Here is a 44,943-nt window from a genome sequence, read left to right on the forward strand (position 1 = left end):
GGTTTGGGTCATCTCCTTCCCAGATGATGGCGGGTTGATTTGCTTTATGGGGTAAGTGTCGGTCTAAACAATTCAAACTGACATTCAATTTCCCACCTTTGAACCAGGTTACATCACCATGTTTTAACCCACCAGTAAGCACTGTATCCCAAGGTTGAAGCCAATCTACCGTTTGTTGGGCTACTTCAGACCAAAACTCGTTTAATGAATCTTCGGTTGGAGTTAATTTTGGGTTGCGCAAATGAGAATGCATGTTATACCTCTATACCTTGGGAAATGAGTTTAATAATTGCTGAAAAATCAGAATCACCCAGGCCCTGGTCTATAAAATGTTGATAAAGAGTAGTTGCTTTCGCTCCCAAAGGAGTGTTCACATTGACCGACTGAGCTGAATCTTGGCTAAGCAACAGATCCTTAAGCATCATTGCTGCAGCAAATCCTGGTTTGTATTCGTTATTTGCAGGGACATTTTCCAACACTCCAGGAACAGGTGCATATTTGCTCATTGCCCAGCATTGCCCTGATGCATTGGTTACTACTTCAAAAAGTTTTTGTGGAGATAATTGCAGTTGTTCTGCAAGGATAAACGCCTCTGAGATGGCAATCATGGAGATCCCCAGGATCATGTTATTACATATTTTTGCTGCCTGACCGCTTCCTGCACTGCCAGTATGAATAATTTTTTGTCCCATAGATGCTAAAATGGGTTGAGCCGCATGAAACGCTGGTTCTTCACCACCAACCATAAACGTTAACGTAGCCGCTCCGGCTCCGGCAACGCCACCGGATACGGGGGCATCAACGACTTGGAGATGGTGTTGTTTGGCCAGATGATGTAGTTCTCGCGAACTGTTGACGTCAATGGTGGAGCAATCAATAAATAAAGCGCCTTTTTTTGCGGTTTGAAACAATCCATTGTTGCCATGACAAACATTCAATACTTGTTGTCCATTTTGTAGCATCGTAATCAATACATCCTTTTCTTTAGCAATTTCTTGAGCGTTTGCTGCAATAAGACCACCGGATTGAGAAAAGTGTTGCAAGGCGGTTGGTTGTAAGTCATATCCGGTGACTTGATGTCCCGCTTTAACCAGATTAATCGCCATGGGTAATCCCATATGTCCAAGTCCCACAAATCCTATTTTTGCCATTGAGTTCTCCATGTGCTGACCGTAGCTTGGGTGAAGTGCTGCTGTATGGTCATTAAGCAAATCAAGATGTTTCCCCTCTCCCAATTGGAAGAGGAGGTAGGGTGAGGTTGCTCTAATTAAAGCCCTCATCCGCCCTCTCGGGCACCTTCTCCCCTTGAGGGGAGAAGGATGATTTACTTAATGTCGCCCAGTTTCGCCTTAACCCTGGCTACATTAATTATTCTGTTTTTAATCATGCGTGGGCATGATAAACGCACTTTCTTTGATTTTACTAACCGGCCATTTGCTGGTGACTGTTTTGCGTCGAGTATAGAAATTGACGCTTTCTTGCCCGTGCATGTTGGTGTCACCGAATGAAGAATGTTTCCAGCCGCCAAACGGGTGATTGGCAATAGGAACGGGAATAGGAATGTTAATCCCTACCATGCCAACTTGGACGCGTTGGCTGTATTCGCGTGCACTAAATCCATCGCGGGTGAAAATTGCTGTTCCATTACCGTATTGATTTCTATTCACCAAAGCGAGCGCTTCTTCAAAATCATTGGTACGAACAATCACCAGAACGGGTCCAAAAATTTCATTTTGATAGATGGACATGTTTTCATCAACATGATCAAACAGGCATGGTCCCATGAAGAAGCCTTGTGGATGTTCAGGATGCTTAAAGCCTCGGCCATCAATAATTAATTTGGCTCCCTCACTGATTCCTTTATCGACAGCTGCGAGTACTCGTTCACGATGCGGTCCACTAATCAACGGCCCCATATCTGTGTCCGGTACATCACCCGCATTGATGCGAGTTGCTTTAATTTGTGGCGTCATTTGTTCAATTAAGGCATCAGCGGTGTGATCGCCTACGGTCACAACAACCGATATCGCCATGCATCGCTCACCTGCAGAACCATATGCAGCACCAACAATTGCAGAAGCTGCTTGATCCAAATCGGCATCAGGCATCACGATGCAGTGGTTTTTAGCACCACCAAAGGTATGGGCCCGTTTTCCATGGGCTGCTGCGGTAGTATAAATATGTTGTGCAACAGGTGTGGAGGCGACGGCTGTGAAGGCCGCGATATCCGGATGAGCCAGTAAATGATCGACGGTTGTTTTATCGCCATGCAAGCAATTGGCAACCCCAGCAGGCAAGCCTGCATCATTTAATAATTCCAAAAGACGGACAGGAGCAGAGGGGTCTTGTTCGGAAGGTTTTAAGATGAATGTATTACCGCAGGCAATCGCTGGAATCATCATCCACACCGGAACCATAACAGGGAAATTAAAAGGAGAGACACCCGCACAAACCCCTAAGGGTTGCCGTAAGGTATGGCAGTCAATTCCATTACTTACATCGGCAGAGAAATCTCCTTGGAGTTGATTGACAAGGCCGCAATGTAATTCCACTACTTCTATAGCACGTGCTACAGAACCTTTCGCATCATCTAAAGTCTTACCATGTTCACGCGTGACGATTCGTGCTAGATCCAATTGATTTTTTTCCAATAAGTCTCTGAATTTAAAAAGAATTCTCGCTCTTTTTATTGCAGGAGTTTGAGCCCATTCTGTTCCAGCTTCTTTGGCAGTAGCGATTGTTTTATCACAAAGTGATTTGGATGCGAAATGAACTTGACCGATTACTTCCCCTAACGCAGGGTTATAGATAGGATGGCTCGCTGCATTTGTTTCCTTGATTAATTGTCCACCAATATAATGTTGTACAATGTAGCTCATTAACAAACTCCTTTTTATTATTTTTATCAAATTAAGTGATTATTGTAATTGTTTCGGGGAATTATTTATACAATAATAATGAAGAGATTAGGACTAATATAACCTCTTTTTGAATTAACTAAGGGAGTTTTTTAAACTGGGGTAAGTCGTTAAGGAAATTAATCGATGGGAAAAGGAATTATTTTACGAGTACCTTATGGTACCGAATTATCATCTGAATTACTCCGAGCCTTAGAAAACCGTTTTCCTGGCTATATTCTAGAAACTTACCACAAGAAGCCTGATAATCATCGTAGTTTCGTGCGTCGGGTTAATAGTCTTCATAAAGCGTTCTCCTTTCTTGCTGATGCTTATCCATTAGCCTCACAAAGTAGCTTTTTGCTCAAAAGCACTTTAGAGGATTATGTAAGCGAGTGTGAAGAAGAAGCGGTGCGTGCAAAAGGGTCCATGGATGAGTTGCACAAGGAATTGGAAAAATATACTGCGAAATTAGTTGAACTCATTACCTTGGGGTGGGGTGTTTCAATTAAAGAAGCAATTGAATTACTCAATGAAGCAGAACAATACGAATTGATGCGTCAAGGTCGCTACGATCTGGCAACATTAACGCCTATGAAATTGAAAGACGAAGAATTTATTCTGCAGCTCGACGAATCACTCCCTCCTCACTACGAACAATTTATAAATGAATTAGAACAAATAAAGGCGAGCCAATACCCCAAAACCCCCTCCTGGCTTCATAAGCTTGAAGAGTATCAACATGCCTATTTTTGTAATCTTGATCGCAACATTAGCAGCCATCTTGAAGTCGCCCAAGACTTTAATAGTTTTTTAATTGAGTGGGACTCAATTAAAAAAAGGGCGATTAGTTTAACTGCAAATCTAAAACAAATTGCTGCGGGTTCTCCGCCACTCCCGGCTTGGTTTAATGAATTGAGCCCGCATTTACAAGAAATGATGCGAGTGTTAGCTCCGGATCCGTCAACTCTAGATTATCATTTAAGCAAGTTTAAGAAATTAATCGTTTCAGACAGCTTTAAGAAAGAATGCTCTGCTACGGTGGGGGCCATTTCGAGTCTTCCACAATGGTACTGGGTATTGTCCGAGCATCAACAGTATTTTCTGCAACATGTACTGAAAGGATGTGAACGAGTCGAAGATGCAGTCACTTATTTATCCAGTCGTCATCGAACGCTCCCTCTACCTGCAAACTATGCTGTTCACCGTTTATTTGCAGTGAGTCTTGATGGGAAATTTCGTGAGCTCTCAAAAAAACGATACCGGTCCAGTCATGTTGCAAGTCGAGATGGATTAACATGGCCTGCAGCTGTGCAACAACGCCACATCGATTCGAATCTGACTAAAGTGATGGAGTATGCAGATCCTGATCGCGTTGCAATATTACAAACCTTGATTAGTCCAATTCATGCAGTTGATTATGTGCCGACCTTTATTACCGATTTTTTGCCCACGTTACCTCCAGATTTAGAGCTGTATAAATTAGCACGTGCAGCGGTAGAGCGACGTGCGACGAAACCAGCTATTCTCCAGAATAATCATCCCTACAATTTAGCAAAACGGCTCTATTATACCCAGTCAAATGATAAAGACAGTTTGAATTTATTGGCTGTTGCGGAGAAACTTGTCCCTTGGACTCCAGGACTAAAGACACTCCTGGAGCAATATAAAAGTGTCTTAGAGTCAGCTCCAGGGACTGCAACTATTTTTGATTATGCGGGCAGGGAATTGTTTTTGAGTTCTCTTGAGCAGTTAATTATCATGACCATTGAGGGCCATTCTTATGGATCTTGCGTCAGTGGCAAGGATAGAAAAGCCATAGAGCTTATTCATACTGATGCAATGATTCTATATAAAGAACTCTATGGATGTTGGCCTGTATTTGATGATCAATCGGATAAGAAAAATCGCATTCGTTTTGTTTCCTTAGTAGCTGATCTGTATATGAGTCGTCATCAACATGAGCATGCAGGACAGAATGCACCAGGTTCCGAAGGCATAAAGACTCCTCAGTGGTACTTACCAGAAGATATTGCTACAGAAATTAAAAAAAGGCTGGATAACGAGAAGGCGCTTGAAGAGGATGATCGGATTGCAACAGATAATGAAGTAAAAAATATTTTTATTGGTAGCACCAAAAAAGTAAAAGAATATCTACTCCCAAAAAATACATTGCTCTGTCGTTTGGCTGCGCGCCAATTAGGTAAAGTAAACTGTAATCGACTTTACGATTCATTACATCTATTAATTAATGAGAAAGCTCTATTTATTCCAGCAGCAGACTCGAATGGACGTTGGTCTGTAAAGTTCTTTACTGACTCCGCAACAATTCCTGATGGGATAAAGCAAATTTTTGATTTAATGCTAAGTCCTTCATCTGGAAAAGATAACGTTGTGCGGTTTGAAAAGATATTCCAAATCATATTGGACAGACCTGAATCCGATGAAAGCCGTACAGAGGCAACTAATTCAGTTTATGGACGTGCACGTGAATTTCTTGGTCCAAATGATAAGGCAGACTTTACGCAAATGGTTGAAAAGACATTAGAAGAATGGTTGAGCTTATTTACTAGGTCTAAAGAGTCAAATGTTAAGGAAGTATATATGCATTAAATAGATAATGTAGCTTGAGTGAGGCGTCATTTGAGTGGTCAAGATAATTTTCTGGGTTTGGCCTGGGCTTCACCCAGGCTACAATTTCTAGGAATGTTTTTTAGAGCAAATGTTCAAGTCCATAAATCAAAGTAGATAACCCGGATACTTTTTGACAGGATAAAACGATTCCAGGCATAAAAGAGCGTCGATCAATGCAGTCGTCTGTAATAGTTAGTGTTTCACCTACACTGCCGAAAATGACTTGTTGACGCGCAATAACCCCAGGAAGACGTATAGAATGGATGTTGATATCGTAATGCACTCCGCCCCGAGCACCAGGGATTAACTCTTTTAGATTTAATTTATTTTTGGGATCTTTCCGTGCTGCAGCAATCATTTCAGCCGTTTTTAAAGCTGTTCCTGATGGTGCATCCAGCTTTTGTTGATGATGTGCTTCAATAATTTCTACTTCAGGAAAATATTCAGCCGCTTTGGCTGCAAAAATCATCATCAAAACCGCACTTATAGAAAAATTAGGTACAATAATTCCACCCAAACGACGACTTTCACAAAACGTAGTTAATTCTTTAATTTGGTTGGGTAGAAGTCCTGAAGTTCCAATAACTGGATGGGCTCCATGATTTATAATCGTAAGACTATTTTGATACACACAATCTGCGCGCGTTAGATCAACAACAACTTGCGCCTGAGTGTCTTTAATGGCTTGTGCCAAATCATCGTCTTTGCCAAGTTGTGCGACTAATTCAAATTCTTGGTGATTATTGAGGGTCTCACAGGCTAGCGAGCCCATTTTACCGTTAGCTCCATTTACAATAACGCGAGTTAACATAGTTCTCCTTATGATCTTAGTGTTGCTTTTCTTTTGGGGGAGGATAGTGTGTTCGCAAAGCCCAGGCGGTTGCAAATGGCCATCCAATCACGGTGGCTTGTAACGCCAAGGCGATAAAGGCTCCTCCGGGATTATCATTCATAAGAAATATGATCCATGGAAAGAATAAGGCAATAAATAATATAAATAATTTTTTTATAAAATCTGTCATATTTTGCTCCATAAGTCGTAATCAAAAGGCTTAAGCGAGACACTAAAATCCTATCGCATCTATAGTAAAAATTACGAACTTAAAAGTCCTGTTTTCATTATAGGACTATCATTGCCTATTTTTCTACTTTGATTTCTTGTTTTTACCGTATTGAACATGTTTCAGAGTGCTTGCAAACAATCATCAAACATTGTACATTGTGCGCTCATTCTTAAGGCGAATGATTTCATTTTCCGGATATGACATTCAATATCTAACAAGGGTACACTAATGAGAAAACAGGAGCTGCACCCACGCACTGCCGTTATTAATAAAGCTCAAAAAATCGGTTCAAAAAAAGCACGAACAGATGCATTATTGTGGCTCGCTGCCCATTTTCCCGCAGCATTCGATAATTCATTACGGATCCGTCCATTAAAAGTGGGGATTATGGATGATATTTTGCTGCATGCAGATGAAGCTGAAAAAGCAGGGATTTCCAAAAGTAAATTAAGAGAGGCCGTGGTTTTATTTACGCGTCGACTTGATTATTTGGCATGCCTCAAGCTTCGAGAAATGCGCGTTGACTTGCAAGGTAATGATGTCTCTGCGGTAAGTGAAGAGGAAGCGGAACATGCAGCTGCCAAAATTAAAAAACGTGTTGAAAAAAGTGTAAGAAACGCACGCAAAACTCAAGTAGAAAAGACGACCAGCTCCAACGCTTCGACCCAACACAGTACCGCTTTTCAATCGCAAGTAACGGGTCAATCATCTACGTCTACAGAGGCTTACTTCCCTACTTACCCTGTACGCTCTTCAACCTATAACACCTTAAATGCTCCAGTACAACCAGCGAGGACCACAGCTGTAGTCGTAAAAAATAAAGCGACTAAGCAATATGATCCAGATGCAGTGGCGCGTTTGAAAGAGAAATTGGGATTATCTCGTAGCGAGAAAAAAGAAATCATCGAATAGTTCATTTTACTTCGAATCATGCCTGGGTGCCTTGAAGCGAAACCCAGGTTTTCAGAACCTTACCCGGACTCTCTTTTAATACTCCGTATTAAGTAGCTTAAAGAAAATTAAATAACTGTTTGAATATTCTATAATATTCGATAATATCACCGGAGTTGAAACCGATATTCCATTTTTAATCGTTGTAATGGAGGAGTTGTGTTTAATAAAAAGGAAGAAGAACAAACTGATGCTACACAAAAAGGAAGTTTTTCTGGAGTCCCTGATGACGTAATGTTCCAGATCATGTTTTTTCTTGATTTAAAGTCGTTAAATTATTTATATAATACCAATAAAACCTTCAGATCACTGGTTTCTCGATATCCAAAGCAAATTTACATTAAAATATGTGATGAAGACTATAACGGAACCTTTCCAAAAATACGTACCCAATTTATAGGTTTCCTAGAAAGAAGGCACACTGAAATTCTTCGCCAAAAGCGCTCCGAAGCTGAAAAAGAAATCGTGGAACTTAAAAAGTCTATTAAAGCTCAAAAAGATGAAATCAGTCAAATTTGGGATCTTCCACTTAAAAAATCATGCATTACCAAAGGAGAAAAAGCGGCTGTAGGCTGCGGTTGTTCGATCGGTTTAGCCGTTGGCATTGTAGTTTCTTGTTTTACTCCCTTGCCGTGGATCTTCACTACGTGTTTGGGTATGGGGGTGGGCGGCTCAACACCTTTGGTTGTTTCTCGAACGATCCGTTGTTGTTGTGGAAAATGTGTCGAGTGTAACGAACAAGAACTCGCTACTAAACAAGAAAATTTTCATAAGGATTATCCTGACTCCCCAAGTATGAAAATGTGAAATCAGCCATTGGTGCTAACTCTATCCGCCTTAGCTTTTAGAATTGAGCGGGTGATGGGAATCGAACCCACGCCATCAGCTTGGGAAGCTGAGGTTCTACCATTGAACTACACCCGCAAAATAAAATAAAAGTATATCTTAAAAACAGCATTTAGACCCGAATAATCTCCATACTGTTTGTACCTCCTGCGGTGCCGATCATTCGACCCCTTGTTAATAAGACAAAGCTTTTGGGCTCAAGATGGCCTGATTTTATGAGCTCTTCAAGTACTTGTTGATTCAATGTTTCCGCATCGAATTGATGATAATTCATGAACACGGGAAAAACATTATGAGCCAGGCACAAGCGACCTATGGTTCGCTTATTGGCAGAAACAGCGATAATAGGGACAGTACTTTGTTGTCTGGAAATCCATAAGGCAGTATCCCCTGATTCGGTCAATGTAATAATTGCCTGGATGGGGAAATGATTGGCGGTATGCATTGTTGCCATGGCAATTGCTTGATCCGCACGGTGATAATGATGGGCTTCCGTTTTATCGTTGTGATAGTAAAAACTTGCATGTTTCTCAGTACTTAGGCAGATCTTATTGACCATAGTCAAAACTTTAACGGGAAAATGGCCACTGGCTGTTTCTGCAGACAGCATCACCGCATCGGTCCCATCTAATATCGCATTGGCAACATCAGAGACTTCTGCACGAGTAGGTTGAGGATTATTAATCATCGATTCCATCATTTGCGTTGCAGTAATCACTACTTTGTCTAATCGACGGGCTTCGCCAATAATGTGCTTTTGGATTGCAGGGACTTCAGCGGCGCCTATTTCAACTCCTAGATCGCCCCGGGCAACCATGAGTGCATCCGCTTCTTGAATAATTTCGGTTAAATAGTGCAATGCTTCGGTTCGTTCAATTTTAGCAATCACTGGTATTTTTTTGCCAAATTCAGTCATGAGCGCACGAGCATGACGAATATCCTCAGCATCTTTTACGAAAGACAAACTGATGTAATCTACTTCTGCTTCAATCGCTGTGCGTAAATCACGCTTGTCTTTATCAGTCATGGTTCTGGCTGCTAACCCACCACCTTTTCTGTTTAATCCTTTAAGATCGCTCAAGACACCGCCTTCAACCACACGGCAATGAATTTTGGAGCCAGAAATATTTATTACTTCCAATTCAACTAAACCATCATTAAGCAATAAATGATCTTCTGGAGCCAGTTCACTAGAAAGATTGGGGTATGCAACAGAAACTTCCTTATTATCACCTAATAATTCTGCGGCATTACAATCCAAAGTGAAGTCTTGGCCTTCAATCAAAGTAATCGATTTCTCTTTGAAACGACCAATACGAATTTTAGGCCCTTGTAAATCAGCCATTACTGCCAGTGGACGATTTAATTCTTCAGCAATTTCTCGAACTAAAGCAATGAGTTGTAATGCTGAGGCATCAGCATGTGAAAAATTGATGCGCACCACGTCAACTCCTGCGGTTAACATGGCACGTAGTGTTACCGGATTATTACTTGCCGGGCCTAATGTTGCTACGATTTTAGTTTGTCTTAACATCTTTTGCACGCTCCTGCAAAATGGCAACAGCTGGCAAGGTTTTTCCTTCTAAGCACTCAAGAAATGCCCCCCCTCCAGTGGAAACATAGGAAATTTGCTGGTTCAGATCATAGAGATCGATTGCGGCAAGGGTGTCTCCACCACCAGCAATGGAAAAGGCATCGCTTTCCGCAATAGCAATCGCTAATGCCCGGGTTCCATACGCAAATTGGGCAAATTCAAAAACGCCAACTGGGCCATTCCAAATGATAGTTTTAGCTTCATTAATTAGGTCTACATACTCACTAACTGTCATGGGTCCAATATCAAGAATCATGTCATCAGCGGCAACATTGTGTAACGATTTATTATAAGCAGGGCACTGCTCACTAAACGATTTACCTACTACCACATCAGTTGGTAAGGGTATGCGACACCCTTTTTCTTCAGCAATTTGGAGAATTTCTCGTGCTTCATCCAGCAAAGCCTCTTCATAAAGGGAAACACCAATTTCAAACCCCTGGGCTTTAAGGAATGTATTTGCAATACCGCCTCCAGGGATTAAGCAATCAACAAGGGTGACTAATTGGCGTAACAAACTGAGCTTGGTGGAAACTTTGGCCCCGCCAACAATCGCGACAATAGGTTTCTCAGGTGCCGCAAGTGCTTTCTCTATAGCATTAAGTTCGCGAACCAACAAAGGACCGGCAACGGCAATCGGTGCATATTGAGCGACACCATATGTAGAAGCTTGGGCCCGATGCGCTGTACCAAAAGCATCCATAACAAAGACATCGCAGAGGCTGGCAAGTTTTTTAGCCAGCTGCTCTTCATTATTCTTTTCACCAACATTAAAGCGTACGTTTTCGCAAACGACTAACTCTCCTGGTTTAGCATCCACACCATTGAGGTAATCAGTTACGAAATGAACAGGATAGTTCAGATGTTTTTGCAAGTATTCTGCAATGGGTTTCATAGAAAAGCGTCGTTCAAATTTTCCCTCTTCAGGGCGGCCTAAATGAGATAAAACCATCACTGCCGCACCAGCATCCAAGGCAGCTTTTAAAGTGGGTAATGCCGCTTGCAATCGTTGATCACTGGTAATCATTCCTTCTTTGATTGGAACATTTAGATCTTCACGAATTAGCACCCGTTTTCCAGACAGGTCTATATCGCTCATTTGTATCAGACTCATCAATATCTCCAAACAGGGGTTTAGCAACTCATCATTTGCTGTGCTGTATCAAGCATACGATTAGAAAAGCCCCATTCGTTATCATACCAGGCTACGATTTTCACTAGGTTTCCAAATACTTTAGTTTGCGTGGTATCAAAAATAGACGATGCAGGATTATGATTAAAATCACAGGATACTAAAGGATCATCATTGATTTGTAAGATGCGACTTTTTGCTTGGCGTACGATGTCATTAACTTCTTTTACGCTCGTTTCACGCTTCGCTGTAAAGGTCAAATCGATAACAGAAACGTTAAGGACTGGAACACGCATCGCAAAGCCATCGAGTTTTCCTGCTAACTCAGGTAAGACTAATCCTACAGCTGCGGCTGCACCTGTTTTTGTTGGAATAATAGAATGCGCTGCTGCACGAGCACGGCGTAAATCTTCATGACTTCCATCCAAAAGCATTTGATCGTTTGTGTAAGCATGTACTGTATTCAATAAACCATATTCAATACCTAAGGCATCATTTAAAGGTTTCACAACAGGTGCTAAGCAGTTTGTGGTGCAAGACGCATTAGAAACGATAAGATCAGACGCTTTAAGCGTTTGGTGGTTCACTCCATAAACGATCGTTGCATCCACATTTTTTCCTGGAGCGGAAATTAATACTTTTTTCGCGCCAGCAGTAATATGCTGCATTGCTTTTTCTCGTTCCGTGAAGAAACCAGTACACTCTAAGACTAAATCAATGTTTAACTCTTTCCAAGGCAGATTTAGAGGATTACGTTCTGCAATGATTTTGATTGGATGGCCGTCGATTATTAACATGTCGCCTTCAACGCTTACATCGGATGCGAAGCGGCCATGTGTAGTGTCATAACGGGTCAGATGGGCTGTAGTCTCAATTGCAGATAAATCATTGATAGCAACGATTTCAAAGTCATTTTGTTTTTTGGATTCAAAAATTGCTCTTAAGATACAACGGCCAATGCGGCCATAGCCATTAATAGCGACACGTATTGTCATATTACTTCTCTCCAATTTTAGTAATGAGTTACTACTATCTCAAGTTAAGTGTGCAATCGTAGCCTGGGTGAAGCGAAGCGCAACCCGGGGTAAAACGACCTTACGTTCCGGATTACGGCTTTCGCCTTCACCCAGGCTACAAGTTTTTATTGTTTTTTTATTACTAATTCTTCTAAAGTCTTAATTATTCGCTCTACAGTAATACCCAGGTATTCGTATGCCTGATTTGCTGGAGCTGATACACCGAAACGATCCAGGCCAATTACGGCACCTTGCAAGCCGACGAATTGATACCAATAAGCGGAGCTTGCAGCTTCAATTGCGATACGAGTGTGGACGTTTTGGGGCAATACCTGATTTTTATAATTTTGGTCTTGCTCCAGGAATCGTTCTGCGCAAGGCATAGAAACCACTCTTACCTTAAGTCCCCGTGTTTTCACTTGCTCTGCAGCTGCGATTGCTAACTGCACTTCCGAGCCTGTTGCAATCAAGATGGCATCAGGTGTGCCATCACAATCCATAATGATGTAACCTCCTTTTGTAATTAACTCTGCTGCAGTTGCTCCGTGAGGCAATGCAGGTAAATTTTGTCTTGAAAGCAGTAAGGATGTTGGCCCATTATGATGCTCCAAAGCGAGCTTCCATGCAACGGCTGTTTCCATTAAATCTGCAGGACGCCATACACTCATGCCTGGAGTCATCCGCAACATGGATGCGTGTTCTACGGGTTGATGGGTTGGACCGTCTTCGCCTAAACCAATGGAGTCATGAGTAAAGACATAAATAACGCGTTGTTTCATTAACGCACTTAAACGAATGGCATTGCGCGCGTAATCTGCGAAAACCAGGAATGTGCCGCCGTAAGGAATAAATCCTCCATGGACTGCCATACCATTCATAATTGCCGCCATACCAAATTCCCGTACTCCATAGTACAAGTAATTACCCGAAAAATCTTCGCCGGTAATGGCTTTGCTGCCTGACCAATCCGTATTATTAGAGCCGGTTAAATCGGCTGAACCACCAAGCATTTCGGGCAACATGCTCGCGAAATGTTCGATGCATTGTTGTGAAGATTTACGTGTGGCGATTGCTTTGTCATTGCTACGGCATTTCTCAAAAAATGCCTTGCTTTGACTTTGCCAATCATCGGGGAGATCCCCATTGATGCGGCGTAAAAATTCATAATGTTCTTGAGGATAGTGTTGTTGGTAGTCGTTTAAAAGAGTTAGCCATTGCTGTTCTTCTTTTTCGCCTTGTTCTTTATGACTCCATTGCTGATAAATGGCATCAGGGATAACAAAAGGCTCATGCTTCCATTTAAAAAATTCGCGCACATTGGCTATGTCTTTTGCTCCTAAGGCGGCACCATGGGCTTTTTCACTGCCTGCAACAGAAGAACCAAGTCCGATTATGGTTTTGCAGATAATCAATGTGGGTTGGGTGGTATTCGCTTGGGCCTTAAGAATGGCTTGTTCAATTGCCTCCATATCATGGCCATCTACACCTTCGATGACTTGCCAGTGATAGGCTTTAAAACGTTGTGCGGTGTCATCAGTAAACCAGGACTCTACTTTACCATCAATAGAAATCCCATTGTCATCGTAGAACACAATCAGTTTGCCTAAGCCTAAAGTACCGGCGAGCGAACATGCCTCATGGGAAATACCTTCCATCAGGCAGCCATCACCTGTAAAGGTATAAGTGTAATGATCCACAAGATTAAAATCATCGCGGTTAAAGTGCGTTGCCAGAACGCGCTCTGCTAAAGCCATTCCCACTGCATTTGCTAAGCCTTGCCCTAAAGGACCGGTAGTCGTTTCCACTCCAGGGGTATGACCATGCTCTGGGTGTCCAGGTGTTTTCGAATTTAATTGGCGAAAATCCTTCAAATCGTTGATGGAGAGGTTATAGCCACTCAGATGAAGTAAGGAATATAGCAACATGGAACCATGTCCATTAGATAATACAAATCGATCGCGGTTAAACCAAAGAGGGTTTTGTGGATTGTGCTTTAAAAATTTATTCCATAACACAGTGGCAATATCAGCCATGCCTAAAGGCATTCCTGGATGTCCTGATTGGGCTTGTTCTACTGCGTCTACACTCAACATGCGAATGGCATTAGCTAATTCTTTGGAAAGATTCATGGGTTCTCTTGTGCACTTAACTAGGTGTGATATTGTCGCTCAGAAGACATGAATCAGCAAGAAAATAAGTGCATTTTTGATCATTTTTTTGCAAAAAGAACTAATTTTGTCCTATTTTCGCGTTTTATGAGCAGCCTAAAACCACAAAATTACTTACCAATAGTATAGATCGATTACTCCAATAAAAAGACTTCCTTGGCACTGAAAGAGCATGTATATTTTTATTGGTAAATACTCATTCATAGCAACAATAAATAGTTAAAGTAGTTCATAAATTTTCTTTTTGTGTAATTTTATATATAATCAGACCGATTTTTTTACTTTTAAAGTTATTTATAGACAATAAACAAATGATCAATATAGAATTGTTTATTTGATATCCCGAAATTCAAACTCATTTTAGGACATCATGACCCCATTAATTCGACATCTACAAGAAACCTTTCCGGAATTATCCCTTCCTCATGCTGGGCAAATTCCTATGTACAGGACATTCTCAGAACGTATTAAGCATTTAGGTCCTGATTTTTACCGTAAGGTAGTCCCTCTTCATCTGGTGTTGAATCTAGAATACAGCTTACTGGGGCAACAATTAAGAGCCAAGTTTCTCTCTAAGCAGGTAGTCGATCGAGAAGAGCTCAAAGAGCAACTTATTGCTGCATTAATAATGGCTGAGCTTTTGGAAGAGATTTATAAACACTACTTGATCATACCCCGAGAAGTGACGCGTTTACGTCAGCAACAAAATTTATATCGTGAATTGCTAGAAGTACTAGGGGGGCCTCCTCAACAGCCGAAAAAAGTAGAAGCTAGTACTTCATTTACGCAAGAAATACGCAATAGGACTCTTGATGTTAATTTATATCGGTTGTTATTAACTCGCTCCAAACGGGCGCTGGATTTGTTGGCTGTCCTTAATACAAGCTCGGAATCATATCGACATTTTGTCAGAATAATGGGTAAAGTTCTGGACCCTATTTTGATGCATGTAGCCTGGTTTTTTTGGTTGCCACGATTATTAGTGAATCTTTTTGTGTTGATAAAGCATACGGTGCCAACATGGTGGATGGATGATAAGGAATACGCTTTGGGTTGGTCTGTACGTCTTAGTACCCAAATAAAGCGTCGTTGGTTTGAATTAGGAAATGACACTGCCTGGGTAGGTGCAGGGTTCATTAATTGTTTTATCCTAACCGGTGCTTTGGCTCCATTCGGAGTTTATGTATCACTTGCTGTTTTTGCGTTTGACGTCATCATGGCGATGACAAGGGCTTATATCGAATTGAGTCGTTTAAGCGAACTGCGCTCGCAATATATGGCTATGCTAAGCACTTCAACTGAGAAAGAGCAAGGGCAAATAAAGGAACATATTAAGGCAATAGACACGCAAATGGATTTTGAACGGTATCGACTCGGCTCTCATGTAACCACCACGACACTTATTTTTCTCGCAATGTGTTGCGCTCTTCCTATGTTTGCAGCAAATCCAATTATCCCCCTGATTGCTGCAATTTGCTTGGTTACGATTTGTTTCATTAATTTTGCGATTGCAGAACAGGTCAACAAGAGTCGACCTCAAGATACCATCGACCGTTCAGCCGCCTTGGCAAAATTGGGATTTTTTAACAATAAGGGAGTGCCACCTGTTCCTCTCGATATTCAATATGATGAAAAAGACGATTTAAAGCCCAATGAACAATTGTGTTGTGTCTAATTAATACAACATCATTTTTAATTTGGACTCTCGTACCACTATGACCCTATCCGCTCCTCATGAGACTATCGTTTCCCCTGTGGGCTATCGTTCCCATGAGTACTACCCCCCCGCCCACGTCCCGCGGCTTGTCCGCGGGATCCATAAATCTCCCAATAAATCACGAAACTCTAAAAAAAATTCCCCCCCACGCTCCTAGATGAATGATTTCATTGAAGTATAGAGGCTTTAGTAATTGAATGTTATGCTTTACTTCTTGTATCTATTTTCAAAGGTAAAGCATGTCAGCACCAGTAGGGTTACCCCAATTTAGTCGTATTGATGTTAATCATTTTCGATCTCATCTTGATGCCATATTAAAAAAGCATTTGGAAGAGGTTACGCGTTTGCTCAAAGAAAATCCCCATTATACCTGGGATAATTTAATCTATCCTTTGGATGATATGGCGGATGAGCTGGAGCGTTTTTGGTCGCCCATGTCGCATTTGCATGGGGTTATGGATTCTCCAGAATTACGTAAATGCTATGATGAGTGCTTGCCACTTCTTTCAGCCTATGAATCGGCGATGGGCCATAACCATGAACTGTATGAGGCAATTAAATCAATCGATAAACACGCGTTAAATCCAGTACAACAAAAGTTGATTGCTGATAGTTTGCGTGATTTTGAATTATCAGGAGTCGCCCTAGATAAAGAGCGTAAAAAACGATTTGAAGCAATTCAGACTCGTCTGGATGAATTAACCAATCAATTTGAACATAATATTTTGGACGCCACCCAAGCATTTACTTTGCATATTAAAGATTCATCGCGTTTGGCAGGACTACCCGAGCATGCTTTAAATACTGCGAAAGAAGTCGCGGCGGAGAAGGGTCTTGAAGGACATATGCTGACTCTGGAATATCCTTGTTATCAAGCGGTAATGACCTATGCTGAAGATCGTGCGTTACGTGAGGAAATGTATCAAGCCTACATTACGCGAGCTTCTGATCAAGGTCCTAATGCGAAAACCTATGACAATACACCGCTGATCAATGAAATTTTAGCCTTACGCCACGAAAAAGCCCAACTGTTAGGGTTTAACAATTATGCTGAATTGTCCATTGCGACCAAAATGGCAGATTCTACCAACCAAGTAAGAGATTTTATGAATGACTTGGTCCAGCGTATCCATGCGCAAGCAACAACGGAGTTCAAGCAGCTGGAGCAATTTGCCGCGGAACAATTTAAGCTTAATCCCGTCAAACCTTGGGACGTGGGGTATTTGTCTGAGAAAAGAAGACAAGCTTTATTCACTTTATCACAAGAAGATCTACGTCCTTATTTTCCACAACCAAAGGTTATGCAGGGCTTATTTGATTTAGTTAAAAAGCTTTATGGAATGTCCATAGAAGAAGTAAAGGGTGTTGATATTTGGCATAAGGACGTCCAATGCTATTGTGTGGTCGACGAACATGGAGCGGTGCGTGGTTATGTGTTTACGGATTTATTTGCTCGACCGAACAAACACAGCGGTGCGTGGATGGATTCATTGCAAAGCCGCAGAAGACTGGAAGATGGCAAGGTCCAGTTGCCTATAGCAACCTTGACCTGTAATTTTGCCAAAGCATCAGCCAATAAACCCGCGATGTTATCGCATGAAGAAGTAGTTACCTTATTCCATGAATTTGGCCATTGCCTGCATCACATTTTAACCCAGGTCGATTATCTAGGTGCATCAGGTATTAACGGAGTAGAGTGGGATGCTGTAGAGTTACCCAGTCAATTTTTTGAAAATTGGTGTTGGGAGAAAAGTGGTTTGGATGTTTTGACATCGCATGTGGAAACCGGTGAACCGATTCCCGAGTCACTTTTTGAACGTCTGATTGCTGCAAAAAATTTCCAATCGGCGATGGCGATGTTACGGCAGATGGAATTTTCTATATTTGATTTTCGTATCCATCAAGAGTTTATGCCTAAGCAGGACTCTTTGGTTGAGAATATCCTGGCCGATGTTCGCTCTAAAACCAGTGTTATTCCGGTGGTTCCGTATAATCGTTTTCCACAGAGTTTTAGTCATATATTTGCCGGTGGATATGCTGCAGGGTATTACAGTTACAGTTGGGCAGAAGTTTTATCCAGCGATGCTTTTTCGCGTTTTGAAGAAGAAGGGGTTTTAAATCCTAAAACAGGACGTGATTTCCTGCATTACATATTGGAAGCAGGCAGCTCTAAGAAAGCGGCTGAGGCCTATAAAGAGTTCAGAGGCCGCCCTGCAACGGTTGATGCGTTATTACGTCATAATGGGATTCAAGGCTAAAGCAAACCCTGGGTGAAGGCAAAGCCCTCACCCAGGAAATCTCCTCCTGAATTTTCAAAAGAAAGCTGCTAATCTGTTCACATTTTATGTTATACTTATAGTGTACAAAGGGGGCGACCTGGCTTCGACGTGGGTTGCAAAACCAGAGGTGCATGCCGAGAATGAGAACTCTCGTAAATCAGACTCAACTAAATATAAATGCAAACGATGAAAACTTTGCTGGTGGGGAAGCTATCGCTGCCTAATAAGCGCTTTAGATGAACCATCACTGTGTACTGGCCAATAAACCCAGTATCCCGTTCGACCGAGCCCGCTTATCGGTATCGAATCAACGGTCATAAGAGATAAGCTAGCGTCCTAATCCATCCCGTATTAAGGCGCGAAATTCAGGGAATCGCTGTGTAGTATCCTGCCCGTCGGAGAATGCACAGTTAAATCAAAAGACACGGCTACGCATGTAGAGCTGAAGGCAGAGGATTTGCGGACGCGGGTTCGATTCCCGCCGCCTCCACCATTTAACTTCTTGATTTTTCTACATAAAAATATTATATCCTTAAGCTGCGGCACCATAGCGGCACTATTTTCAACTCGACGCATTAAAGGATTCAAGTGGATTTCATTAAAATTTTTTCTACTGGTGGTATAGTTGGCGCAACATTATCACATTATTGGACTAAAAGAAGAGATAAAGGCACAGACCTTAAAAAATTAGAACGTGAAATATCCGGTTTATTACACCTAATTTCATTTTCACTCCTTATGCAATATTCAGAATTATACAATTTGAAAAAAGACTTACAAAAGCGGCTTGATATCTTGAAATCTCCAACCAGAATGCAAACTAGAGATGGAATTATTACAGTGGTACAGAATTTTTCATTAGATTCATCAATAATAATTAAGTTTGAACATATTGGAAACTTATTGAATCTTGTGACAACGCGTTTTTCTGATTATCAAATTAATCCTTCAATTCTGCAATCTTGTCACATATCCAACAAGAATTATTTAAAAATGATTTCGGTATTGCAACAATATTGTGATATGAAAAAAAGTATTGATTCTAAAGAAAATTTACCTAATGTATTAATAGACTTCTTAAATATCAATATGCCAGAATATTTGAGAATGGTTGAAACTTATATTCAATTTATTTACAAAACTCAAGAGTCACTTACTGAATTATTTACATTAGTTGATAAAAAACCGTTTCAGGTCAGTGGTTCAATTAAATTATGGGATTGAGTCAGATGAATTTAGATGTGTGCCCCAATCATGCACAGGACAATATCCAGCTTGGGAGGAACTATTCGGTATCCATCGACCATAAGTTTTAATGACCATTTCTATATCCACATGTCCTAATTGCTTAGAAACCCACATAATATTTTCTCCTTTGGATAACATCATTGATGCATAAGTATGGCGAGTTTGATAGGTATTGCGATAGCGAACACCTGCCTTTTTTAAAATTGGCATCCATTGGGTACGACGAATTTGTTGTGAGGTTTCCCATGGGTGAAGCGTTCTAGGGTTAAAAAAAACTCTCCCTTTTTGTTGAAATGTGTATTGTTTCTGTTGTTCTAAAGCTTCTATTGCTGGAGGCAATAAAAGGACATCACGTATACCTGCTTCAGTTTTTGGACCTTTAGCTTCTTTAGCAACAATGGTTTCTTCTACATGAATAATATTGTGTTGCCAGTCCACGTCTTCCCATCTCAATCCAATAAGTTCTGATACTCGTAAGCCTGTGAAGAAAGCAAATTGAAATAATAAGCGCACTTGTCCTTCAGCCTCGTTTAATATTAATTTAATTTCATCGACGCTAAAAGGATCGGGTTTGTAATCACTCTTTTTGGTTTCTTTATTAAGTAACCTATTTACAATAATACTGTTAAGAGGATTTTCTTTGATGTATTGATCCACTAAGGCTTGTTCAATAATGGCACGTAGAGGAATTAGGATATTCGCAACGGTATTTTAGTAGTACAATTAAGACTTTTAATCCATTTTCTTAGTAGTGCAGGTTGTAAATCCTTTATCTCCACTTTATCAAACATTGGTAAGAGGTGTCCTTCACAAACACGTTTATAGCCTCGGTATGTACTAGCTTCTTTGGTTGACTTTGCTTCTTCTAAAAATTCTCTAAGCAATTCTCCAACCGTAATTTTAGTTGTATAAGCTTCTTTTCCGTCGTCATTAAGACCAAGTTTGATAATATGCCTATGATTTAATACACGCTCAACCATGCCTAAATATTCGTTAGGAGCCTGATGGTTTTTCATTGTTTTAAACAACAGCTTTTCTATATCTGAACGAGTAAAAACGCTATGTTGTGATGAAATGTGGCTAAGTAATTCTTCAATATGATTTTTAGCCAGTTCTTTTCTTAACCCTTGAATAAGCTCATTTTCTTCAAGTAAATAATGATTATTGGTTGACTTCATTGTTCCATGATGACGCTCAGGTATTAGATGGTTGAAATCAACACATAAATCAATCTGATGCTCTTTAAAAAAATTATTTTGGAATTCTCGCCATTTTTCTCCCCAATAATCTTGTTCAACTACAAATCCTTTGGCAAAAGCAGGATTAAGATCACGTGCTTTGTACTTGGAAAACCCTTCTTTTTCCAATCGACGTGTAGGGATAAGAATGTGAGCATGGGGATTACCATCATCATGATCGTGAATGGCAACGTCTGCTGGCAATCGATTTTCAACAAAATGAACTTGAGCAAAGTTTTTAACAAGATCTATTTGTTGAACTAAGTCCAGTTCTTTAGGTAATGCTAAAACGAAATCTTTGCATACTTGAGCATCAATACGATTCTCGGCAAGTTCAACTTGATTCCATAAAAACTCTCGATCGAGAAATGCTTCATCACAATCTTCAGGCAATATAACTTCTGAATAAACTACATCATGGCGATTTGAAAAATCATGAGTAATACCAGTGCGTGAATCAATTAATTTTTGACCTGCACGATAGCTAATGGCAGCAACAGCACTATGTCCTTTTGAACGACTGTGAATTGAGATACGAGCAAAAGCAATCGCCATGGAATCACCTTAAACTAAAGCGCTCCATCGGTTGCTTAAAAAGAAAAAGACCTACTCCGTAAAGGATTTTTTTAGCAGCGATCTTTAATCTAGCAAACATTCGAACAAATGTATATTGCGCACTTGAGAAAATCTCTGCGTGACTTGTCAGTCCTCGCTCTGCTCGGATTATTATAAAGATATTGATTTCAAAGATCAGAGCCGTTATGCTTTTTGCGTGAAATTAATTTGCGGAGAATATCATGTCAAAGAAGACATTATCGCAAATGGAAGAAGTGCTCACGGACAGAATTGAAAAAGCTAAAGTAAAACTTGATCAGCTTCAAAAAAAGCATAAGATCGAAATTGGCTCTCTTGCCTATAAACATAATCTTCATCACTATGATCTTAATCAACTCGATTTAATCTTTGCCAAGATCGCCAAGGAGTTACATCATGGCTATTAGTGATCAAATCAAAAAGCAAAAACAGTTAATTGCAAGATGTGAAAAATCACTTGTTTTGGAAAAACTAAAAAAACGTAGAGCCGATACTCGGCGTAAAATTGAGCTTGGTGGTTTAGTAATTAAATCAGGGATTGATGGTTTTAATAAATCAGTAATTCTTGGTGCATTGGATTATTCTTTGAGCTTGCTGGAAGAAGATGAAAGTTATAATAGTTTGTTTGAGATTAAAGGAAATAATTTATTCCTGAACAAATAAATTAACACAGAAATTTTGCTATGACTTACTTTAATTGTATGTATAGGAGGAGACTCTAATGTATGGTTTCAGTTGGTTTTATGACAACGTGATAGCAAATAGTCTGCTAGTAAACTGGTTAACCCGCAATAGGAGCAATTTCAGCAACAGCTGCTGGTGTTGTTAAGTAAATGTGGAAATAAAGAATATTGGGACTATAACAAAATAAAGAAGTTTTATTTTTTAAGGCTAATTAATACCATTAAAATTCGGAAATAATATATGGAAAGACACTAGCCAATGGAAAGGCTACATTTGATTATAGAGAAATTTATTGAAGAGTGGTTAAAAATTCTATAGCAATCTCTAAAAAATGGAATAAAAAAAATTCAAGATATGCTTGAAGATGAGGCGATTATTGCCTAATTGTCAAAAGATACATTTTCGCTATCAGAAAATGCAGATACGATAATTTCATTAAAAGAAAAATTGCAAAAGAATAAAACAGATATCATTAGAGAATCTCAAACAAATTATAAATTATGATACACCTAATCTTAAAAAGAAATTTTTTAATCATTTATTTGTCAAATAAATATGCAGATCTAATTGCAATGAAAGATATAAATAAAAAAATAACAAATAAAGGAATGGAAATATTTATGAAATTTAATATTTTCCATCATCCAAGCCAATCGTTTGGCCACATCGCCCAATTTATTTTAAAATAAGTTAATACGTCTATAATTGATTATCACTGTGATCGTAATAGCAATAATTAAAAGAGCACCTATTAATCCGGTCAAAATAATAGACTTAGATTGTAGAATAAATAGTAGGTAAGAAATGAGACCAATTATTGCTAATAAAATTATTAACATCCGCTCATTCACCATTAAATTAAAAGTTGTATATTCAATTATAGCCAGAATTATTTGTCGTGAACTTATTTTGATACTGACTAGATAAATTAAAAGAAGTACATTTCTTAGTATTTTTCATCTTTAGTAAAAACTATTCGATTTGGATAATTTTATTAAAGCATCAACTGCAGAATGCCGATAACCATAGAAAAATGGAAGTAGGTTATGCAAGAAATAAACTTAATGTTATTACAAAAAAAACAAATAATTCATGATATTAAATATCATTCAGATATAATGTATTTGCCTTTACCCGACAGACTAAAACATATAGTTCTTCATCTGTCAAAGTACGCAGGGAAATTGTTATTAAGTAAAAATTTTGAAAAAGAATGTGCTGATATCATGATTTGTTGCTTAGCTCTTGGAAATGTCTTAAAGCACAGACTGAATATTACCCTACTCAAAAGGCCTCAAATTTATTTCAAGGATTATATTCATAATTACATAATCTCAGTAAGTAAAATTGCTAAAGCTGTAGAAGCATTAGATCATATTGAAAATTATCCCTCATTCAAAGTATTAACATGTGAAATTGATTATATCTTAACCCAAACTATTATGTTTACTTGCGGTTTAGATATAAATCCGATAAAGATTATCCATAATCGGTGGGATAGTATTGAAGAAAAGTTCTTTATTCCAAAAGATTAACTATAAAAGGACTCTATAATGTCATTTTTATGTGGAGAAACAATTAAAGAAAGACTTGGCGAATTAATACAAATAGAAGATGGTTCTAGACCAGATGAAAATCAAATTGATTGTAATTCTTATGAGCTTAGGATAGGCCCAGAAGTATATATTACGAATGAATGTAGAAGAAATAAACCGGATCCTTTTAAAATCGATAGTGAATCTTTATTTACTATACCAAGTGGCCAATTTGCGTTACTTCTAACTGAAGAAATTGTATTAATTCCCAAAGATCTTTTTGGTTTTATTTCATTGAAATCAAAATATAAATACTTAGGTCTTATTAACATTTCTGGATTCCACGTTGATCCCGGATGGAAAGGGAGGCTACAGTTCTCAGTTTATAATGCTGGACCACATAATATTACCCTGAAGAGAGGAGACATTGCTTTTTTAATTTGGTTTGCAAAACTGGATAAAGATAAATATGACTCTGTATACTGTAAGGAAATAAAAGAGAAACATATACAGAAAGGTATTACTTCCGATAATGTTAACAATGCATATGGCCAAGTGTATTCTCCTCAGAGCTTAAATAGAAGAATTGATCGATTGACTTTAAATTTAAAGGTAATTGGTCTAGGTGCAGTACTAACTTTTTTTGGAGGATTTTTATTAGGAGTTAGTTCTGATTTTTTATCTGACTACTTAAGCTACCATAAGGGATATAAAGAAGAATTAATTAAAGGAGTGGCGGATGAAATTTTATCAAGACAGTCAGATAAGGATAATATCCAGGAAAATATAAAGACCCTAAAAATTAACACTGAGAATAACAAACAGCATTTAAAATAAGCTTTTAATGTAAATTTAACTTACTTGTTTCAATAAAATTTAAAGCCATAGTCAGATTTAATATTTGTTTTCCTTATTAAAATTAATGATAAATTCTTTAATATCTTTAACTCTCCAAGCAATAGTTCTTGGTCCAAGCTTTACAGGTTGTGGAAAGCGCCCAGATTTAACCCCGGCCCACCATGTTGATTTACTCACAGGAATGAATGCCGGAATAGGGGGATTTGCTTTATTGTCACCGATAATTTGTTTAGCCTTAGAAATCCTATATCTGGAAGTTGCGTCATAATGTGATTAATTGGATAAAATGAAGGCATAATATAACTTAGTTTCATATTTTAAAAGTGTTAGCTTGATTTAAGTTATTCTTTATTCTAAATTCTAGAATGTAGAATAAAGAGTATTTATATGATCAAACCACAAGACATAGTTGTTCTAGCAAAACTTTTAGCTTGCCAAAATAAAAATTGGTCTCAGAACAGTATTGCATTTGAGTTATGTCTTAGTCCTTCTCAAATCAATAGTGCGTTTAAGCGATTAGTTATTGCAGGATTAATTACTCCCTATCATCCACCCAATAAACCACAGCCAATTATTCAGGCTTGTGGAGAGTTTTTTACTCATGGATTGAAGTATATTTTTCCTGCTAAGTTAGGTGAGATTGCTCGGGGGATTCCAACGAGTTATGCTGCCCCAAGTTTAAATAAACAAATTGTCGCGGGAAATGATCCAATACCTGTTTGGCCTTATGGTGAAGGAAGTGAGCGCGGTGTAGCACTTAAACCCTTGTATTCTTCTGTGCCGCAATCAGTTATGCAACACCCAGATCCTTTGTTTTATGATTTATTAACATTAATCGATGCCATTCGTTCAGGGCGTGTACGAGAAAAACAACTTGCTATACAAAAAATATCACAACTACTAGAAGGTTTATAAATTGGTGAAAAATGAATAGAAGTTTTGCGCAACATAATATCGAATCACTTACAATCATTGCTCATCGTCTTGAAGAATTATGTAATGAGGTAACCTTTGTTGGGGGTTGCGTTACAGGGTTGTTGATTACGGATAAGGCAGCTCCGGATGTGCGATTTACTATGGATGTTGATTGCATTATTAATGTAATTACTAAATCAGATTACTATGCGATTGCCGATAAATTAAGACAAAAAGGGTTTAAAGAGTTGACTATTGGTAATCATCCAATATGTCGTTGGGATTGCAGTGGGATCTTAATTGATATTATGCCTATCGATAAAAGTGTACTGGGATTTTCTAACCGGTGGTATAAGGAAGCACAAGAAAATGCAATTGACAAAAATATCACTGATAAATTAAACATAAAAATTGTTTCTGCTCCTTATTTTTTAGCTACAAAGCTTGAGGCATTTAAAGATAGAGGCAATCAGGATTTTTTATTAAGTCATGATCTAGAAGATATTATTGCCCTAATTGATGGAAGACCAGAAATTTCTCAGGATGTTTTAACGTCTGCAGAAAATTTAAAGAAGTATCTTTCGCTAGAATTTACTTCATTAATGAATAATGACCAATTTCTTCAAGCCCTGCCAGGACATCTAAATTACTCTCAGGAATTTGAAAGGCGAAAGCAAATAGTTGAGCAACGGATACACGCAATTATAGATGCCGGAAAATGAAAATTGCCTGGCGTAAACTTATATTCAGCTTCACTTTTTAAAAATGGATGAGTAAGTCCAATTATTTAAAAAGATGAACGAAAAAGAGGGCGGTAGAATTTTAATTATTTACTTGAACAGCAAATTCTAACATATTATTTTTTTGTACATTCAAATCTGATATATACATACTCCATACTACCAACAAAACTTGAGCCTTTGTCATCATTATAATCAGATGCTCCGATTAATTTATCTTTTGATGTATCGCCTAAAATTTTATAGTGTCCATTACATGCATTATACATTTTTTTGAATGCATCATTTCGGCGAGCTTCAATTACTGTTGAAGCTCCTTCTGCTAAGTACCTTATTCTTCCAGTTTTATCTCCGTCTGTCGGGCCATATTTACTAGTAGGAGATACAAGCATATCGGCCGAACAACCAACCATCAATAAGCTGTAAATAACTGCAAGGAAAGTTTGTTTGAGTTTCATTTTTTTATTTCTAAGTTATGGTATAAAAATTTAGGGTGCATTGTATGAGAGCTTTTCATGGTAGTCAACTTTTGCACATATCATTATAAGATGTTCTATTTATGCAGGAAAAACAAAAACTAAACATAAGAGAAATGAAAGTGTTTGTAATAAATAAAAAAGGATTCGTCTATTTTCAGGATGTACCACTACTATAAGTTTTTGCACAACAAAGGAGGTAAGGTCTTTCCTTTATCCTGCAAAAAAAAAGAAAGACCTTACCCCATGTGTGCGAGAAAACAGAGTTTTATCTGAGATGCTGGATTGCGAGCCAACCGACCTAATAAAGAAATATTTGTTCAAAAACTTACTATAATCAGATTTAAGAATTTAGTAAGGGCCAAAATGACTAAACAAAACTTGAAAATATTGCCTGAGAGAAAAAGAAGACAAGTCAGCTGTATAAGCACCTATGAGGAAAAATTTAAAGAGATAGAAGACTTACTAGACTCTTTTAATAATGGCCCACCATTACCTTTATTATCATATGCCCCCATTTTTTTAGTTACTAATATAGAGGTGATTACAAAAGAATTAATAGCAAAATTAGTGGATGGTGGTGATAAGCAATTTTTAACGAATTCTTACAAGTTATTAGAGCCAAAAAATGCTTTAAATATAGAAGGTCTTAAACTCTTACATGGCCAAAATATTACATTCGGAGATATCGTTTCAAGCTTGATTTCTGTAGGCTCTATGGAAAATATTACTACTCATATGAATGTTCTTTTAGGAAAAGAACAATTTAAAGAAATTTTATCCAAAGAATCGGTTACTGATAATATAAAAATAATTAACAATATAAATAATAACTTTAAAGCATTGCATTCATTATTTAAATTAAGACATCAAATTGTCCATGAAAACAGTCAATTATCTATAAATTTTGATAGTATAAAAGTTTACATTGATGAAACAAGACAATTTTTAAAGGCTTTTATTTCTTACATTTCAAAATCAGTTGATCCTCCAAATTATCAACAGGGCATAAATGAGTTTGTTGGTAAAAGAAGTCTTACAGTTGAGGTAAGAATAAAAGAGTTAATTGATGAAATTATCTTAAGTTTGCAAAATAACCAAGATAATACTTTTCAAAAAATAAAAAAGTTAAAAGAAGCTCAGAGTTTATGGAAAAAATTTGTAAACAAAATTGCTGAATTCGAATGTTTTGATGAAGAAGGAGGAAGTATTTATTCCACCCTATTTTCTTCATGTAAAATTTCATTTAATCAATTAATACTTGATGAATTAGAAAGAAGATATTCTGAAGAAAATCTTAATAAATAATTTTATAACAAGGGCGTATCTCTCGATTTTCATTAAATGCACTGGTAAATATTGCAACGGCTATTGGACAACGGGTTCATATAGAATTAGAAGTAGCATAATCTGATTCTATACGGCACCAAAACGGCACCATTTGCTGACAATTAAAGACCATGGAAGACAACTAAGTGGAAATTGAGCTATCAAACGTTAACCCTGTACCTATCTAGTTTTTCGTGGTCTTTGGTCGTCATGGAAAGACATCCTTAAAAGCTTGGTAGCGGGTTCGATTCCCGCCGCCTCCACCATATAATCCCTGATTTATAAATAATTTCTTCTATATTTCCCTTTCAAAGGGTTTGTTCGGGCTTATTCTTCAGTTAAATTATATCTAATAACACTTTGTTTATATAAATTCTATTCCAGAAAATGATGGTTTGTGAACGATATTAGTATAATCGGTAATTTCTCTACTTTTGGCTATAAATCGATCCGAAAACTCTGGTTAAAAATCAAAGTTCGTTTTAATTAGGAGTATTGAGTTTATTTATATTTAGAAAGGTTGAACATTAGGCTTCAAAGTCACTCTTAAATTACATTAATCTTAAGGACTATAATTTGTCTTTAATTGAGACATAAAAATAGCTTCGCCAGCGATAATACTCTTTCCGGATACCCTCTAACAAGCATGAGGCAACTTTTTTCTACCCTTACAAAGATAACTTAGGTTGACGAGTTTATTATATACACATCAAACCCTGACTCCTTGGCTATATAAAGGATACACATGACCAGAAAAATAAGTAATATCCAAACCATTAATCGGGTCCAGTAGGGTATTTTTGAGTATACATAGGATATTCGATCTCTATTATTGTAAGTCACTCTGAAACTTAATTCTGCTAGGAGGATACCAAAAATAACACCAGCTATGGCGTGAAATTTTAATGTTTGAGTTCCAATTATCATAAACGCAAACCAAAGAAGATATAAATAAACCACAGAGCGATGTTTTTTAAAGAGCAAATTTACATATTTAAACATATACCAGCTTATAGAAGTATGAGTTGAAGGAAATGAAGTCCAAGGTACTTCCATTTCATAGGCCAGTCGGACCAATTTATTATTAAATCCTGGAGAATAGGCTTCTTGTGGTATTCCTTTGTATAAGATCATACTCACAGGGAAAAAAATAAAAATAAAATAGGAAACCGTAAGTAATAAAAACAAACCAAAATAGAGACCTCTTATTAAGGCTATATCTTTATAATAATAAATAATGATTAATAGTAACGACATAGGAATAATAATATAGGTTGCGATATAAGCATAAATGGGAAGAGCAAAATAATGAATCATTAAATCCCAAGAGGTAATGATGAATTTAGCATGATTATAGCCATGGCTGTGTGCATAATAACTAATCGGTACTAATAAATTAAAATACACACCGAGAAAAATGCTAGCGAAACTCATCTCTATAATATGCTTTTTTTGTTGTAAAAATGTATTAAACAAGTGCTGCTATCCTTGTCTTGTGATTCGATATACTATATATCATCATAGCTTACTTATTTTTTCTTATACATAGTAAATACACAAAGGAATGGCTTATCCAGCAAGTAAGTATAAAAAATGGCATCGTCAATTTAACTTTTTCTCTAGACTGTATTTATGCTGGAAAGGAAGCCGAAGAGATACCGTTACCCAATGGAACTGATAAGTATAGCGGTATGGAGTTATCATCGCTTTAATAACAGCTACCGAGATGTTGCAGAGCGCTTATTGTATCGTGGCATTGAGGTAAGTTATGAAACGATACGCCAATGATGCATTAAATTTGGTACTCATTTTAAGGACGTGATTAAGAAACAAGCGTCCAGAGCATCGGATAAATGGCATTTGGATGAGCAACAGCTCCGCATCAAAGGTGAAACGTATTACTTATGGCGTGCGGTGGATGAGGAAGGTTATGAGCTGGATGTATTTCTACAAAAATGCCGAAATAAAAAAGCTGCCATCCGTTTTCTGTGTCGTCTATTGAACGCCTATCCCAAACCCCGAGTTATCATAACAGACAAGCTAAGGAGCTACACAAAACCAATTCGCCAGATGTGTAAAGAAGTCGAACATCGCTCGCATAAAGGGCTCAATAACCGAGTGGAAAATGCCCATCAGCCCACGCGTAGAAAAGAAAGTGCCTCATTTGATTCAAATCACCCGCAGGGGCTCAGAACTTCATCGCGCTCATGGGGAAAATAAGGAATTTCTTTTCAATCTCCGTAGGGCGATACACCAGCTCAGCTCAGCTCAGCTACGAAGAATCCAATTTCAAAAAGCCAAAGACATTTGGAATTCTGCTGCCAATGAGATTCTTTGCGCCTAAAATTTGTTGAGCTCTCTTTCTTTCGTTAGCAAAAGTTAAATTGACGATGCCCTGGAGAGTTATATATGCAATAAAAATTGCTTTTAAAGACGGTGTCTACGCTGGCTGATTATTGCTAAACCAAATAATACTCTTTTCCTAAGCTACTTATTTATATCAAATAGGTTTTAATTCAATCACATAGAGAATTAATAAAACCCTAATCTTTTTGTATTACAATAGATCATTCTGGTCTATTGTGTATCAAAAAAATGACTGACGGCGTCCTCAATACTATAAAACAAGGTTTAAATAATATCTGTAATTATTTAAAAACTCCTATCGATGGATATATTTATGTGCCATTTAAAGAGGATGAAATTTCCGAAAATGTGAAGAAAGATATACAAACATTTAGAGATAATAGTGCCAGCAGATTTAAGAATAAAAATTTTATAATTTTATTTCACAACCAATGTGATCTATCTACGATAGCTCCCAATACAAAAATTTATGTATTAGGACATGGAATCGATTGTCATCCCGATAGAAAATTATCATCAGTTTTAAACAATCCCAATTTACCCTATGAGGAATTAAAGTACCTCCCCTTTCATGAGTGGGTCTATGCTGTCTCGGGAGGAAAAAAAGTAATTACAATAGATGATATTTCCAAACGTATGATAGCAGACGGATTAACTAAAACAGATTCCATCATTATTAAATTGTGGTTTTGTGATCCAAGCAATAAAGCCTATATTATTGCAAGACGATTTTTAGAGGGTTTTGCTAACTATTCAAATTCTCTAAGGGTTGATTATTATGAAAACAAAATTTTATATTCACCCGCTATACGAGATGGAGAAATGCGTAAATGGGCTAGAGATGAAAAAACGAATCAAGTAGTCAGAGCAAGCTCAATAAGGGAGTCGTTATTCTCTAAGAATCATCCTCATGAAAAGGAACCAAATATGCAAGCTTGTAGTGATCTAGTGGAAGAAACAAAATGCATTGTTTAAAAGATAAGTCTTGTTTTTAATTCTTTCATCAGTAGGCCTTAAAGCTATAATATGGCAAGCGTAGGGCGGGCAAATTGCCAAAAAATTTTTATTAATAAACAATAGGATGCCCAAAAAACACCTAAATTTTTGTCCTTTCAATAATTTTTTTATCAAAAGCGGATGATATTCTCTAAACTCTTCAATTGAGCATGTCCACCATAGAATAGTTCATAATAACCGCAATACTGCCAATTCAGGAGATTTTGAACTGGTATATTTGGGGACATTTTTTAATTCACTAAAGAATTATTAATTAAAATACAAAGGGTTAACTGATAAATTAAATAGCGCCAATTCACCATAACCTATTGATTTATAGAAAATTTTAATGATTAAATTTATTAAAAAATTTCCCGCTGCTTTATTCTTTTATCTTCACCCCATTACTAATTAAACTTCCAGGATAAAGAACTACCTTTTCCCCTTCTTTAAGCCCGTGAGTTACAATTGCAATATCAGAGTTATGGCGTTTTATTTCTATGATACGCTTAATGGCTCTTCCATTTTCATCGACAAATACTGCCCAATGTCCAAAGTCGCGAAATAATGCACTCATTGGAATAAGTAATTCTTTTTTCGATTCATAAATAAAAATGTTTACGTCAACTCGAAACTCGTCGCCAAGATTTTTCCATTGTTCATAAGGAGAATTAATATCAATAATGACATTTACCCTTTGCTCTTCAACTCCCAGAGCTGAAATTTTAGTATATCCACTTGGCTCTACTGTACGAACTGTCCCTTTTAAATCTATAGCTCCACCCCATCGTTTAATTAAAACTTTTGCTTTGTCTGGAATTTGGGCGGCATCAGTGCTTAGGACATCAGCTACTATCTCCAGTTTGGATATATCAGCAAGCTTCATAATATTGTCACCAACATTGAGAGTGGTTTCACTTTTTTGATTAATGCGTAATATCTTCCCCGAGATCGGAGCAAGAATGTTAATTTGTTCTTGAGAATAATTTTGATTCGATGAGGCAGCTAAGGATGCTTTAATTTTTTCAATATCGTGTTGAGCACTATGGACCTTACGTTCAGCAGCATTAACCATTTTTTGCTTCAGCTTGCACTCCAATTCAGTATGCTCCATTTCACTTGGGCTGACATACCCTTTTGCGACTAGACCTTTTTTTCTATTAAAATCTGAAAGGGCTGTATCTAATGAAGATTTAGCCTGTTCTAGTATGGCTTTGGCTTCTTCATACCTGGCTTCTGCAGCACCTAATTCTTGTTCCAATTCATCTTTGGCGCGAACATCGAGTAGCGATGGTGAAGCAGGAAGAAAGATTGCCAGTATATCATTCTTACGTACGTTATCTCCTTCAGAATAATTAATCCTCAGTAACTTTCCCATCACAGGAGCGGTTATAGTATATATTTTAATTGCTCGTGTTTTTGCATCATCTTCTATGTATTCGGAATAGGTTCCATATTTAACTTCAGCTAGTTGGACTCTAATAGGTTTAGGTAGGATTAACCAAAAAATAATACTAAAACACAAAGCTAAAAAAATAAAAAGCCAGATGTATTTTTTTATATTTTGATAAATTATTGGCACTAATCACCCACTTTTAATACGGTAGTTAAATTGAGTTGTTTTATTCGTTTTCTAATAATAAACAAACTCATCACACTTGAAATCATTACCACAATTATTGATATTGCATAAGTTTTAGGTTCAATTAAAAACGGAATTTTAAACCAATCTGTTTGCATTAATTCTAATATAGACCATGAAATCCAATACCCAAAGATAATACCCATTGGTATCGCTAATAGAACTTCAAAAATAATATTATAAAAGAGTATGTTAGAGACTTCTTGCTCAGTGAAACCCAATACTCTTAAAGTAGATAATTCCCAGGAGCGTTCGGCAAGAATAATGATGGCATTGTTATAAACTACAGCAATGGCGATGACTATTGCGAACCCTGCTAATATCGAGGTGAAAACTAGTACATGTTTTGCAAACGTTTCTTTGAATGTCTGAATAATTGATGTATTAAAGGTTAACGAATTTACTTTAGGTATCTTTTTAATTTCCTTATATAGTTGATTAAGATACCGAGGATCTATGGTAATACCTGCAAGATTTATTAGGTGGTCCTCTTTCAATATTCTATTAATTAAAAAAATATTAGCATAGGCAAACATTCCTACATAATCATTAACAACTCCTTTAACCTCAAGCTTGGTTTTTGCCCTATTCCCTTCAAGCATATTGATATGAATCCAATCTCCTATGGTTACGTGTAATCGTTCAGCCAATCCTTGGCTCAAGACAAGTCCATTCTCAGGTATAGAGATTGGATTCTCATTTTTATCCAGAACTACCTTTAATTTTGCATTGGGCGGTATACCAAATAATGCAGTTTGTTCGGCGTAATTTTGATGATTTAATAAGACAGGAGAAACACGGTAGCCCTCCGCATTGATTACCCCTCTGATATGTTTTAATTCAACGAGCACTTTATCTTGTAATTGCTGGGTGAATGATACAGTTGCATCTTGTTTTTGTGACATTAAAAATTGGGTTTTTATTAAATATTGAACTGCATCTTGCCAAAAGAGGCCTAATATAACGATTGCCATTGCAAAGGCAATTCCTACGGAAGTAATTACAGTACGAAATAAATGTCTAAATGTATGACGATAAAACATTTTGGCGCTTGCCGAAAAATGGGATATTAAACCAAAGCGTTCTAAACGTAGTGTTCTATAGATAGGGGGTGCTGGTGGACGCATTGCTACTGCCGGAGCTAAATTAATGACTTGGTATATTGACCTCAATGCTCCAGAGCCAGCCGCGAAAAAACTGACTAAAACTCCTATAAATGCAGCTTGAATTGAAAATGAATAATAGAAGACAGGAAATCTGAAATATTCAGCATAGAGCAGAGTCATTAACTTACCAAACCAGGCGCCAAGTCCTATCCCTAAGATGGCACCTAAAAGTACAATTATCACAACGAGTTTTGAATAATATAAGACGATTGAGAAATTGGTATAACCTAAAGCTTTTAATAGAGCGATTTGTTCTCGTTGATTTTGAACTAGTCGTCCAGTTACTAAATTTAATAAAAAAGAGGCGACAATCAGGAAAATAGGTGGAATAAAGGAGGCAATAATTTTTTGTTGATTAATTTCATTCGTTACAAATCTATCCGATATTTGTTCTTTCCTGGGATAAGTAATGGATAAGCCATACTCCAAAAATAATTTTTCTAAATTGTTACGGACGAATTTTTCTGAGGCATTTGGCGTTAAAGTTAGACTAATATTATTAAATCCTTCTTGCATTCCGAAAGCGGCACTTAGAGCTTTATGATTCATCCAGAACACGCCAAAATGCTTATTATCCGGGAGAAGATCTTCCCCACGGATTGCATATACATATTCCGGTGATAAGACAATACCTACTATACGAAGGAGTTGTCGATGACCATTTAATAGCGCATAAATTTGATCCCCTGGTTTTACAGAATTTGCTTCGGCGAACCCTTCATTAACCAATACTTCATTAGCCTTGCCAGAATCAAGTAAACGGCCTTTACGTAAAAATAATTGATTTAAGTTGGATGACTTTGAATCGGGTATGGATATAAAACGCCCAATGGCAGGTTCTTGTAACCATGGCAAATCTAAAATGACATCCTCAACAATACGGGTTTCTACTTGAGATACGCCAGGTATTTCTCCAATCCTTTTCTGCATATAAATTGGAGCTCGTTTTAAGGTTGCAAACACATCTGCAAAATGATAATCGGAGTAAAACTTGTGTTGGGCTTGCGACAAAGACTGGTAGGTACTAATTGATGAAATCAAAACACTAATACCACTACAGACAACTAAAGCAATAGTGATAACCTGTCCTTTAAGTTTAAGTAAATCACGAACTAACTTCCTGTTTAAGATCATCACCATGATAAATCAGCGGCTTTCCGTTTATTTTTGTTTTCGATAATCTGGGCAATTCGACCATCTGCGATATGAATGATCCGATCAGCCATTTCCCCTATTACCAAATTATGGGTAATGATGACGACCGTGGTGTTTAATTTTTTATTTGCCAATTCAAGAGTTTCCAATACTATTTTACCCGTTTCACAATCAAGAGCCCCAGTGGGTTCATCACACAAGAGTACATCAGGTTGTTTAGCTATGGCGCGGGCAATAGCAACTCGTTGCTGTTCTCCTCCTGATAGTTGAGAAGGGAAATGTGATATTCGATTTTCCAGCCCCAATAATTTGATTGCATCAACAGGATTCATAGGGGCTTCTGCAATTTCGGTCACTATTGATATATTTTCTAAGGCTGTTAAATTGGATATCAAATTATAGAATTGGAAGACAAAGCCAATATGCTCCCTCCTATAGCGGGTAAGATCATGTTCACTTGAAGAGGTGATAATATGATCTTTATAAATTACCTCTCCAGACGTGGGAACATCCAAACCACCTATAATATTGAGCAAGGTAGATTTTCCGCTTCCTGAGGGACCTAATAAAACGACCAATTCGCCTTGATATAAATCCAGATTAATCTGTTGTAAGGCATGGATTTTAACTTCACCCATTTGGTATGTTTTAGTTAGATTGTGTATTTTAAAAGCAGGTTCTCGCCTCATCAAGGTCCGTTTTGCATGTATTTACACTATGAGTAGCTAAAGTGTAACAACAAAATGCTGATAGGGTAAGGACCCTGACCATTCTAAAAATTGACAGAGTAGATATCAAGTTCAATTACTAATGAGGCGTAATCTTCACTCAATGAAAAACAAAAAGCCATGAAAGAGTGCTATCCTAGCATTAGGTCGCCGAAGGGACTTTGAATACTTAAACACAAGAGTCAAATTAGGCTTCTGATTACTAAAGGGAATTATATGAGTACACGTCTTAATGGGGAGTCCGACAAAGAGCCTGGCATAATTCAAACCGAATCTTGGCATGTCTTGAAAATCGACGAGGTTGTAAAACGCCTGAACGTCGATTTATCTACCGGGCTTACTGCGCAAGAGGCAGCAGCAAGATTGAACTCAGTAGGCATAAATCGGCTAGTAGGCCAACCGCCACGATCGCCATGGCTACTTTTTCTGACTCAGTTTAAGAGTGCCTTGATCCTCATCTTGATCGGGGCCGCTGCATTGGCTGCATTAATTGGGCACGTTAAAGATGCCAGCGTGATCCTTGCGATAGTTGTTATCAATGGTTTCGTTAGTTTCTACCAAGAGTACCGGGCGGAACAGAGCTTATCTGCGCTGCGGAAGATGCTCCCCCACCGGGTCCATGTTCGTCGTGACGGTAAGAAACTCTCTATCGATGCTGAAACCGTTGTGCCTGGAGATGTAGTGTTGGTAGAGGCCGGAGACAGACTCCCTGCAGACGGCAGGTTGATAGTTGCGGCGAATCTCGATGTAGACGAGTCGACTTTGACTGGCGAGTCACTGCCTGTCAGTAAACAGGTGAACGCCAAGTCTGTGCAAGATTTACCGGTGGCCGACCGGCTGAACATGGTCTATATGAACACGATGGTCACACGCGGTCGAGCAGAATTTTTGGTTACTGCCACTGGGATGCAAACTGAGATGGGACAGTTGTCGCAAGAGTTGGCATCAACCCCAGAGATCCCGAGCCCTCTACAAATTCAGTTAAACCAGCTAGGCAGACAATTGGGCTTAGTAGCGCTGACGCTGATCAGTCTTTTGTTCCTGTTTCAATTACTTCGGGGCGAGAATCTCACACATGCGATTATCGATGCCATTGCGCTAGCCGTCGCTGCGATGCCGGAGGGATTACCCGTAGTTGTCACGGTAACACTGGCACTGGGAATGCATCAGATGGCGCGGCACGGAGCGGTCGTCAAGAGGCTGGCGAGCGTGGAAACTTTGGGTTGCACAACGGTCATTTGCTCTGACAAGACTGGTACACTTACACTAAACCAGATGGTCGCGCGCGAATTGTTCTATCTTAACCAGCAATTCAACGTCAGTGGTGAGGGTTACGGTACTGCGGGCGTATTAAGTCCACAGAAAGTTGGTACATCGCTACCCGACATGAAGCCACTTTTGGTGCCCTTAGTCGTTTGCAATGATAGCCATGTCGAGGATGGGCGGGCTATTGGTGATCCGACCGAAGCTGCTTTGTTGACACTAGCTGCAAAAGCGGGGCTTCATTGTGAGGGTGTACTGACGGACTACCCGCGTATTGCCGAGATTCCTTTTGATTCAGCTTATAAGTTCATGGCAACGTTCCACCGTGTAGCAGGAGGGGTTCAAATCTTCGTGAAGGGGGCACCTGACGTTTTGCTTACTCGATGCGACCATTTTATTGGCCTAGACCACGATGGTCTGTTGGACATCAAGCGTAAAGAAGAGATAGAAGGGCAATACCGCATCATGGCGTCTCGCGGGCTCAGGTGCTTGCTAGTAGCATCTCGCTTCTTGGAGACTAAGGGGTTCACGGCATCAAAGAATCTATTGGCCTGTATTCATGATCTCACGTTCTTGGGGCTTATCGGACTGCAGGATCCTCCGCGACCGAAGGTTAAGGAAGCCATCGCACAGTGCAAAGCAGCAGGCATAGCGATTAAAATGATCACCGGCGACCACAGGGATACAGGTTTAGCCATCGCGCGCGAACTCGGTCTGCAGGGTGATGCCATTTCCGGTGTAGAACTCGACAAGTTCGATTTGTCACAACTTGCCGAGTTAATCGACGATATTGCCGTATTTGCGCGAGTGTCGCCGGCTCATAAAGTGAAGATCGTGCAAGCGTTACAAAGTAAGGGACATGTGGTTGGGATGACCGGCGATGGAGTCAATGATGCTCCTGCTCTGAAGACTGCAGACATTGGTGTAGCGATGGGTATCGTGGGCACTGCAGTCGCTAAAGAATCTGCAAGTATGGTACTAACGGACGACAACTTTTCCACAATAGTGGACGCAGTCCAACAAGGCCGTGTTCTCTACGACAACATCCTCAAGTTCATTCGTTTTCAACTCTCAACCACTGTGGGTGCCATCTTGACGGTGTTTTTTGCGCCTATCTTAGGATTACCGGATCCTTTTAATCCAATCCAAATTCTATGGGTTGCGCTGATTATGGATGGCCCACCCGCTGTGTCGTTAGCGCTAGATGCAGGAAGATCAGGGATCATGAATGATATGCCACGTCGTCGATCCGAACCTGTGTTGCCATGGGAACGCTTAAGCCGCGTTATTGTACTCGGTTTAATAATGATGGTGGGTACACTCTCTCTATTGTCCTATGCAGGGAACAGCGGGAATGAGCAGAGTGCGCTGACACTTGCCTTCACGACATTTGTGTTGTTTCAGTTTTTCAATGTTTTCAATGCGCGCGTCGAGCAGGGTTCGTCCTTCGTCAAAGGGTTCTTTAAAAATCGCATGCTGTGGTGGTCGCTCACTGCCGTCATTGTCCTCCAGATCCTGGTAGTGCACTGGTCACCTGCACAGTCTATATTTGGGACAACCGATCTGAGCGCTGCCCAATGGGCGATGGCTATCGGCGTTGCTTCATCTATATTGATGCTGGAGGAAGGACGTAAAGCCATAGCTAGGTTGTTTACAAGAGAGGCTCCATGACCAAGACACTAAATAATATGATCTATAATTATACAAAATAATCTATTGGAATTCTGAAAATGAAAGATTCACTCAAGGATGAGCAAGGGCGTTTATGGAGAAAAATGGGAAAAGGGTCTTTTAATGTCGCCTATAGTAATGAACAAAACACGTTAGTTTTTAAAGTTCCTCTTTTAGATGATAAGAACAAAAACGCAAAATTAGACAAAGGCAAGAGACCTCAAGAGCTATGGAATTTACTGAATAGCAATCTTAAGCCTCCCGCATCATCCTACCAAATAGAGGGTATAGATGGGTGGATTTGTCCTTTTATTCAAGGAAGAGCAGCTACTGATAAAGAGATTAGCGCTAAGTTAATTGATATTTATAATGAGACAGGACGAATTGTAATTGATGCAATGGGTGACAAAAATTTCATAACCATTGAGAAAGGCCCAAATCAAGGACAGACAGTTTGTGTTGATGTGGGTTTAGCTCTTTTATTAAATAAATCTAACGAACTACCAAAAAGCCAGACCAGTCTAGACGCCTGGGATAGCTATAAAGAAAATGTATTAAATAATATATCCAGCTTCTCGTATCGACATTCTTTCCCAAAAACAGTTAGAACAATAAAAGCGTTACTCTTCTTACAAGAATATGACCAAACCTTAAATGCTAATTTCATACGCACAAAATATCAAGACAAACCAGTAGCCTACTTACTCATAGAAATGTCTGACCTTAGGAGAAAAAAACCAATTACCAGTGAAGGACGAGAAAGACTCAGGACTTTAAAAAACATCCTTGATGGTTTAGCAAATAATTTCCGTTTTGAATCTAAAGAGCCCAATTACTTTGTACGAGAATATCATAAAAATAGAAAAGAAGAAGAACGCTCTATTATTGCACAAGAAAAGAAAACTCTTCAGGAAATACCAAGTATGGAGTCAAGATTTAAAGCGATGCCACCCCAAGAGAGCCCCTACTCTTATCGAGAGTCTTCGCTTGGGCATAGTAAATTTTCAATGTTCTCTCAAGAAAAAAAACCATCACCCAGTAAAAATAACACTTTAAATAACCATCATATTACAAGTAATGGAGACTCCCTAGGCGATACAGATGAGGGGCTTGGGGCTAATAATCCTTTTAGGCAATAAGTTAGTGACTAAAGCTTTATACAACCTCATATAAGTGCAGAGCTGCTATACGCATCTGCACTATATATGTAAATTTAAACTTAAATCCGATTAAGGTTGTAGGTCAGAAGATTTATCCTGGTCATTCGGTTTGCCCTTAAATACATCTTTAAAATTCTTAAACTCTCCTATATGTTTATTTTCATCAGGAATATCTCGTTGAATAGGGTCGTAATGTGAAGTAGGTAGTTTATCATGACCAAACATAGTTCCATGTTGTATTAAGTGAGCAGCACCTTTAAATACTTCTGACGTTGGCCCAACATAAGTACGATGAGCTCGAGTGTCATGCATTAAAGCGTCTTCTTTAAGTCCTTCAAGTACCACCTTATCACCATTTGAATATAGATATTTGTTTACAGGAATATTTGTAGTAAGCAATCCTTTTAATACCTCATCGATTAAAGGGGAGATTTCATGATAGTCTGATGCCCCTAAATTAGCATCTCCAACAAATACAATTTTTGAAGGTCTAGTTTCTTGTGCATTCATAAAATCTCGCAAATTTTTAGCTAATAGGTCAAAATCTCCTCTATTTTCTTCTGCAAAATGCCAATTTCCTTTTAATTTCAATTTGTATTCAACTGTAGATAAAGGTGTTTTTAATTTAAAATCTCCAGATTCGTGGGTCAGAGAAATTAGCATCGCTCCATTAACCATGCCATAAGCCATATATAATTTTTCCGTATTATAGGGATAGGATTCAAGTCTACTTTTCATGATCAACTCCTTTTAATCAATTCATATAATTATAGCTAGGTTTGTCGCTATGAAAGACATATTTCAACCGTAAAGTTAATTTTGAACAAAATTTTTTATTTTTTTATAGGATAATCTGAGACTTCAAAGCTATTGGTAAGAAATGATCAATTTGGGCCGTTTACCATCGATGCATCACCTTCTATCATTTGATTAATGTCACAACGTTAATGGGGTCAGGTTAAGTGGTTTTTCGCGGTTTATCATTGGCTAGAAATCACAAAAAAATGCCCAAAATTTTTTGTCTTAGAGTTGAGTATTGGCTATTAATTTATGCTGTTTATCTGGGGAAGGATAAGTTTATTCAAGACAATCCCGATAGAGGTTGTCTTGATAAATGATGAAGCAGTTATTTTCTTACTACTAATCCATATTGTTGAAGTATTAGCATCTTCTATATGTCTTTCATAGGGAAATCCAGCGAAACAATTTACGAGAGCAAAGTATTCGGCATAAGGCCCAAAGGTTGCTTTAATTATAGGTATAGGCTTAGTTAATAAGACTTGGAAAAAATCATCCCCAGTTTGAAGGGAAATTTGTCTTGCCAGCTGTTGAGCTTCGTTATCTGTTTGCGGTTTAAAGTATGTTTTAGCCGTTAATTCTAAGTGACCCATTATGATATGTTCTTATATTTAATATTTTCTTCTTAGATTGTCTGAGACTTCAGGATCCGACTCGGCCTCTTTTATGCTGATTAACTTGTTTTTAAAAGACTTGTTTTCTTTTTTATGAAAAGATTCTGCTTTTGTTTTTACTGCCTCATAGATTTCCTGATGGATTGTATTTTTATTATCAGGTAGGTGGGATTTTTGTGCTGAGAAGTCCAGCGGTGATTTATTTAGACTTTTATCAATTGCCATAGGATCCAAACCCGCTTCTAATAGCATTTTTGTCATCTTTAAGTTTCCACAATCGATCGCTTTAATGAGGTACCCTGAATGCAACTGAGTCTTTGGAATTTTTTCAAGAAATAATTGCACAATATCAGGATGATCATAAACTATGGCTAGATCTAAATAGTCGAGACCACGATTATTTTTTTCAAGAATGTTAAAGCCGATATCTAAAAAATTCTTAATTGCCTCTATATCTCCATTATATATAGCAATATTTAACAAATTTCTGTTGAAATCTGTTGGATTATGCATGTTATTCCATTCGGCGTTTTCTGCTGTGGCATTTGCTTGAAACATTAATTTATCTTCATTGGAAGGAAAGTGAATCCAGGTAGAAAACTCAATTGTGGGTTTTTGCTCCCCCTCTCCACAAAAACCCCGTTCGATATAATCTCCTGACTCTTCTCCACCAGGTTCATCCATATTGGCCATTTTATTCGGATCAAAAAGTGTCCAACAATTTTCTTCATCTTCGCTGGGATCAAATACTAAACAAAGCGCGTGGTTTTCTGAGTTTAAGCGTAGAGGAATAGGATTCTTGCAATCTTTTAATTGCTTTTGAAGTATTGCCAAATAAGAGTATAAATCCTCTGTACCATATGAGCCGGTAAAAACAAGCGGTGAAGGTAATTCACCCCGCAATTTTTTTTGTTGTAATTGGTTGGGCTCTACCAGGATTGCTGCCGCATCCGAAATTTGATGCTTCATTTGACTGTGAAATAACATAGGGTAAACGGAAGGGTGGAAATACAATTCAACTCCATCTAAAAACATATCTATACTTAAACGAGCTCGATCTTCGAGAGGTAAATCAGCCATTAAACTGATGAATTTTTCATTAGCGAGATCATTAATATGTTTATCGAGGGCGACGCCTTCGTTTTTTTCCTCTAGCTCTTCTTTCGCTTGTTGTTTGGCTTTTTGAAACAAAGCTAATCTTTGTGCTTTTATTCGTTCGATTTCTTCAGGGAAATTTTCTATAGGTATCAAAGCTATTTGTTTGAGACGCTCCTGAAATAAAGAGTATTCTTTCGATCCTAATTGCACTGCTTGTCTTGCCATTTCACAAAGACCAAAACACATGCCCCCAGGATTTCCTTTATATCCTAGGCTTTGCATTCTTCCAATTAGCCACTCTTGGCCATTTGGGATTTTAAAAGTTTCATCATTCATGGGTTCTACTTTACAATTTCATTATCGTAAATTATAAACTATTTGATCAATATTTGTTCTGGTCGCATTCCAGCAATAGGTCTCTAGTTGCTGGCAATTAGCTGTTTTCAAGAAGTAAAAAGGCCGGCCCCATCCATCAGCTGAGCTATTGTTGGTTCAGCAGATTGTATATAATCATAGAATTACCGATTGGGTATTTAAACTGAGTCATTTAATAATGAATGGAATAAGCAGTTTTTCTTTTGAAGCGTTAAACGCTACTAATGATGGGATAGCTATTGTTGATATGAAACAAACTCATCAGCCTATAGTGTTTATTAACCCATCCTTTGAACAATTAACCGGTTATAGTGCCGAAGAAGTAATTGGAAAAAACTGCAGATTTCTTCAAGGATCTTTACCTAGCCAGCCTGAAACATTATTAATCCGGCAAGCTCTTAGCGAACAAAAAAATTGTCGCATAATTTTAAGAAATATGAGAAAGAATGGCACAATATTTTTTAATGAGCTTAGTTTAGCGCCAATAAAAGAAAAGAATAAGGATTTATCTTTTTATATTGGGATACAAAGAGACGTGACTCACGAGCTAATGCAATACCAAACAATTACGCAGGCTTTAGAGAAAAATAAAATTGATGCAATGCAGCAAGCTATTTCCAGCTTTGCTGATCAAGTAAGTCAGCCTTTGACTGCTATTTCCATTTACAGTAAGGCATGTAGTCTCATTATGGAAAAAGAAAAAAAAGAATGGAAAGAATTGACCAAAATACATGAGGGGCTTGAAAAAATTGAAGCACAAGCTCTGGTAGTAAAAGAAATAATCCGTACGATAAACACTAGTTTTAATGAATTAAATTTTTTTGTTGAGAAACTAAATCCTAATGACGTCATTATTCAATTAGTAAATATAATTAAGTACACATGCCCTTACAATATCCAATTAGAATTAGACTCTCAATTGCCAGAGATAAACATTAATCGAGAACACCTTGTCCAAATACTACTAAATTTAATTCGCAATAGCATTGAGGTATTCCAACTCCATTCACTCATGGGAGGGCAAATTACAATTAGTACAGCAAAGCGCAATGATTTTATAGAATTAAAAGTTTCTGATAATGGGCCGGGAATGGCCGAGGAATTTCTCTATAAAGAGCCAGGCACATTCTTTACTTCAAAAACATATGGTGTGGGTACAGGTTTTGGAATTTGTAAGAAATTAATCGATATTTATGGAGGGAAAATTTCTTTTAAAAAAAATGATAATGGATTCAAAGTTCTCATACTTTTACCAATTTAAAACCTCTGAGGGTAGGCTCCCTATTTCGTTGATATTCTTAAATACTCCATGAGCAATCAATCACTAGCCAAATATTAATTATAATGTATACTTATTTTTCTTTAGGAAATATTTCGCTTCTGATGGCTAACTTAGCAACTTAAGCTTACTATAGCTTATACTAAGGTTGCCTTTGTCCAAACTTACTAAACCAATTCAACATGTTATCTCACACCTACAAATTTCTTACATGCAATTTTGTTTAGGTGATTATCACATTGAAACACGCCGTACATTATTCTTTTTTCAGGGTATTAATAAACTCACTTCTGTAGGATATTTTTTCATAACTAAGGGATGCCACTATTCACTTACACCCGGAATAGCGCTCAAAGACCCCTAATAAATAATCCAAACAGCCTTTATATTTTCTTTGGTGACTATAAATTAATCATTAAAGACTCCGTTTCAAATAAATAAACAATTTTTTAATTCAAATTTGAAGACTATTTCCAAGGGAAAAAAGAAGTTATGAGAAAATCTTTTATTGCTCGCACAAGAAAATATAAAAATATTCTTATTAAAAAAAATAGAAAAAATGCCAATGCGCATTTAGAAGTCTTATTGGTGTTGACAGGGGTATAAAACCGCGGAAATATGGCGCAGGCTTAAATTGATCAAAGTACGCGCAAAGTACACACTTTGATCTGACATTTACCTTAAAGCTAAAATGGGGGCTCCTCTCTAAAGATATC

39 protein-coding genes, 1 tRNA gene and 1 other RNA gene (1 of these 41 running past the window's edge) are annotated in these 44,943 nt (G+C 38.0%); 20 read left to right on the forward strand and 21 right to left on the reverse strand.

Annotated features, from left to right (window positions below):
- The 3 genes from acs to ACWTEW_RS10715 all read right to left on the reverse strand — a co-directional run.
- Window positions 1–253, reverse strand: the start of a protein-coding gene (gene acs, locus ACWTEW_RS10705) for an acetate--CoA ligase (RefSeq protein WP_454781664.1). Its footprint begins 1,628 nt before the window's first position; the window shows 253 of its 1,881 coding nt (coding positions 1–253); it begins with the start codon at window positions 251–253; its stop codon lies off the left edge, out of view.
- A gap of 1 nt (window position 254) precedes the next feature.
- Complete coding sequence (gene mmsB, locus ACWTEW_RS10710) at window positions 255–1,163, reverse strand: 3-hydroxyisobutyrate dehydrogenase (protein ID WP_454781716.1); 909 nt, start codon at window positions 1,161–1,163, stop codon at window positions 255–257.
- A 216-nt stretch (window positions 1,164–1,379) separates the two neighbouring features.
- Window positions 1,380–2,879: a CoA-acylating methylmalonate-semialdehyde dehydrogenase gene (locus tag ACWTEW_RS10715; protein WP_454781665.1), complete on the reverse strand. Its 1,500-nt coding sequence runs from the start codon at window positions 2,877–2,879 to the stop codon at window positions 1,380–1,382.
- A gap of 165 nt (window positions 2,880–3,044) precedes the next feature.
- On the opposite strand from ACWTEW_RS10715, the gene ACWTEW_RS10720 reads away from it, so the two are divergent.
- Window positions 3,045–5,510, forward strand: coding sequence for an oxidoreductase (locus ACWTEW_RS10720; RefSeq protein WP_454781666.1), 2,466 nt, complete (start codon window positions 3,045–3,047; stop codon window positions 5,508–5,510).
- A 100-nt stretch (window positions 5,511–5,610) separates the two neighbouring features.
- On the opposite strand, the gene dapB is transcribed toward ACWTEW_RS10720, so the two are convergent.
- Both dapB and ACWTEW_RS10730 read right to left on the reverse strand, forming a co-directional pair.
- Window positions 5,611–6,342, reverse strand: coding sequence for a 4-hydroxy-tetrahydrodipicolinate reductase (gene dapB / locus ACWTEW_RS10725; protein ID WP_454781667.1), 732 nt, complete (start codon window positions 6,340–6,342; stop codon window positions 5,611–5,613).
- A 16-nt stretch (window positions 6,343–6,358) separates the two neighbouring features.
- Window positions 6,359–6,553, reverse strand: coding sequence for a hypothetical protein (locus ACWTEW_RS10730; protein ID WP_454781668.1), 195 nt, complete (start codon window positions 6,551–6,553; stop codon window positions 6,359–6,361).
- 270 nt (window positions 6,554–6,823) lie between these two features.
- On the opposite strand from ACWTEW_RS10730, the gene ACWTEW_RS10735 reads away from it, so the two are divergent.
- A complete protein-coding gene (locus ACWTEW_RS10735) occupies window positions 6,824–7,507 on the forward strand; it encodes a ProQ/FinO family protein (RefSeq protein ID WP_454781669.1) in 684 nt (227 codons plus the stop codon).
- A 198-nt stretch (window positions 7,508–7,705) separates the two neighbouring features.
- A complete protein-coding gene (locus ACWTEW_RS10740) occupies window positions 7,706–8,353 on the forward strand; it encodes a hypothetical protein (protein ID WP_454781670.1) in 648 nt (215 codons plus the stop codon).
- 46 nt (window positions 8,354–8,399) lie between these two features.
- On the opposite strand, the gene ACWTEW_RS10745 is transcribed toward ACWTEW_RS10740, so the two are convergent.
- The 5 genes from ACWTEW_RS10745 to tkt all read right to left on the reverse strand — a co-directional run bounded on the left by ACWTEW_RS10745 (window position 8,400) and on the right by tkt (window position 14,263).
- A tRNA-Gly gene (locus ACWTEW_RS10745) sits at window positions 8,400–8,470 on the reverse strand.
- A 34-nt stretch (window positions 8,471–8,504) separates the two neighbouring features.
- Window positions 8,505–9,926, reverse strand: coding sequence for a pyruvate kinase (gene pyk / locus ACWTEW_RS10750; protein ID WP_454781671.1), 1,422 nt, complete (start codon window positions 9,924–9,926; stop codon window positions 8,505–8,507).
- Window positions 9,910–11,100, reverse strand: coding sequence for a phosphoglycerate kinase (locus tag ACWTEW_RS10755; RefSeq protein WP_454781672.1), 1,191 nt, complete (start codon window positions 11,098–11,100; stop codon window positions 9,910–9,912). Before ACWTEW_RS10755 ends, pyk begins: the two co-directional genes overlap by 17 nt.
- 20 nt (window positions 11,101–11,120) lie before the next feature.
- Complete coding sequence (gene gap / locus ACWTEW_RS10760; protein ID WP_454781673.1) at window positions 11,121–12,113, reverse strand: type I glyceraldehyde-3-phosphate dehydrogenase; 993 nt, start codon at window positions 12,111–12,113, stop codon at window positions 11,121–11,123.
- A 146-nt stretch (window positions 12,114–12,259) separates the two neighbouring features.
- Window positions 12,260–14,263, reverse strand: a complete 2,004-nt coding sequence (gene tkt, locus ACWTEW_RS10765; RefSeq protein WP_454781674.1) for a transketolase — start codon at window positions 14,261–14,263, stop codon at window positions 12,260–12,262.
- 409 nt (window positions 14,264–14,672) lie between these two features.
- Between tkt and ACWTEW_RS10770 the strand changes: the two genes are divergently transcribed.
- From ACWTEW_RS10770 to ACWTEW_RS10785, 4 genes are all read left to right on the forward strand, one after another.
- Complete coding sequence (locus tag ACWTEW_RS10770; protein WP_454781675.1) at window positions 14,673–15,977, forward strand: hypothetical protein; 1,305 nt, start codon at window positions 14,673–14,675, stop codon at window positions 15,975–15,977.
- A 281-nt stretch (window positions 15,978–16,258) separates the two neighbouring features.
- Window positions 16,259–18,277 (forward strand): M3 family metallopeptidase, encoded by a 2,019-nt coding sequence (locus ACWTEW_RS10775; protein ID WP_454781676.1) that lies wholly within the window; start codon window positions 16,259–16,261, stop codon window positions 18,275–18,277.
- A gap of 109 nt (window positions 18,278–18,386) precedes the next feature.
- Window positions 18,387–18,791, forward strand: a transfer-messenger RNA (tmRNA) gene (ssrA, locus tag ACWTEW_RS10780).
- A 95-nt stretch (window positions 18,792–18,886) separates the two neighbouring features.
- Window positions 18,887–19,522, forward strand: a complete 636-nt coding sequence (locus ACWTEW_RS10785; RefSeq protein WP_454781677.1) for a hypothetical protein — start codon at window positions 18,887–18,889, stop codon at window positions 19,520–19,522.
- Here the strand turns inward: ACWTEW_RS10785 and ACWTEW_RS10790 are convergent.
- Together ACWTEW_RS10790 and ACWTEW_RS10795 are read right to left on the reverse strand one after the other, a co-directional pair.
- A complete protein-coding gene (locus tag ACWTEW_RS10790; RefSeq protein ID WP_454781678.1) occupies window positions 19,511–20,203 on the reverse strand; it encodes a site-specific integrase in 693 nt (230 codons plus the stop codon). The genes ACWTEW_RS10785 and ACWTEW_RS10790 overlap by 12 nt on opposite strands.
- 32 nt (window positions 20,204–20,235) lie before the next feature.
- Entirely contained in the window at window positions 20,236–21,339 is a 1,104-nt protein-coding gene (locus tag ACWTEW_RS10795) for a MobA/MobL family protein (protein WP_454781679.1), read from the reverse strand.
- A gap of 242 nt (window positions 21,340–21,581) precedes the next feature.
- Between ACWTEW_RS10795 and ACWTEW_RS10800 the strand changes: the two genes are divergently transcribed.
- The 4 genes from ACWTEW_RS10800 (at window position 21,582) to ACWTEW_RS10815 (ending at window position 24,434) form a co-directional block, all read left to right on the forward strand.
- Window positions 21,582–21,785: a hypothetical protein gene (locus ACWTEW_RS10800; RefSeq protein ID WP_454781680.1), complete on the forward strand. Its 204-nt coding sequence runs from the start codon at window positions 21,582–21,584 to the stop codon at window positions 21,783–21,785.
- Entirely contained in the window at window positions 21,775–22,041 is a 267-nt protein-coding gene (locus ACWTEW_RS10805; protein WP_454781681.1) for a conjugal transfer protein TraD, read from the forward strand. Before ACWTEW_RS10800 ends, ACWTEW_RS10805 begins: the two co-directional genes overlap by 11 nt.
- A gap of 1,067 nt (window positions 22,042–23,108) precedes the next feature.
- Window positions 23,109–23,597, forward strand: a complete 489-nt coding sequence (locus ACWTEW_RS10810; protein ID WP_454781682.1) for a hypothetical protein — start codon at window positions 23,109–23,111, stop codon at window positions 23,595–23,597.
- A gap of 18 nt (window positions 23,598–23,615) precedes the next feature.
- The gene (locus ACWTEW_RS10815) at window positions 23,616–24,434 is read left to right on the forward strand and encodes a dCTP deaminase domain-containing protein (RefSeq protein ID WP_454781683.1); all 819 of its coding nucleotides are present in this window, start codon (window positions 23,616–23,618) and stop codon (window positions 24,432–24,434) included.
- A 57-nt stretch (window positions 24,435–24,491) separates the two neighbouring features.
- Here the strand turns inward: ACWTEW_RS10815 and ACWTEW_RS10820 are convergent, their stop codons facing one another.
- Complete coding sequence (locus ACWTEW_RS10820) at window positions 24,492–24,632, reverse strand: helix-turn-helix transcriptional regulator (protein ID WP_454781684.1); 141 nt, start codon at window positions 24,630–24,632, stop codon at window positions 24,492–24,494.
- Between the two features lie 210 nt (window positions 24,633–24,842).
- Between ACWTEW_RS10820 and ACWTEW_RS10825 the strand changes: the two genes are divergently transcribed.
- Both ACWTEW_RS10825 and ACWTEW_RS10830 read left to right on the forward strand, forming a co-directional pair.
- Window positions 24,843–25,370, forward strand: coding sequence for a hypothetical protein (locus ACWTEW_RS10825; protein WP_454781685.1), 528 nt, complete (start codon window positions 24,843–24,845; stop codon window positions 25,368–25,370).
- Window positions 25,371–25,381: 11 nt separating this feature from the next.
- Complete coding sequence (locus ACWTEW_RS10830; RefSeq protein ID WP_454781686.1) at window positions 25,382–26,092, forward strand: hypothetical protein; 711 nt, start codon at window positions 25,382–25,384, stop codon at window positions 26,090–26,092.
- A 134-nt stretch (window positions 26,093–26,226) separates the two neighbouring features.
- Here ACWTEW_RS10830 and ACWTEW_RS10835 read toward each other — a convergent pair whose 3' ends face one another.
- On the reverse strand, window positions 26,227–26,568 hold the full coding sequence (locus tag ACWTEW_RS10835; RefSeq protein ID WP_454781687.1) for a hypothetical protein: 342 nt from the start codon (window positions 26,566–26,568) through the stop codon (window positions 26,227–26,229).
- 384 nt (window positions 26,569–26,952) lie between these two features.
- Between ACWTEW_RS10835 and ACWTEW_RS10840 the strand changes: the two genes are divergently transcribed.
- On the forward strand, window positions 26,953–27,894 hold the full coding sequence (locus tag ACWTEW_RS10840) for a HEPN domain-containing protein (RefSeq protein WP_454781688.1): 942 nt from the start codon (window positions 26,953–26,955) through the stop codon (window positions 27,892–27,894).
- 17 nt (window positions 27,895–27,911) lie between these two features.
- Window positions 27,912–27,995, forward strand: coding sequence for a hypothetical protein (locus ACWTEW_RS10845; protein WP_454781717.1), 84 nt, complete (start codon window positions 27,912–27,914; stop codon window positions 27,993–27,995).
- 601 nt (window positions 27,996–28,596) lie between these two features.
- On the opposite strand, the gene ACWTEW_RS10850 is transcribed toward ACWTEW_RS10845, so the two are convergent.
- Window positions 28,597–29,391 (reverse strand): phosphatase PAP2 family protein, encoded by a 795-nt coding sequence (locus ACWTEW_RS10850; RefSeq protein ID WP_454781689.1) that lies wholly within the window; start codon window positions 29,389–29,391, stop codon window positions 28,597–28,599.
- Between the two features lie 342 nt (window positions 29,392–29,733).
- Between ACWTEW_RS10850 and ACWTEW_RS10855 the strand changes: the two genes are divergently transcribed.
- Entirely contained in the window at window positions 29,734–30,135 is a 402-nt protein-coding gene (locus ACWTEW_RS10855) for an IS6 family transposase (protein WP_454781690.1), read from the forward strand.
- 375 nt (window positions 30,136–30,510) lie between these two features.
- Complete coding sequence (locus ACWTEW_RS10860) at window positions 30,511–31,257, forward strand: hypothetical protein (protein ID WP_454781691.1); 747 nt, start codon at window positions 30,511–30,513, stop codon at window positions 31,255–31,257.
- A gap of 403 nt (window positions 31,258–31,660) precedes the next feature.
- Here the strand turns inward: ACWTEW_RS10860 and ACWTEW_RS10865 are convergent, their stop codons facing one another.
- From ACWTEW_RS10865 to ACWTEW_RS10875, 3 genes are read right to left on the reverse strand one after another with little or no spacing between them, the layout of a single operon-like run.
- Entirely contained in the window at window positions 31,661–32,860 is a 1,200-nt protein-coding gene (locus tag ACWTEW_RS10865) for an efflux RND transporter periplasmic adaptor subunit (RefSeq protein ID WP_454781692.1), read from the reverse strand.
- Window positions 32,860–35,226 (reverse strand): ABC transporter permease, encoded by a 2,367-nt coding sequence (locus ACWTEW_RS10870; protein ID WP_454781693.1) that lies wholly within the window; start codon window positions 35,224–35,226, stop codon window positions 32,860–32,862. Before ACWTEW_RS10870 ends, ACWTEW_RS10865 begins: the two co-directional genes overlap by 1 nt.
- Window positions 35,220–35,930 (reverse strand): ABC transporter ATP-binding protein, encoded by a 711-nt coding sequence (locus tag ACWTEW_RS10875; RefSeq protein WP_454781694.1) that lies wholly within the window; start codon window positions 35,928–35,930, stop codon window positions 35,220–35,222. The genes ACWTEW_RS10870 and ACWTEW_RS10875 overlap by 7 nt, the downstream gene beginning before the upstream one ends.
- Before the next feature lie 255 nt (window positions 35,931–36,185).
- On the opposite strand from ACWTEW_RS10875, the gene ACWTEW_RS10880 reads away from it, so the two are divergent.
- Both ACWTEW_RS10880 and ACWTEW_RS10885 read left to right on the forward strand, forming a co-directional pair.
- Window positions 36,186–38,903, forward strand: coding sequence for a calcium-translocating P-type ATPase, PMCA-type (locus tag ACWTEW_RS10880; RefSeq protein WP_454781695.1), 2,718 nt, complete (start codon window positions 36,186–36,188; stop codon window positions 38,901–38,903).
- Window positions 38,904–38,962: 59 nt separating this feature from the next.
- Window positions 38,963–40,042: a hypothetical protein gene (locus ACWTEW_RS10885; RefSeq protein WP_454781696.1), complete on the forward strand. Its 1,080-nt coding sequence runs from the start codon at window positions 38,963–38,965 to the stop codon at window positions 40,040–40,042.
- Between the two features lie 90 nt (window positions 40,043–40,132).
- Here ACWTEW_RS10885 and ACWTEW_RS10890 read toward each other — a convergent pair whose 3' ends face one another.
- The 3 genes from ACWTEW_RS10890 to ACWTEW_RS10900 all read right to left on the reverse strand — a co-directional run bounded on the left by ACWTEW_RS10890 (window position 40,133) and on the right by ACWTEW_RS10900 (window position 42,909).
- Complete coding sequence (locus ACWTEW_RS10890) at window positions 40,133–40,801, reverse strand: hypothetical protein (RefSeq protein ID WP_454781697.1); 669 nt, start codon at window positions 40,799–40,801, stop codon at window positions 40,133–40,135.
- A gap of 305 nt (window positions 40,802–41,106) precedes the next feature.
- Window positions 41,107–41,454: a hypothetical protein gene (locus tag ACWTEW_RS10895; RefSeq protein WP_454781698.1), complete on the reverse strand. Its 348-nt coding sequence runs from the start codon at window positions 41,452–41,454 to the stop codon at window positions 41,107–41,109.
- A gap of 18 nt (window positions 41,455–41,472) precedes the next feature.
- The gene (locus ACWTEW_RS10900) at window positions 41,473–42,909 is read right to left on the reverse strand and encodes an ankyrin repeat domain-containing protein (RefSeq protein ID WP_454781699.1); all 1,437 of its coding nucleotides are present in this window, start codon (window positions 42,907–42,909) and stop codon (window positions 41,473–41,475) included.
- Between the two features lie 217 nt (window positions 42,910–43,126).
- Here ACWTEW_RS10900 and ACWTEW_RS10905 point away from each other — a divergent pair, with 217 nt between their 5' ends.
- Complete coding sequence (locus ACWTEW_RS10905; RefSeq protein WP_454781700.1) at window positions 43,127–44,209, forward strand: PAS domain-containing protein; 1,083 nt, start codon at window positions 43,127–43,129, stop codon at window positions 44,207–44,209.
- Window positions 44,210–44,943: the final 734 nt, after the last annotated feature.

It is taken from the genome of Legionella stuttgartensis, assembly GCF_977063405.2.

Bases quoted from the DNA above. Each gene is read 5' to 3' on its own strand.
- ACWTEW_RS10755 (WP_454781672.1), bottom strand. From the start codon at position 11,100: ATGAGTCTGATACAAATGAGCGATATAGACCTGTCTGGAAAACGGGTG.
- ACWTEW_RS10810 (WP_454781682.1), top strand. From the start codon at position 23,109: ATGCAAGAAATAAACTTAATGTTATTACAAAAAAAACAAATAATTCAT.
- ACWTEW_RS10800 (WP_454781680.1), top strand. From the start codon at position 21,582: ATGTCAAAGAAGACATTATCGCAAATGGAAGAAGTGCTCACGGACAGA.
- ACWTEW_RS10830 (WP_454781686.1), top strand. From the start codon at position 25,382: ATGAATAGAAGTTTTGCGCAACATAATATCGAATCACTTACAATCATT.
- mmsB (WP_454781716.1), bottom strand. From the start codon at position 1,163: ATGGAGAACTCAATGGCAAAAATAGGATTTGTGGGACTTGGACATATG.
- ACWTEW_RS10875 (WP_454781694.1), bottom strand. From the start codon at position 35,930: ATGAGGCGAGAACCTGCTTTTAAAATACACAATCTAACTAAAACATAC.
- ACWTEW_RS10720 (WP_454781666.1), top strand. From the start codon at position 3,045: ATGGGAAAAGGAATTATTTTACGAGTACCTTATGGTACCGAATTATCA.
- dapB (WP_454781667.1), bottom strand. From the start codon at position 6,342: ATGTTAACTCGCGTTATTGTAAATGGAGCTAACGGTAAAATGGGCTCG.
- pyk (WP_454781671.1), bottom strand. From the start codon at position 9,926: ATGTTAAGACAAACTAAAATCGTAGCAACATTAGGCCCGGCAAGTAAT.
- ACWTEW_RS10770 (WP_454781675.1), top strand. From the start codon at position 14,673: ATGACCCCATTAATTCGACATCTACAAGAAACCTTTCCGGAATTATCC.
- ACWTEW_RS10840 (WP_454781688.1), top strand. From the start codon at position 26,953: ATGACTAAACAAAACTTGAAAATATTGCCTGAGAGAAAAAGAAGACAA.
- ACWTEW_RS10795 (WP_454781679.1), bottom strand. From the start codon at position 21,339: ATGGCGATTGCTTTTGCTCGTATCTCAATTCACAGTCGTTCAAAAGGA.
- ACWTEW_RS10805 (WP_454781681.1), top strand. From the start codon at position 21,775: ATGGCTATTAGTGATCAAATCAAAAAGCAAAAACAGTTAATTGCAAGA.
- ACWTEW_RS10885 (WP_454781696.1), top strand. From the start codon at position 38,963: ATGAAAGATTCACTCAAGGATGAGCAAGGGCGTTTATGGAGAAAAATG.
- ACWTEW_RS10735 (WP_454781669.1), top strand. From the start codon at position 6,824: ATGAGAAAACAGGAGCTGCACCCACGCACTGCCGTTATTAATAAAGCT.
- ACWTEW_RS10775 (WP_454781676.1), top strand. From the start codon at position 16,259: ATGTCAGCACCAGTAGGGTTACCCCAATTTAGTCGTATTGATGTTAAT.
- tkt (WP_454781674.1), bottom strand. From the start codon at position 14,263: ATGAATCTTTCCAAAGAATTAGCTAATGCCATTCGCATGTTGAGTGTA.
- ACWTEW_RS10825 (WP_454781685.1), top strand. From the start codon at position 24,843: ATGATCAAACCACAAGACATAGTTGTTCTAGCAAAACTTTTAGCTTGC.
- ACWTEW_RS10870 (WP_454781693.1), bottom strand. From the start codon at position 35,226: ATGGTGATGATCTTAAACAGGAAGTTAGTTCGTGATTTACTTAAACTT.
- ACWTEW_RS10815 (WP_454781683.1), top strand. From the start codon at position 23,616: ATGTCATTTTTATGTGGAGAAACAATTAAAGAAAGACTTGGCGAATTA.
- ACWTEW_RS10730 (WP_454781668.1), bottom strand. From the start codon at position 6,553: ATGACAGATTTTATAAAAAAATTATTTATATTATTTATTGCCTTATTC.
- ACWTEW_RS10890 (WP_454781697.1), bottom strand. From the start codon at position 40,801: ATGAAAAGTAGACTTGAATCCTATCCCTATAATACGGAAAAATTATAT.
- ACWTEW_RS10860 (WP_454781691.1), top strand. From the start codon at position 30,511: ATGACTGACGGCGTCCTCAATACTATAAAACAAGGTTTAAATAATATC.
- ACWTEW_RS10835 (WP_454781687.1), bottom strand. From the start codon at position 26,568: ATGAAACTCAAACAAACTTTCCTTGCAGTTATTTACAGCTTATTGATG.
- ACWTEW_RS10715 (WP_454781665.1), bottom strand. From the start codon at position 2,879: ATGAGCTACATTGTACAACATTATATTGGTGGACAATTAATCAAGGAA.
- ACWTEW_RS10895 (WP_454781698.1), bottom strand. From the start codon at position 41,454: ATGGGTCACTTAGAATTAACGGCTAAAACATACTTTAAACCGCAAACA.
- ACWTEW_RS10880 (WP_454781695.1), top strand. From the start codon at position 36,186: ATGAGTACACGTCTTAATGGGGAGTCCGACAAAGAGCCTGGCATAATT.
- ACWTEW_RS10900 (WP_454781699.1), bottom strand. From the start codon at position 42,909: ATGAATGATGAAACTTTTAAAATCCCAAATGGCCAAGAGTGGCTAATT.
- ACWTEW_RS10905 (WP_454781700.1), top strand. From the start codon at position 43,127: ATGAATGGAATAAGCAGTTTTTCTTTTGAAGCGTTAAACGCTACTAAT.
- gap (WP_454781673.1), bottom strand. From the start codon at position 12,113: ATGACAATACGTGTCGCTATTAATGGCTATGGCCGCATTGGCCGTTGT.